We start from the raw sequence: 40,863 nt of genomic DNA on the forward strand, positions 1-40,863 counted from the left end.
TTGAGTTCTCAAGGAACGGACGCTTCCTTCGGACCGCCTTCCAGCGGGCCCTCCGGGCGCTTCGTTCTTTCGTGTTTCCAGCTTATCAGATCCGCTCCGGCCGTTTTAACCGGCTTTCGTTTCTCTGAATTCCCGCTGGAGGGATTTCCTTCACTTCGCGGAGAAGCTTATCAAAAGCTTTTCACTGCTCAGTTCAGGTGGTTTGGATCTACACCGGGCGCCTGCGTCCTGAAGGACGCGCAGCCTCGGCTCGACCGTGTCGTTGACACTACGCCAGGATCCAGCCTTTGTCCAGCTGCTCCCAACCGTTCAAACCTACTAGTGCGGGTGAATCACGTCAATGGTTCTCCCGCGCTGATCATCAGACTAGCAGGTCAGAGGGGGTACCTGTTCACGCGGCCGTCGGGCGGAGGTCCGCGCGGTCGGCGGCTTCGACGTCTCCGACCTCGCCGAGGGCGGCGGCGCGGCGGCCGAGGACGAGGGCGTAGAGGAGGAAGAGGACCTCGGCGACCACGCCGATGCCGATGCGTGCCCAGGTCGGCAGGGACGACGGGGTCACGAAGGCTTCGAGGACGCCGGTCACCAGGAGGACGGCGGCCAGGCCGATGGCCATGCCGATGACGGAGCGGCCCTCCTCGGCGAGGGCGGCGGCCCGGGTGCGCGGGCCGGGGTCGATGACGGTCCAGCCCAGGCGCAGGCCGAGGCCGGCGGCGACGAAGACGGCGGTGAGTTCGAGCAGGCCGTGCGGCAGGAGCAGGCCGAGGAAGAGGTCGAGTCGGCCGGCGGAGGCCATCAGGCCGATGCCGACGCCGAGGTTCAGCACGTTCTCCAGGAGGACGTACAGCACGGGCAGGCCGAGCAGGACGCCGAAGGCGAGGCACTGGGCGGCGATCCACGCGTTGTTGGTCCACACCCGGGCGGCGAACGCGGTCGCGGGGTGCTCGGAGTAGTAGGACTCGTAGGCGCCGCCGGGCTTGGTGAGCTCCTGGATGTAGTCGGGTGGGGCTATCGAGTCGCGGACCTCCGGGTGGCTGGAGATCCACCAGGCGATCAGCGCGCTCAGGAGCAGCGAGACCACGGCGATCGGCACCCACCAGCGGCGGGAGCGGTAGAGCGCGGCGGGGAAGCTGACGGCGAAGTAGCGGCCGGCGTCGCGCCAGGAGGCGGTGCGGGCCCCGGTGACGGCGCTGCGGCCGCCGGCGACCAGCGTGGTGAGGCGGCCTTCGAGCACCGGGTCCGGTGCGCTCGCCTGGACCTGGGCGAGGTGGCTGGTGGCCCGCTGGTAGAGGGCGATCAGTTCGTCCGCCTCCTCGCCGTCGAGGCTGCGCCGCTTGCTGAGAACCTCCAGACGGTGCCACTCCGCCTGGTGGGCGGCGACGAAGACGTCCAGGTCCATATGCGGCTCACTCCAGGGCTGTTGTGGTGCGGAGGCGAAGGACTGCGGCCCGGCCGGGGACGCGGGTGGGCGCGGGGTGGCCCTAGCTTGCCAGAGCGGGCCCGGGGTTCGGTGGGCGGTCCGGGCTTCCCGGGCCGGACGGGCCACCGTATGTTTGCGCCTGAGATCGCGGGGGTCGGACCGCGCGGTGGCCGTCCGACCAGGTGGGTCGGCGGGGCCGGGGGAACAAGGACGGGTGGGTGCGGTGAGCGACCTGGTGACGGGCGAGGCGGTCGTCCTCGGGCTTCGGGAGGCCAAGCTGCCGAGCCGGGCTCTGGCCCGGCTGCTGGACGGCGTGATCCAGGTGGTCGCCTGGTTCGTCCTGGCCGTGGTCTTCTCGATGCTGCTGGAGACCGTGGACGAGGCGGCGGTCGAGGCGATCGCGCTGTCCGTGTTCGTCCTCCTCGTGGTGGTGGTACCGGTCGTGGTGGAGACGCTGAGCAAGGGGCGGTCGCCGGGGAAGGCGGCGTTCGGCCTGCGGGTGGTGCGGGTGGACGGCGGGCCGATCCGCTTCCGGCACGCGCTGGTGCGCGGCCTGGTCGGGGTGGTCGACTTCGGGCTGATGGGGGTCCCGGCGGTGGTCAGCTCGCTGGTCTCGCCGCAGGGGCGTCGGCTGGGGGACGTGTTCGCCGGGACGCTGGTGGTCCGGGAGCGGCTGCCGCGGGTGGCGCGGGAGCAGGGTGTCCTGCCGCCGGTGCCGCCGCAGTTGCTGAACGCGCTGAGCGCCGACCTGCTCTCGCTGGAGGTCTCGGCGGTGCCGGACCGGCTGTGGCTGGCGGTCCGTCAGTACCTGGGCCGGATGCGGCAGCTCGATCCGGCGGTGGCGGCGGCGATGGCGCAGCAGCTGGCGACCGATCTGACGGCGCACACGGGGCGTCCGGTGCCGTACGGGGTGCCCCCGGCGGCGTACCTGGGTGCGGTGCTGGTGGAACGGCAGCGGCGCGAGTGGGTCCGGGCGACCGCGGCGGGCGAGATCCCGCAGATGTACGCGGCGCCGTTCGGGCAGCCGCCCGGGTACGGCGGGCAGCCGGCGTACGGGCAGGCGCCCGGGTACGGCGGGCAGCAGGGGTACGGACAGCCGGTGCCCCAGCCGCAGGTCCAGCAGCCGCAGGTCCAGCCGCAGCCGTCGCAGCCGGGCGGGCCTCCGGTCCGGGTGCTGGGGTATCCGGCGCCGCAGCCCGCGTCGACGCCGCCGGTGCAGGCGACTCCGGTGACGGCGCCGGTGGAGCAGTCCGCGCCGGAGCCGTCGGCCGGCGGGTTCGCACCGCCGGCGTGACGGGGGCGTGAGGGGGCGGGGTCAGCCGGCGAAGTCGGTGGGCCAGGGGTTGGGCGGGGACTCGAGTTCTTCGAGTTCGAGGCCGGCGGCGGCGAGGACCACGTCGCCGGCCAGGTGGACGATCTGCTGTTCGCCGGTCTCCAGGTCGGCGACCTGGTAGCGCTCGACGTGCAGCGGTCCGCTGTCGGTGTCGTGGGTGTCGACCGCTTCGAGCAGCCAGCCCTGGTCGAGGGTGCGCGGGGCGAGCGCGTCGCCGGTGAAGGAGACCAGGCGGACGCGGGAACTGGCGCCGACGTCGAGGCGGAGCAGCCGGGCGGTGGCGACCAGGAAGCCGGGTGAGGTGCCGGTGAAGCCGTGGGCGCGGTCGTGGCCCTCGGTGGCGTGCTCGGCGCGGGGGTCATCGGCGGCGGCGCGGACCCAGGCGACGCCGTCGACCGCGCCGCCGCGCACCTGCCAGCCCCCGGAGCGCAGTTCGAGCCGGAGCGGTCGGCTGCGGGAGTCCAGGGTGAGGTCGGTGGTGGCGAGGACGGTGCCGTCCGGGGCGTAGGTCTTGGAGACGTAGCGCCAGCCGGCGGCGCCGGGGGCGCAGCTGAAGCGCTCCTCGCCGAGCGGGGTGTGGTCGTGGGTGTCGTGGAGTGCGTAGCGGCCGTTCGGCATGGTCGAAGCCTACGGGGGCGACGGGGGCGGGGGCCGCCGCGGATTCGCATGCAACCTTCCGGCGGTCCCGCCGCATCAGTGGGGCAGCGGTGGCAGTGGGCGCCGCCGGACGAGGGAGGGAGGGGCCCCGGGGATGGCGAAGCAGTCGCGCGACGCCGAGTTCACCGCGTACGTGGCCTCCCGGGCGGGGTGGCTGCGCAAGGTGGCGTATCTGCTCAGTTCGGACTGGCACCGGGCGGACGATCTGGTCCAGGAGAGCATCACCAAGCTGTACACCAACTGGGCCCGGGCGGCCCGGGCGGAGAACCTGGACGGCTATGCCCGGACGGTGTTGGTGAACACCTTCCTGGCGGAGCAGCGCTCGTCGTGGCGCAGGCGGACCCGGACCTCGGCGCAGACCCCGGACGGGGTGACGGCGGGGACGGATCTGGATGTGTCGATGGATCTGCGGCAGGCGCTGGCGGCGCTGCCGCCCAAGCAGCGGGCCACGGTGGTGCTCCGGTACTACTGCGACCTGTCGGTGGAGCAGACCGCCGAGGCGATGGGCTGTTCCAGCGGCAACGTGAAGAGCCAGAGCTCGCGGGCGCTGGGTGCGCTGCGGCTGTCGGCCGCGCTGCGTGTGGCAGGGGGGTTCGAGGGATGAGCGAGGTGAGTGGTCTTGGCGAGCTCATGGCAGGGCTGACGGAGGCTCCGTCCCCCGAGAGCACGGTGGACGTGGCACTGGCGGTGCGGACCGGGCAGGTCCGGCTGCGTCGGCGGCGGTTGGCCGCGGTGGGCGCGGCGATGGCCGTGGTCCTGACCGGGAGCGCGGTGCTGTCGCTGCGGCCGTCCGGTGCTCCGGCACCGGCGGCGCCGACGGTCAGCGCGTCGCCGTCGGCGCTGCCCTCGACGGCTCCGCAGCCGTCGGGGGGTGCGGCGGCGGGCGCCGCACCGGTGACCGCGGCGCCGGTCAACGGGAAGGACCCGCTGACGGTGGACGCGGACTTCGGCTGGCTGCCCGCGGAGGCCAACGCCGTGCACTACCAGTTGTCCCCGTACGAGACGACGGTCCGCGGCGAATCGGCCGACAGCATCGGTCCGCGGCTCACGCTGAAGGTCTTCGCGGCCGGGGTGGTGCCCGATGCCGGGAAGTCACCGCTCGGCGCGATGGGCGTGCGGCAGGACGTGGCGCCGGTGAACGGCCGGACGGCCTTCCTGGTGACGGCGGCGGGCGACCACCGGAACGGCGCCCTGTACTGGCAGGGCCCGGAGGGTCGCTGGCTGGAGCTTTACTTCCTGTACCTGAGCGGGGCGGACTCGGACCAGGTGGTGCACAAGGTCGCCGAGAAGGCCGTGGTCGGCCGGCACTCGGTTCCGCTGCCGGCCACCTTCACCCAGGCGCCGAAGAGCTTCACCCTGAGCAGCGGGTCGTTCGAGCGGGAGAACATCCGCGGTCAGCAGTGGTGGACCATGCAGCTCAACTACGCGGCCGGTCCCGGCCAGTACTTCTCCACCACGATCACGCCGGACGGCGAGCGCCCGGACCCGCACCCGGAGATCACCGACCGGCCGCCGGCGCCGCTCGGGGACAGCGACCCGGGGACCTGCCGGTCCGAGAACGGGCTCAAGGTCTGCGTGCGCGTCGCGCAGGAGAAGTCGATGCTCGACCCGGTGGGCGGTCCGGCGGGATGGCTGAGCAAGGTGGGTCTGCTCGGCATGGACGAGACCCGGTGGACGACCGACGTGCTGCCCTAGGGCCACGGTGCTGCCTCAGGGCGGCGGACGCCGGACGGCCGGTGCACCCACGGGGGTGTGCACCGGCCGTCCGTCACATCGGGGGTCAGTAGCGGTACTGGTCCGCCTTGTACGGGCCCTCGACCTGGACGCCGATGTAGTCGGCCTGGTCCTGGGTGAGGGTGGTGAGCTTGACGCCGAGGGCGTCGAGGTGGAGGCGGGCGACCTTCTCGTCCAGGTGCTTCGGGAGGACGTAGACGCCGATCGGGTACTGCTCGGTCTTGGTGAACAGCTCGATCTGCGCGATGGTCTGGTTCGCGAAGGAGTTGGACATCACGAAGGACGGGTGGCCGGTCGCGTTGCCGAGGTTCAGCAGGCGGCCCTCGGAGAGCACGATGATGGTGCGGCCGTCGGCCTTGCGCCACTCGTGGACCTGCGGCTTGACCTCGGTCTTCACCACGCCGGGGAGCTGGGCGAGGCCGGCCATGTCGATCTCGTTGTCGAAGTGGCCGATGTTGCCGACGATGGCCTGGTGCTTCATCCGCGCCATGTGGGAGGCGAGGATGATGTCCTTGTTGCCGGTGGTGGTGATGAAGATGTCGGCGGTCTCGACGACCTCGTCCAGGGTGGTGACCTGGTAGCCGTCCATCGCGGCCTGGAGGGCGCAGATCGGGTCGATCTCGGTGACGATGACCCGGGCGCCCTGGCCGCGGAGCGACTCGGCGCAGCCCTTGCCGACGTCGCCGTAGCCGCAGACGACCGCGACCTTGCCGCCGATCAGGACGTCGGTGGCGCGGTTGATGCCGTCGATCAGGGAGTGGCGGCAGCCGTACTTGTTGTCGAACTTCGACTTGGTGACCGAGTCGTTGACGTTGATGGCCGGGAACAGCAGCTTGCCGTCGCGGTGCATCTCGTACAGGCGGTGGACGCCGGTGGTGGTCTCCTCGGTGACGCCCTTGATGGTGGAGGCGACCTCGGTCCACTTGGCCGGGGACTCGGTGAGCGTGCGGTTGAGCAGCTCCAGGATGATCCGGTACTCGTCGTTGTCGGCGGTGGACGGGTCCGGGGCCTCGCCGGCCTTCTCGAACTCGACGCCCTTGTGGATCAGGAGGGTGGCGTCACCGCCGTCGTCCAGGATCATGTTGGGGGTCTCGCCGTTCGGCCAGGTGAGCGCCTGCTCGGTGCACCACCAGTACTCCTCCAGGGTCTCGCCCTTCCAGGCGAAGACCGGGACGCCCTGCGGGTCGTCCGGGGTGCCGTTCGGGCCGACCGCGATGGCGGCGGCGGCGTGGTCCTGGGTGGAGAAGATGTTGCAGGAGCACCAGCGGACCTGCGCGCCGAGCGCGGTCAGGGTCTCGATCAGCACGGCGGTCTGCACGGTCATGTGCAGCGAGCCGGTGATGCGGGCGCCGGCCAGCGGCTGGGAGGCGGCGTACTCGGCGCGGATCGACATCAGGCCGGGCATCTCGTGCTCGGCGAGCTGGATCTCCTTGCGGCCGAACGGGGCCTGGGAGAGGTCGGCGACCTTGAAGTCACCGGTGGTGTTCGACATGCGGGGAACTCCTCGCTGCATGGGCCTTGGTTAACGGGTGTGCTGGGCGGCAGAGGGGCACGTGGGCGGCCCTCTGCTGCGGCACAATCCGTCGGAGGACCTCTCTCCCTCGGCCGGCGCGGGCTGCGCGCCGATCGACCGCCATCAGCAGCGACGTTTTGCTCTGATAGACGAATCTACACCGAGGGGCCCGGGGTCAGTGCGCGTTCCTGGCCGGACCGCCCGGGGTGGCGTCCGCGTCGGGGCCGGCCGCGGCCTTCTCCTCGCTGTAGATGTCCGGCTCCAGGTAGATCACCCGGGCGATCGGCACGGCCCGGCGGACCCGGGCCTCGGCGAGGTCGATCGCCTCGGCGATCTGGGCGGCGCTGTCCTCCGCGTTGACGCCGATCTTCGCGGCGACCAGCAGCTCCTCGGGGCCGAGGTGCAGGGTGCGCATGTGGATCACGTCGGTGACCGAGTCGTGGTCGACCAGCGCGTCGCGGATCTCGGTGACCACCTCGTGGTGGGCGGACTCGCCGATCAGCAGCGACTTGGTCTCCAGCGCGAGCACGATCGCGATCAGGATCAGCAGCAGGCCGATGCAGAGGGTGCCGATGCCGTCCCAGACGGCGTCCCCGGTGATCACGGTCAGGCCGACGCCGAGCAGTGCCAGCACCAGGCCGATCAGTGCGCCGGTGTCCTCCAGCAGCACCACGGGCAGCTCGGGGGCCTTGGCCCGGCGGATGTACGAGGACCAGTTGTGGCCGCCCTTGTCCTTGCTCGCCTCGCGGTAGGCGGTCAGGAACGACCACCCCTCCAGCGCGATGGCGAAGACCAGCACGCCGACCGGCCAGTACCAGTTGTCCAGCTCGTGCGGGTGGGCGATCTTCTCGTAGCCCTCGTACACGGCGAACATGCCACCGACGCTGAACAGCACGATGGAGACCAGGAAGGCGTAGACGTACCGCTCGCGGCCGTAGCCGAAGGGGTGCTCGGGGGTGGCCTCGCGCTGGGCGCGCTTGCCGCCGACCAGCAGCAGCACCTGGTTGCCGGAGTCGGCGATCGAGTGCACGCCCTCGGCGAGCATCGAGGACGAACCGGAGAACGCGAACGCCACGAACTTGCCGAGCGCGATGCCCAGGTTCGCGGACAGTGCCGCGACCAGTGCCTTGGTGCCGCCTTCGGTACTCACGCTAAAGGTCCCTCCGCCTGCGAATGCTGCGACGCTGTGACGAGGGGACCTTACCGTGACCCCGGATCAGCCCTTCGTGGCGAGGCCGAGGTAGACGGCGGCGAAGTCGGTCAGGCCGATCAGTTCGGCCAGCGCCTGCAGCGGGTCCTCCACGCTGGAGGTGTAGTCGGTGAACCGGACCTCGTGGGCGTCGGCGAGGCGGCGGGCCCGGGCGACCGCGTAGCCCGGCTCGGACAGTTCGTCCACGCCCGGGGTGTGGCGCAGCAGCACGACCTGGAGCTGGAGCGGCCCGGGCTCGTCCACCCGGTCGCGGAAGAAGTCGTCCAGGTCGCCGCCGACGGCGCCGAGCCGGCCGGTGAACATGCCGCGGTGCGCGGTGAGCGCCTGCGGGAGCCGGCCGGTGGGGGCGGGCAGGCCGGCCTGGTCGGCGAGCATCGCGGCGAAGCGCTCGGCCGCCGCGGCGGTGGTCGGGCCGTCCGCCCAGAGCAGCGGGACGGTCTCGGCGAGCTGGCCGGCCAGGCCCTTCGCCGGGTTGCCGTACGCCTCGGCGTCGGGCCGGCAGCGGACCGCGACCTCGTCCAGCCGGTCGGCCGCCGCCTCCAGCGCGCCGGGGGCCAGCTGGGCCGCGCCGACCCGGTCAGCGAGGGCGAGCAGCGGGGTGAGGTAGGCCCAGAGCGCGGCCGGGTCCTCGACCGGCAGGTCGGGTTCGGGGCTGTCCTCGCCCTCCTCGACCTGACTGGTCGCGAACGGCAGCGGGAGTCCGCGGACCTGCTGGGCGGCTTCGAGGAGGTCGCTGCGCTCGGGGGCGATCACGGCGATCGCGCAGCCCCGGGCGTAGGCCTGCTCGGCGAGGTTGATCAGGCCGCCCTCGCGGCCGGCGGAGCTGGCCAGCACGATCAGGTCGAGCGGGCCGGCCCAGCCCGGCAGCACCCAGGACTGGCCGTCGGTGAAGTACGGCGCGGACGGCCGGGTGCCGGCCGGAGGCAGCGGGAGGACCAGGCTGCTGGGCGCCGCCAGGGCGGCGAGCACGGCGGCGGCGGTCAGCGCGCTGCCGTGGCCGGCCACCAGGACGGCGCGCGGGCGGCCGTCGGGGCGCAGCGAGCTCAGCCCGGCGGCCTCGGCCAGCCGCAGGGCGATCCGGACCCGCGCGCCCGCCCCGGCCAGGGCGAGCAGCGCGTGCTGGCGGTCGGCGCGCTGTAGGGCGGCCGGGTCGTCGAGCAGTGAGTCGTCGAGCATGCGGCTTCGCCTCCAGCGGCTGCGTGACGGTCAGGAGGGGCGGCGGGCCTCGTCCACCAGGAGGACCGGGATGCCGTCGCGCACCGGGTAGACCAGGCCGCAGCTCTCGCCGGTGCAGCGCAGCTCGCCGGCCTCGTCCGAACCGCTCTCGGCGAGCGGGGCGTGGCACTGCGGGCAGACCAGGATCTCCAGCAGGAAGGGCGGCAGGCTCATGGTGGTCGGGCTCCAAGTGGTCGTGCGGGGCGGGGCTCGGGACTTCGGGCCCGGGACATAGACGTACCCCGGCCGGTGGCAACCCTACCGGCCGGGGTGCGCGCGCCGGGGTCAGGCTCGGACGATCGCCAGCACGCCGTCGCGCAGTTCGGCCATCCGGGCCTCGTCCTTGGCCTCGACGTTGAGGCGCAGCAGCGGCTCGGTGTTGGAGGCGCGGAGGTTGAACCACCAGTCGGGGCCGGCCACGGTCAGGCCGTCGAGCTCGTCGACGGTGACGTCCTCGCCGGTCGCGTAGGCCGCGCGGACGGCCTCGGTGCGCTCGGCCTGGTCGGCGACGGTGGAGTTGATCTCGCCGGAGGCCGCGTAGCGGTTGTACCGGGCGGTCAGCGCGGACAGCGCCTGCGGCTGGCCGCCGAGCGCGGCGAGCACGTGCAGCGCGGCGAGCATGCCGGTGTCGGCGCGCCAGAAGTCGCGGAAGTAGTAGTGCGCGGAGTGCTCGCCGCCGAAGACGGCGTCGCTCTCCGCCATCTCCTGCTTGATGAAGGAGTGGCCGACCCGGGTGCGGACCGGGTTCGCGCCGAGCTCGCGGACCACCTCGGGGACGGTCCAGGAGGTGATCAGGTTGTGGATGATCGTCGGCTGCTCCTCGCCGGCCTCGCGGGCGCGGGCGATCTCGCGCTCGGCGACCAGGGCGGTGATCGCGGACGGGGAGACCGGGTCGCCGTTCTCGTCCACCACGAAGCAGCGGTCGGCGTCGCCGTCGAAGGCGAGGCCGAGGTCGGCGCCGACCTCGCGGACCTTGGCCTGCAGGTCGACCAGGTTCTTCGGGTCGAGCGGGTTGGCCTCGTGGTTGGGGAAGGTGCCGTCCAGCTCGAAGTACATCGGGACCAGGTCGAGCGGCAGGCCCTCGAAGACGGTCGGCACGGTGTGGCCGCCCATGCCGTTGCCGGCGTCGACCGCGACCTTGAGCGGGCGGATCGCGGTCAGGTCGACCAGCGAGCGCAGGTGGTCGGCGTAGCCGGTCAGGGTCTCGCGGGAGGAGAGCGAGCCGGTGGCGGCGTCGACGACCGGGACGGTCACCTTGCCGTCCTCGTCCAGCCAGGACTCGACCAGCTCGCGGATCTCGGCCAGGCCGGTGTCCTGGCCGACCGGGGCGGCGCCGGCCTTGCACAGCTTGATGCCGTTGTACTGGGCCGGGTTGTGGCTCGCGGTGAACATCGCGCCGGGCAGGTCCAGGCTGCCGGAGGCGTAGTACAGCTGGTCGGTGGAGCACAGGCCGATCTCGACCACGTCCGCGCCGTACGCGGCGGCACCCTCGGCGAACGCCCGGGAGAGGGACGGCGAGGACGGCCGCATGTCGTGGCCGACGACCACCGCGGAGGCGCCCAGCACCTGGACGAACGCGGCACCGAAGGCGCGGGCCAACGACTCGTCCCACTGGTCCGGCACCACGCCCCGGACGTCGTAGGCCTTCACAAGCTGCTTGAGGTCCCGCACCTGAATGCTCCCGGATGTACGTCGTGCTCGGTCGAGGGCACTGTACCCGGCGGACGGGAACGGTTCGTTCAGGAGTCGGGCGAGCGGAGCACCCGGAGGTGGCCGCGGCGGCCCGCCTCGGTCTCCTGGGGGCCCGGCTGGCGCGGGGTGCGCTCCTGCGGGCGGGCCGCCTCGCGGACGGCGTTGGCCAGCGCCTCCAGGTCGTCGCTGGTGCGACGCAGCGGGCCGGCGTCGGCGGCGAGCCGGACCACGTCCCAGCCGCGCGGGGCGGTGAGGCGCTCGGCGTGCTCGGCGCACAGGTCGTAGCAGTGCGGTTCGGCGTAGGTGGCGAGCGGGCCGAGCACGGCGGTGGAGTCGGCGTAGACGTACGTCAGCGTCGCCACGGCCGGACGGCCGCACGCGGTCCGCGAACAACGACGTACAGAGCTCACGAGGGTGGACGGTACCGCACTCCTGACCGGGCCGCGAAGACCTCCCCCGTCCCCGCGTGTCTCACCGGCCCCCGGCGCACCGCTACGCGCTGTGCCGGGGTGGTCCACTTTGGGGCACACAAGGACTACTCTCGACACTGATATGGACAGTTCGACACCCTCGACACCCCAGTCACCCGGCGGGCCGGTGCGTCGGCCGCGGCACCGCGACCGGCACGGGCGGGGCCTGCGCGGCCCGTTGGCGCCGCCGCAGGTACCGATCTCGCTGACCCGGTCCGAGCTCTTCGACGACTACGTGCGCGAGTCGGTGGAGCGGCTGGAGCGGCGCTGGCCGCAGCTGGCGGACGTGGAGTTCGCGGTGGAGGAGGTCCCGCTGCCCGGCAAGGGCGAGCCGGACCCGGACGGGGTGCCGCTCGGGCGGGTGATTCCGGCGCACCAGGGGCGGCCCAGCCTGATCCTGGTCTACCGCCGGCCGGTGGAGATCCGCGCGAAGTCGCGGGAGGACCGGGCGGCGCTGGTGCACGAGATCCTGATCGAGCAGGTCGCCGAGCTGCTGGGGCTGTCCCCCGACGCGATCGACCCGCGGTACGGCGAGGAGTGAGGCCTGCGGGGGTGTGCGCACCGGGACGGTGCGCACACCCCCGCCGACTACTGGACGACCCCGGGGTCGTCCACCGTGGTGGGGATGCGGACCGTGGAACGGTCGTCGCGCAGCGGCTGGATGGTGAAGGCCGGGGTGTCCTTGACCGGGACGGTGAGGATCCGGGCGGCGACCACCGGCCCGCCGGAGAGGGTCTCCAGGGTGATGCCGTACGTGCCGTTCAGCCCGGCCGGGTCGATGCCCTCGACCGCGACGGTGGCGCCCGCCGGGATCTGGACCTCCTTGGTGGCGGGGGTGCCGCCGCCGGTGCCGGCCGAGGAGGAGACCCGGACCTTGGCCTCGCCCTCGACCGCGGTGAGCAGCAGCTGGGACTGCCCGGCCCGGTTGTCGGCGATCGAGGCGCGCGGGCCGATCGGGGCGGCGCCGGAGATCCAGGCGGCCTCGAACTTGCCCTTGTTGGTGCGGTCGACGCGCAGGCCGGCGACGACCGGGGTCGGGTGCGCCGGGTCGCTGGGGCTGAGGCGGATCGCGCTGGCCTCGCCGCCGCGGGTGATCTGGCCGAGGTCGACCGCGGTGGTCATGCCGGCCTTGACGTGCAGGGTCTCGTGGCCGGCCGGGGTGAACCAGCCGTTCTTGCCGGAGACCTGGACCTTGAGGTCGGCGTCGTCCTCCGCCGGGGCGGCGACCACCAGGCGGGCGGTGGCGGTGTCGCCAGGCAGGCCGGGGATGGTGACGGCGGCCGCGGGGTCGGCCGAGGGCTGCAGCCAGTCGGCGCCGCGCGGGCCGTCGAGGGCGCGGATGCCCGCGCCGATCCGGCCGCTGCGGGCCACCACGTTGACCGCGAGGTCGTTGACCTGGCCCTTGGTCAGACCGGGCAGCCGGATGGACTGCCAGCTGCCGGGGGCGACGGCGATGCCGGAGGCGAGCTCGTTGTCGATCAGGCCCTTGTCGCCGTACATCCGGACGTCCACCACGGCGGGGACGGTCTCGGCGTTGACGATGGTGACGTAGTCGACCCGCTCGCCCGCGGTGGAGGCGCCGGCGAACCAGAAGCTGGTGCCGGAGGGCAGGCAGCCGACCCCGGAGAGGGCCGGTCCGGCCTGCTCGGAGGCGGTGGTCTGACCGACCGTGAAGCCCGGGGCGTACGCGCCGGTGGCGACCGCGAAGGCACCGGGGGCGCTCTCGCCGTTGGTCGCGTTGCCGGTGGCGGGGACGCCGGGCTTGGCCGCGGCCACCAGGGCGCCCGCGGCCTGCGGCGCGGCCGGTGAACCGGCCGGCTGCGGCGAGCCGGACGCCTGCGGGGAGCCCGCGGGCTGCGGCGAGGCGGCGGCCGGCGGGGCCATGGCGGCCGCGACCGCCTGCGGGGACACGTCGTTCAGCTGGGCGGTGCCGCCGGAGGCGGTGGCCCCGACCGGGGTGTACAGGGAGTACGTGGTGGAGCCGATCAGGCCCTGGGTGGGCGGCGGGCAGACCACCGCGGTGCGCTCGACCTGGGTGGTGGTCGCGCCGCCGCCCCGGCCGGCCGCCGCGGGGGCGACCGGGGAGCGCAGCTCGGCGACGCCGAACACCAGCGCCAGCACGGCGGCGCCGGCCAGCAGCGACTGCCCCGTGCGGCTGCCCCCGGCGATCGAACCGAGGTCGGGCGCCTTGAGCTTGGGGGCCTTCAGGTTCGGGGCCTTCAGGTTGGGCTTCTTCATCGCGGGTCAGTTCCCCGTTCCGTGCGGGCCGGGGTGGCCGGGCCGGCCGCCGTAGGGGTCGTTGGGGTCGTAGTACTGCTCGGGCTGCTGCTGGTCGGGCAGCCAGGCCTGCTGTTGCTGCTGCCCGTACGGGTCCTCCCAGCCGGGCTGGGCGGCCTGCTGCTGGTAGCCGTACTGCGCGTACTGGTCGGCGTAGCCGTCGTCCTGACCGGGCTGCTGGTAGGGCGCGCCGACCGGCTGCTGCTGGGCGTACGGGTCGTAGCCGTACCCGTCGCCCTGGGCGTACGGGTCGCCCTGCGCGTAGTCGCCCTGGGCGTAGTCGGCCTGGCTGTAGGGGTCGGCCTGGTACGGGTCGGCGTAGCCGGTCTCGGCGGCCTGGTAGCCGGGCTCGGCCTCGGGCTCGGCGGTGGCCTGGGCGGGGATGCCGGCGTACACGCCGGTCTCTGCGTCGCCGCCCTCCTCCCCCTCGCCGCGCTCGGCCATCCGGCGGGCCCGGCGGCTGCCGGGGGCGGGCGCCTGGGCCTGCGCGGCGGCGGCCAGCGCCTGGGCGGCGACCACCTCCTCGGGGAGGTCGTCGTCGTTGTGGTTGCGCCGGCCGGGCAGGGCGAGCACCAGGACGGTCAGGCCGATCAGCAGCTGGCCCCAGGCCCAGCCGGTGTGCGGCAGGCTGCCGGAGCGGGTGACGTCGAGCTGGCCGCCCTCGGCGGGCAGTTCGAAGCCCTGGGCCCAGCCGTCGACGGTGACCCGGTTGAGCGGGGTGCCGTCGAGGGTGGCCTGCCACTTCGGGTCGGCCTGCTCGGCGAGGCGCAGCACGCGGCCGGCCGGGCCGGCCGGGAGCTCGGTCCAGATGTCGTGGACGCCGGCCGCGACCGGGACGGGCGCGGCGTTCGGCGCGGTGATCACGGCACGGGTGCCGGGGGCGCCGGTGACCTTCCAGAGCGCGACGCCGTTGTCCTTGGACTGCCGGGTCAGGCCGGGGGTGGTGTCCAGCACGTCGTCGACCCGGTCGATCATCGGGTCCTTCACCTCGACGTAGCCGATGCCGTAGCCGGCCAGCGCGCGGGCCTGGTCGCCGCCGGAGCCGGCCAGCAGCTTGCCGGTGAGCTCGCCGAGGCCGTGGTCGGCGTGGGCGTCGACGGTGGCCTCGGCCTGGCCGAGGGCCAGCCCGGCGCCGCGAACCAGGGCGTAGCGGACGGCGGCGGCGTCCGCGTCGCCGGTCAGCACCAGGGTGCGGGCCCGGTCGACGGTGGAGGCCTCCTCGGCGATGAACGCCGGGAGCTGGGCGGCGGGGGCGCGGTGCAGCGGGCCGTCCGCGCCGGCGATCGCCCACCAGGCGGCGGTGCCCAGCGGGGCGAGCACCGCGGAGGCGACGACCAGGGCGGCGACCGGCTGGCGCCAGCCGAAGGCGATGCCGGAGACGCGGGCGTTGGCGCCGTCGGCGCCGATCGCGGCGGCGGCGAGCAGGGCGACACCGGCGAGCAGGGTGGCCGGGCCGGCCCAGGCGCCGTAGCCGGGGCCGCCGGAGGCGGCGGAGACCGTGGTGCCGGCCACCGCGACGGCGAAGACCAGGCCGGCGGCGGCGGCGCCCCAGGCGGCCAGCACCGCGCGGCGGCGGTCGGCGCGCAGCAGGGCGGCGAGCGCGGCCAGCACCACGCCGACGGACAGCCAGACCGGCGGGGTGCCGGCGCCGCCCGGGTTGACCAGGACCAGGCCGAGCGGGCTGGCGGCCGGGCCGTTGAAGCCGGCCACGCCGGCCTCCAGCAGCAGCCGCGAGGGGTGCCGCAGGACGTGCAGCGACCAGGGGGCGAGCGCCAGCACGGGCACGCCGAGGATCACCGCGATGCGCAGGCCGAGCAGGCGCAGCGCCTGCCCGCCGGAGCCGAAGGCGCCGCCGCGCAGCACCGCGTGGACCAGGGCGGCCAGGCAGAGCGGGACGGCGATGGCCCAGGTGAGCGGGACGAACGCGGTGCAGACGGTGAGCATCAGCACGGTCATCCAGGCGGACCGCCAGCCGGGGCGGGCGCCCTTGGCGGCGGTCTCGGCGCGGATGCCGAGGCCGGCGGTGATCGCCGCGGCGCGGGCCAGCGGCGGCAGCAGCACGGCGAGCACCGCGGTGCCGATCCGGCCCTGGGCCAGTGCGCCGGTCGCGGCGGGCAGCAGCGCGTACGTGGCGCTGGCCCAGGAGCGGACCAGCTTGGACTCGATCAGCGGGCGGGAGACCAGGTAGGCGCTGACCGCGGCGAGCGGCACCGAGAGCAGCACGATCAGGGTGATCGCGAGGTCGGCGTTGCCGAACAGCGCCCAGGAGAGCACCGAGAGCACCGCGAGGTAGGGCGGTGCGGTGGCGGTGGAGCCGGTGCCGACCGGGTGCCAGGCGTCGGCGTACATCGACCACAGGCCGGAGGCGCCGTCGGCGGCCGGCAGCAGGGCGCCGCCCTGCAGGTAGCCGGAGCCGATCAGGTTGCGGCCGGCGGCCAGCGCGAAGACCAGCAGCAGGGTGAAGAGGACCGGGGCGGGGCGCCGGGCCAGCTTCTTGATCAGCGCGAACTGCTCGACCACCAGGTCGTCGGCGTCGTCGTCGCCGGGCCCGGACTCGACCGAGCCGTGCCGGCCGGCGCCGGGGTCCTCGCCGCCGCCGATGCCGAGCGAGGAGATGGCGTTCTCGACCGCCAGGCGGGCGGTGGCGCCGGGAGCCGGGAAGAGCGTGCGGTCGTCCAGCGAGTCGACCGCGCGGGTCCGCTTGCGGCGCTTGCGCGCCAGCATCAGCCGGGGCAGCCGGATCAACTCGTGGCCGAGGCCCGCGATCTCGTCGTACGCCTGCCGCGGGTCCTTGCCGATCAGGTTGGCGACCACCCGCAGCAGGGTGCCGAGGATCAGCCGGAGCAGGATGTAGGGGAAGAGCTTGCCCTTGGAGTTGGCGAGCAGCGTGTAGACGGCGCCGGCCTTGTCCACCCGGTGCGGGTGGGCGGCGGCGCAGTCGATCGCGCGGCGCTCGCGGCTGGCGGCCTCGGCGTGCCGGAGCACCGCGTCCGGGGCGACCACCACGCGGTGGCCGGCGGCGTTGACGCGCCAGCAGAAGTCGGTGTCGTCCCGCATCAGCGGGAGCGCCTTGTCGAAGCCGCCGAGCTCCTCGAACACGTCGCGGCGGACCAGCATGCCAGCGGTGGACACGGCCAGCACCGGGCGGACCTGGTCGTGCTGGCCCTGGTCCTGCTCGCGGCGGTCGAGCCCGGTCCAGCGGCGGCCGGAGCGGGCGATGGTCACGCCGACCTCGAGCAGCTGCCGGCGGTCGTACCAGCTGCGCAGCTTGGGGCCGACCACGGCGGCGCTCGGGGTGGAGTCGGCGACCTGGAGCAGCCGGCGCAGCGCGTCGGTCTGCGGCTCGCAGTCGTCGTGCAGCAGCCACAGCCACTCGATCGGCTCGCTCTGCCGCGGGCCACCGCGGCCCAGCTCGTCCTCGGCGCCGAGCGGGTCGCCGAAGTCGTCCCAACCGCCGGTCACCGGGTCGTAGCCGGACGGGTCGAGGCTGTACGGGAGGTCCTCGGGGCGCAGCGGGGCGCTGTTGAACACCGCCTCGCCGACCGCCCGGCCGAAGCCGGACCGGCGGCCGAGGACGATCGGGCCGCTCTCCGGCAGCCAGTCGCCGAGGTGCTCCTGCAGCAGCTGCGGGGAGTTGTCGGTGGAGCCGGTGTCGACGGCGAGGATGCGCTGCACCTGCCGGTCCTGGCCGAGCAGGCCGGACAGCGCCTGCGGGAGCCAGCGGGCGCCGTCGTGCGACACGATCACCGCGGTGACCAGATGGCGCGGGTACGCGGGCGGCCTGGCAGCGGAGAAGCCGCTCTGGTGGCTGTAGACAGTCATCGGGTGCGCGGACCACCGGTTCGGGTTTGACGGCAGATGACGCACCACACTAACGGCTCCGGCCGAGCGGGTTGCCCCCGGTGTGGGTGAAGAGCGGGGAGAAAGGGCGCGGACACGCGAAAGCGCCCCACCGAATGGTGAGGCGCCCGGCGGGAGGGGTCAGACCGCGCTCTTCTTGAGGCGACGGCGCTCGCGCTCGGAGAGACCGCCCCAGATGCCGAAGCGCTCGTCGTTGGCGAGGGCGTACTCCAGGCACTCGGCCCGGACCTCACACGCCAGGCAGACCTTCTTGGCCTCCCGGGTGGACCCGCCCTTCTCGGGGAAGAAGGACTCGGGGTCGGTCTGGGCGCACAGCGCGCGCTCCTGCCAGCCGAGCTCCTCTTCCTCCTCCTCGATGCCCTCACCGATCAACAGCTCAAAGAGCTCGCTCATCTGGCGCGCCTCCTCTGCCCCTCTTGGCGTCCCCGTCGATTGCCGTTGGCCGGAGCGGCGGAACGACACGAGTGAAATTACAGTTGCGTCACTCTGGCCCAGTCAAGCCGAGCTCTGGTATTGGGCCAAGGATTCACTCCCCGGAACCAAGCCGTCACCATTAGTGTACATATCCGGACATCCCGGACATTCGACCTGGTCGCTGACCCGTCGTCAACCCGGGTCCACCCGACTCCCCCTCCGCTCGGGAGGGACGCCCGGAACGACTGATCCGGTTGCCCGACGCCCCGGAACCGACGGGGTCACCGCCTCCCTTCCCGGCGATCTTCGCATCGAAACATCAAGGGTGATTTATCACTCCATCCGGTGGTTCAGGCGTTCTGTGACCTGAATGTCCGTCGGATCGCCTTGACACCCGCAGCCCTGTTGCGGTCTGCTTGCACGCATGTCAGAGTTCCCCGCCCACCAGAGCCGCCGCCAGGCGCTGCTCGGTGCTGCCGTGAACTCGTCCTCCCGCTGTTGTCGCCTCTGTTCCTGTATCTAGGCGCACGCGTCCCACCGCGCGCCGCCCCGGATCAGAGGCCGCCCGCGCGACAGTCCCCCTGAACGCTCCTGCGGAGTCGGCTGAGCCCGCCAGTCATCAGCCGAACCCGAGGACGTCACGCCATGCGAATGCCCCGCCCCCGCAAGCGGAACCGAGACCGCAAGAAGCACGCCGCCGCCGTCACGGCCGGCCCGGCCGTGAAGTGGATCGACGGGCTGAGCGACGTCTCCATCGCCGGAGACCCGCTCGCCTTCCCGCACCTCGCCCGCACCGACCTGCCCGCGCACCCGACCACCATCGGCGGGTACGCGCAGCTCGTCCGGGAGATCGCCGCCGACCGCGCCCGCTGGGAGCCGCTGGTCCGGTACGACGCGCTGACCCGCTGGTACGCGCGGCTGGAGACCGGCCCCGGGTACGAGGTCTGGCTGCTCAGCTGGTTGCCCGGGCAGAGCAGCGGCTTCCACGACCACGGCCGCTCGGCCGGCGTGATGACCGTCGTCCAGGGCGAGCTGACCGAGCGCTCGCTGACCGGCGAGGGCGAGGCCACCCGCACGCTGGCGCCCGGCGGGCAGCGGGTCTACTCGGCCGGCTACCTGCACGAGGTGGTCAACGCCGCGCTGGAGCCGGCGGTCAGCATCCACCTCTACACCCCGGGCCTGGTCGAGATGAACCACTACACGCAGGACCGGGAGCGGAGCGTCACGGCGGACCGTTGAGGCAGGATGATCCCCATGCGGATCGTTGCGTTGGCAGGTGGGATCGGTGGGGCGCGCTTCCTGCGCGGGCTGAAGGAGGCGGTGGCGCCCGGGGACGAGATCACCGTCGTCGGGAACACCGGGGACGACATCCACCTCTACGGGTTGAAGGTCTGCCCCGACCTGGACACCCTGATGTACACCCTCGGCGGCGGGATCCACGAGGAGCAGGGCTGGGGCCGGGCCGACGAGACCTGGTCCATCAAGGCGGAGATGAAGGAGTACGGCGTCGGCCCCGAGTGGTTCGGGCTCGGCGACCGGGACTTCGCCACCCACCTGGTGCGCAGTCAGATGCTGACCGCCGGGTACTCGCTCTCCCAGGTCACCGAGGCGCTGTGCGTGCGCTGGCAGCCGGGCGTGCGCCTGCTGCCGATGAGCGACGACCGGGTCGAGACCCACGTCCGGATCACCGAGGACGGCACCCCGAAGGTGGTCCACTTCCAGGAGTACTGGGTGCGGTTGCACGCGGCGGTCGACGCCGAGGCGATCGTCCCGGTCGGCGCGGACACCGCGAAGCCCGCGCCCGGGGTGCTGGAGGCGATCGCCGCGGCGGACGTGATCCTGCTCCCGCCGTCCAACCCGGTGGTGTCGATCGGCACGATCCTCGCCGTGCCGGGCATCCGGGAGGCACTGGTAGCGGCGTCCGCGCCGGTGGTGGGGCTCTCCCCGATCGTCGGCGGCGCACCCGTGCGCGGGATGGCGGACAAGGTGCTGGCCGCCGTCGGGGTGGAGAGCAGCGCGGCGGCGGTCGCCGCGCACTACGGCTCCGAGCTGCTGGACGGCTGGCTGGTGGACGCCGCCGACGCCGGGTCGGTGGCGGCGGTCGAGGAGGCGGGGATCCGCTGCCGCGCGGTGCCGCTGCTGATGACGGACGTGGCGGCGACCGCGGAGATGGCGCGGGCCGCGCTCGCGCTCGCCGAGGAGGTCCGGGCGTGACGGCCGCGGCACCGGACGGGGCCGCGGCGGACGCGGCCGTGCCGGACGGGGTCGCGGTGCTGCCGGTCACCGGGCTGCCGGAGGTCGAGCCCGGCGCCGACCTGGCGGAACTGATCGCCAAGGCGGGCGACTTCCAGGACGGCGACGTCCTGCTGGTCACCTCGAAGATCGTCAGCAAGGCCGAGGGCCGGATCCTGCGGGCCACCGACCGGGAGGCGGCGATCGACGCCGAGACCGTCCGGGTGGTGGCCCGCCGGGGCAAGGCCCGGATCGTCGAGAACCGCAACGGGATGGTGATGGCGGCCGCCGGCGTCGACGCGTCCAACACCGCGCCCGGCACCGTGCTGCTGCTGCCCGAGGACCCGGACGCCTCGGCCCGCGCCCTGCGGGCCGCGCTGCAGCGGCTGACCGGCCGTCGGCTCGGCGTGCTGATCACCGACACCTTCGGCCGCCCGTGGCGCAACGGGCTCACCGACGTCGCGATCGGCGCCGCCGGCCTGCCCGTGCTGGCCGACCACCGGGGCCGTACCGACAGCCACGGCAACGAGCTCACCCTGACCGTGACCGCCACCGCCGACGAACTGGCCGCCGCCGGCGACCTGGTGAAGGGCAAGGCCACCGGCACCCCGGTCGCGGTGGTCCGGGGCCTCGGCGCGCTGGTCACCGAGGAGGACGGCGAGGGCGTCCGGCCGCTGATCCGGCCGGCCGCCGACGACATGTTCCGGCTCGGCACCTCCGAGGCGCTGCGCGAGGCCGTGACCCTGCGGCGGACGGTCCGCTCCTTCACCGCCGAACCGGTCGACCCGGACGCCGTCCGCCGTGCGGTCGCCGCGGCCGTCACCGCGCCCGCCCCGCACCACACCACGCCGTGGCGCTTCGTGCTGCTGGAGTCGGCCGGCGTCCGCGAGCGCCTGCTGGACGCGATGCTCGCCGCCTGGCAGCGCGACCTGCGCGAGCTCGACGGCTGGGACACGGAGAAGATCGCGCGCCGGACCGCCCGGGGCAACGTGCTGCGCGCCGCGCCGTACCTGGTGGTGCCGTGCCTGGTGATGGACGGCTCGCACGCCTACCCCGACGCCCGCCGGGCGGGGGCCGAGCGGGAGATGTTCACCGTGGCGATCGGCGCCGCGGTGCAGAACCTGCTGGTCGCGCTCACCGGCGAGGGCTACGGCTCGGCCTGGGTCTCCTCCACCATGTTCTGCCGCGACACCGTCCGCGAGGTGCTCGACCTGCCCGACGGCTGGGACCCGATGGGCGCCGTCGCCGTCGGCCGCCCCGCCGAGGCCCCGCGGCACCGCCCGGCCCGCGACGCGGAGGCCTTCGTCGCGGTCCGCTGACCCGCGGTCAGCCGACCGCGGTCGGCCGAGCTGCGGTCGGCGGTTGCGGTGGTCAGCGGTTGCGGTGGTCGTTGGGGGTCAGCCGCGGCCCGTAGCGCGGGGCGTGCCAGGCGGTCAGGCGCAGCAGCCGGCAGACCCGGTAGCGGTGCGGCCGGAAGGGCTCCAGGAGTTCGAGCATCTGGGCGTCGTCGCTGCGCGGGCGGCCGGCCAGCGCCCAACCGACCAGGTTGGGCAGGTGGTAGTCGCCGACCGAGACGGCGTCGGCGTCGCCGTTGGAGCGCTGGAGGGTCTCGGCGGCCGTCCAGATCCCGATGCCCGGGACGGCGGTGAGCCGGGCGAAGGCGTCGGCGTGGTCGAAGCCGGAGGCCTCCTCCAGGCGGGCGGCGAGCCGGGCGGCGCGCAGCACGGTGGCCGACCGCTTGGGGTCCACCCCGGCCCGGTGCCACTCCCAACTGGGGATCAGCGTCCACTCCCGGGCCGAGGGCGCGACCCGCATCCCCTCGGCGCCGGCCGGGCCGGGCGCCGGGGTGCCGAAGTCGCGCAGCAGGGTGCGCCAGGCGCGGTACGCCTCGTCGGTGGTGACCTTCTGCTCCAGGATCGAGGGGACCAGCGACTCCAGCACCAGGCCGGTCCGGGTCAGCCGCAGCCCGGCGAAGGTGCGCTGGGCCTCGCGCAGCGGGCCGGGCGGCAGGGTGAGGGCCGACGGGTCGTCGGCCGCGCCGAGCAGCTCCGGCAGCCGGTCGAGCAGCCACTCGGCGCCCGGCCCCCAGGCCCGGCCCTCGACCGCCCCGGCCGCCGGGGCGACGCGCAGGGTGCCCGGCCCGGCCGGGGTCCGGGAGGCCCGCCAGACCGCGCCGTCCGGCGTGGTCCGGTACGCCGGGTCGGCGGGGCCGTGGCGCAGCGGGAAGAGCGTCCGCCCGAGGTCGAGGGGGTACGGGGGGTGCCACTGCCGCACCGTGCCGGGCATGATCCACCGCCTTCCGCCGATATCGGGATGAACGATACGCACGGGGGCGGACAACCGTGGTGGTCTGCACCGATGACGGTCTCCCGGGGGCGGGGTCGCAGGGATTAGGGTGGACTGCACCATGACTGCGCCTTTCGCTGCCGATGCCCGCACGCCCGCCGAGCTGCTGCACGCCTATCTGCGCGCCGGGGCCCCCGATGCCGATCCGTCCCGTCCCCTGATCACCTTCTACGACGACTCGACCGGTGAACGGGTCGAGTTGTCGGCGAAGACCTTCGACAACTGGGTGGCGAAGACCGCCAACCTTCTCCAGGACGAGCTGAACGCCGGCCCGGACGACCGGGCGGCGCTGCTGCTGCCCGCGCACTGGCAGACCGCGGTCTGGCTGCTGGCATGCTGGTCGGTGGGCGTCACGGCGGTGCCGGGCGGCGAACCTGCCGACGCGGACCTGGTGGTGAGCGGCCCGGAGGGGCTGGCGGCGGCGCAGGAGTGCTCCGGCGAGCGGGTGGCGCTGGCGCTGCGTCCGCTGGGCGGCCGGTTCCCGCAGCGGCCGGACGGGTTCCTGGACTACGCGGCCGAGGTGCCGGGCCAGGGCGACCGCTTCGCGCCGTACTCGCCGGTCGACCCCAACTCCCCCGCGCTGGAGACGCTGATCGACGGGCTGCCGCTGAAGCTGTCCGGCGAGCAGTCGGTGGCGCTGGCCCGGGAGGGCGCGGCCCGGCTCGGGCTGGGCACGCAGAGCCGGGTGCTCTCCACGCTGTCCTTCGACGACTGGTCTGGCCTGGAGGCCGGGCTGCTGGCACCGCTGGCGGCCGGCGCCTCGGTGGTGCTCTGCCGGAACTCCGACGGTCTGACGGACGAACAGTGGGAGAAGCGGATCGACGCCGAACGGGTGACTCTTCGGCTGAGCTGATCTCCGGCCCGGTACCCGCGGGGTAGGGATCCCCGCGATGGAAGAGGAGCAGGACACCGGCGAGCGCCCCCCGACCGACCAGGGCGGGGGGCGCCGCTCTTTCGTGCGCCGGCACTGGATCGCGCTGACCGGCGGGACGCTGGCGCTGGTGATGGCGGCGACCGGGACACTGGCCTGGCTCGCGTACCGGAAGCTGAACGGCAACATCGAGGCCGACCGGATGACCGGCACGCTGCTCGGCCGGGCCTCGGACCGGCCGGACCGCGGCGACGGGCAGGCCGAGAACATCCTGCTGATCGGCAGCGACGACCGCACGGGGGCGAACGGCGCTTACGGCGAGGCCGGCGGGCAGCGGTCGGACACCACGATCCTGCTCCACCTGGCGGCGGACCGGCGGCACGCGACGGCGGTGTCGATCCCGCGCGACGTGATGGTGACCGTGCCGGCCTGCGACCTGCCGAACGGCACCCGGACCCGGCAGCAGGTCACCCAGTTCAACGCCGCGTTCGAACTGGGCGGCCCGGCCTGCACCATCCGCACGGTGGAGCGGCTGAGCGGGATCCGGGTCGACCACCACCTGATCCTGGACTTCACCGGCTTCAAGAGGATGGTGGACGCGGTCGGCGGCGTGGAGGTGTGCGTGCCGCGGGCGATCCACGACCGGAACGCCAAGCTGGACCTCGCCGCCGGACGGCAGACGCTCACCGGCGAGCAGGCGCTCGGGTACGTCCGGGTGCGGGAGACGATCGGGGACGGCAGCGACACCCAGCGGATGGGACGTCAGCAGCAGTTCCTGGCGTCGCTGCTGCGCAAGGTGCAGTCGCAGGGGGTGCTGTTCAACCCGGCCAGGCTGTGGCCGCTGCTGGACGCGGCGACCTCGGCGGTGAAGGCGGACCCGGAGCTCTCCTCGCTGGGCTCGCTGTACGACCTGGCGCAGGAGCTGCGCGGGATGGCGCCGTCGAACGTGGCGCTGCTGACCGCGCCGCGCCGGGCGTACCAGCTGAACGCCAACCGGGACGAGTTCGTGCAGCCGCAGACCGCCCAACTGTTCGCGGCGCTGCGGGCGGACCAGCAGGTGGCGGTCAAGCCGTACGCGGCGAGCCCGAGCGCCGGTCCGAGCGCGAGTGCGAGTGCTCGGCCGGGTGCGAGTGCGAGCGCTCGGCCGAGTGCCGGGGCGAGCGGGTACGCGGCTCCCGGCGCGGACGGGAGCGCGAGCGCGGCGCCCGGCGCGGGTGATGCGGCGCCCGCCTCGGAGGAGGGCGAGGTGCTGGAGGACCCGACCGCGCTGCCGTCACCGTCGGCCTCCGGATTCGCCGGATCGAGTCCGGTGCTGGAGGGGCGGACCGCCGACCAGGACACCTGCGGCATGCACTGACGTCGGGGCGCGGCTTCTGCCCGTCCTTGCCGGACTCGTCCGGATCACGAAGATGAGCATGCGATGTGAAGATCGGTCAACGGTTATGTCCGGTTTGCCCTCAGTCGGGGCGGTGACGGCCGTCACAAGCCGGCGGAGTTCGACCGATGCTCGTCTAGGGTGTCCGAGGTGAACAGCGGACACCGGAACACGAACAGCCTGGCGGACCCGTACCCGCACGGCGTCGACCCGGCCGATCAGTGGGTGCTCGACCCCGAGACCGGCGAGTTCCGCCTGGACCTGAACGCCGCCACCGTTCCGACCCCGCGCACCCCCCGCACCGAGCGCGTCCGCGAACCCGCTCCGCGGCGCGCGCCCGAGCCCGCGGCCGGCGGCGGCCGGGCCGCCCGGCGCCGCGGCGCGAGGACCGGACGGGCCGGACGGCAGCGCGGCCGCCGACGCGCCCTCAAGTGGACCGCCGGGGTGGCCGCCCTGGTGCTGGTGGCCGGCTGCGGCGGCGCGTACTACGCGTACCAGCACTTCAACCAGAACATCTCCTCGGTCGACGTCCAGGTCGGCAGCGACGCGGAACGCCCGCAGGGCGTCACCGACGCGATGAACATCCTGGTGATCGGTACCGACAGCCGGGTCGGCCTCGGCCGCGAGTACGGCGACGAGGGCAGCACCGGACACGCCGACACCACGCTGCTGATGCACGTCTCCAAGGACCGCTCCAACGCCACGGTGATGTCCATCCCGCGCGACCTGATGGTGACCGTCCCGGAGTGCCAGACCGGCAGCAAGAAGATCGCCGGCAGCGCCCGGGCGATGTTCAACGAGAGCCTCGGCCAGGAGGGCCGCGACCCCGGCTGCACCTGGAAGACGGTCGAGAAGATGACCGGCGTCCGGATCGACCACTTCATGATGGTCAACTTCGAGGCCGTGAAGACCCTCTCCACCGCCGTCGGCGGCGTCGAGGTGTGCGCCGCCAAGGACATCAACGACCCCGGCTCGCACCTGAAGATGTCCAAGGGGAAGCACGTGGTGCAGGGCGACGAGGCGCTCGCCTTCGTCCGGACCCGCCACGCGGTCGGCTACGGCGGCGACCTGACCCGCATTCCGCTGCAGCAGCAGTTCATCAGCTCGATGATCCGCAAGATGAAGAGCAGCGACACCCTGACCAGCCCGACCAAGCTGTGGAACCTCGCCGACGCCGCCACCAAGGCGCTGACCGTCGACTCGAAGATCAACGACGTCAACAAGCTGAAGGACCTGGCGCTCGACCTGGCCAAGGTGAACACCAAGAACATCACCTTCACCACCGTGCCGGTGCTGGACTCCACCGAGAAGGGCGAGAGCGGCCGGCTCGTCCTCAAGGACCCGGACGCCAAGCAGCTGTTCGCGATGATCGCCGGGGACAAGTCGCTCACCGACGTCCCGCAGCCGGCCGCGAGCGCGCCCGCCGCCGCACCGACCACCGAGGCACCCGCCGTGCCGCAGGTCGACGCCAAGACCGTCAAGGTCACCGTGCGCAACGGCAGCGGCGTCACCCAGCAGGCCACCAAGGGCGCGACCGCGCTCCAGGGCAAGGGCTTCACCCTCGCCGCCCCCGGCAGCAACGCCGACCCGACGGCCACCAGCATCGTCCAGTACCCGGCCGGCAAGGCGGACCAGGCCGCGGCGGTGGCCGCCGCGCTCGGCCTGCCCGCGAGCGCCGCGCAGCAGAGCTCCAAGCTCGGCGCGAAGGACGGCCTGGTCGTGGTGGTCGGCAAGGACTACGCCACCGGCACCACCAGCGCGGTCGCCGCGGCGGCACCCACCGAGGCGCCGAAGGACCTCCAGCGGGTCCAGGCCGACGACGAGAACGTCTGCGCCAAGTAGCGTCGGCCAGCGGTCACTTCCGTGCGGGGTCGATCGGTTTCGTAACCTGCCCGTCCGCCGGAGCGTGGACACCGGTATGACGAGCGACCAACCGACGGGCGCGACGCACGCGATACCGGTCGACGGCGGGCGGGCGGCCACGAGGCGGCGCGCCGGACAGGAACCCGGCCGGGCCGCCGGGCGGGCCCCCGAGCAGACCTCCGGACGAGCCGCCGGACGTGGCGGGCGACGGCGGCGGCGCGCCACCGGCGTGCGGCGGTGGCTCAAGCCGGTCGCGCTGACCACCGGGCTGCTGCTGGTGGCCGGCTGCGGCGGCGCGTACCTGTACATCCGGCACCTGGACTCCAACATCCAGCACGCCCCGCTCGGCGCCGGCAACGAACCGCCGCCCGCCGGGGCCGCCGACGCCCAGGGCCGGGTCGCGATGAACATCCTGGTCATCGGCACCGACAGCCGGAAGGGCCTGAACGGCGCCTACGGCGACCGGGACAACGTCGGCCTCGGCAACAACGACGTCAACATCGTCCTGCACGTCTACCCCGACCGGCGGGCCGCCGTCGCCATCGACCTGCCGCGCGACTCCCTGATCGACCACCCCAAGTGCGTCGCGCCCGACGGCACGGTCCACCCCGCGCGCAAGCACCGGCCGCTGAACGAGGCGATGTCCCACGGCGGCCCCGGCTGCGTCCAGGACACCGTGCAGGCCATCACCAAACTGAAGATCGACCACTGGATGGTGGTCAACTTCGAGGGCGTCAAGCAGCTCACCGACGCCGTCGGCGGCGTGGACGTCGACCTGTGCACCCCGGTCAAGGACCGGGAGTCGCAGCTCGACCTGCCGGCCGGGCGCAGCCACCTCAGCGGCGAGCAGGGCCTGCAGTTCGTCCGCACCCGGCACGCCGTCCAGGACGGCAGCTCGGTCGGCCGTTTCTCGATGCAGCGTGCCTTCCTCGCCTCACTGCTGCGCAAGGTCACCGCGCAGGGGACGCTGCTCGACCCGACCAAGGCGTTCCCGGTCGTCGAGGCCGCCACCAAGTCGATCACCGTGGACGACGCGCTCGCCGGCACCACCAAGCTGGTCGGGCTCGCCACCGACCTGCGGAACGTGAAGCCCTCGGACGTCACCTTCGTGCAGCCCGTGGTGGAGTACACCAAGGACGATCCCGATCCGGCGCTGCAGGAGAAGGCCCGGATGGTGCAGCCGCAGGCGGACCAGCTGTTCGCGCTGGTCCTCGCGGACCGCACGCTCGGCGGCGGCGAGGACCACACCGGCGGCTCGGCCGCGCCCTCGTCCCCGGCGGCGGCGCCCGCACCCGCGTCCTCGGCGCCGGCCGCTCCGGCGGTGGACCCGCGCGGGGTGACCGTGACCGTGCTGAACGGCACCACCCGCCCGCAGTTGGCCACCACGGCCGCGAAGACCCTGACCGGGCTCGGCTACCAGGCGAAGCCGGGCAGCGGGGCACCGACCGGACTGGCGGCCAGCACCGTCCGGTACGCGCAGGCCGACCAGAAGGCGGCCGCGCAGGCGGTGGCCGCGGCCCTCGGACTGCCCGCCGGCTCGGTGGCGGTCGGCGGCGGCGGACGCGGCGTCACCGTCACCCTCGGCGCGGACTTCGGCTCTACCGCGGCCGCCGCCCCGGCGCCGGTGCCCAGCGCACTGCCGACGGACGTGAAGACCCATCAGGGCGACGACGAGAGCTGCACCCAGGCGAAGACCGGCGGAGCGCTCAAGCAGTAGGCGCCGGGTCGGCCTCGGTCAGCGTGCCCTCGTGCTCGCGGTACTCCTCGCCGGTGCGGGGGCAGCGCCAGGTGCCGGGGTCGTCGGTGGGCAGGAGCGGCTCGCCGGCCCGGCCGACCCACTTGATCCGGCGGGCCGGGACGCCGGCGACGAGCGCGAAGTCGGGGACGTCGCGGTGGACGACGGCCCCGGCGGCGACCAGCGCCCAGCGGCCCACCGTCACGCCGGCGACCAGGACGGCGCGGCCGCCGATCGAGCAGCCCTCGCGCAGGGTGACCCCTTGGGCGTGCCAGTCGTCGGTGCGCTTGAGCTTGCCGTCGACGTCCACCGAGCGCGGGTAGAGGTCGTTGGTGAGGACCGCCGCGGGGCCGACGAAGACGCCGTCCTCGACCACGGCGGGCTCGTACACCAGGGCGTGGTTCTGGAGCTTGACGCGGTCTCCGAGCCTCACCCCCGGACCGACGTACGCGCCGCGCCCGATGATGCAGTCGGCGCCGATCTCGGCGTCCTCGCGGACCTGGGCGAGGTGCCAGACGGTGGTGCCGGGACCGATCACCGCCCGGTCGTCGACGTCCGCGCTCGGCTGGATGCGGGCGGCGGCCGCCCCCTCAGTGCTCCCCATGCCGCGAAGATAGCGGCTGCGGGGCGGCGCCGAGGGGGAAACGGCGGCAGCTACGTCGTCAGGACGAGACCGGGCTCATCGGGGCCGGGGCCTTGCTGGCGATCACCTTGCGGGCGAGCGAGCGCGGCGAGGTGAGGAAGCCGAAGCCCCAGCTGAGGTGCATGGTCGCGAGGGCGACCGGCAGTCGGACCCGGGCCCGGGCGGACAGGCCCCGGCCGGCGACCGCGCCGCCGCCGAGCAGCCCGCACAGGTAGAGCAGCGGGACGGCGAGGAACGCCGGGTGGAGAGCGGCACCGAGCACCAGGCCGCCGAGCACGCCGAGCAGGGCGGCCGGCGGGGCGAGGTAGCGCAGGTTGACGGAGCCGCGGTGGTAGCGGGTCACCACCCGGCGCCAACGGCCGTAGTCCTTGTACTGCTTGGCGAGCGCGCGGACGCTGGGACGCGGCCGGTAGGTCACCCTGAGCTGCGGGGTGAACCAGATCAGCCCGCCGTCCTGGCGGATCCGGTAGTTCAGCTCCCAGTCCTGGGCGCGGACGAACTCCTCGTTGTAGCCGCCCTGCGCGGCGAGCACCTCGCGGCGGAAGACGCCGAGGTACACCGTGTCGGCGGGGCCGGCCAGACCGCCGGTGTGGAAGGAGGCGTTGCCGACGCCGATCCTGGAGGTCATGGCGGCGGCGACCGCCTTCTCCCACTCGGTCTCGCCCTCGGCGTGCATGATGCCGCCGACGTTGGCGGCGTCCATCTCGTCGAGCAGGCGGACGGCAGTGGAGATGTAGCCCGGGGTGAGCAGGCCGTGGCCGTCCACCCGGACCACGACGGGGTGGCTGGAGGCGCGGACGGCCGCGTTCAGCCCGGCCGGGGTGCGGCCGGTGGGGTTCGGCACGGTCCGGACCCGGGGGTCCTCGGCCACCAGTTCGGCGGCGATCTCGTCGGTCCGGTCGCCGGACGGGCCGAGCGCGATCACCACCTCCAACTCGCCCGGGTAGTCCTGTTCGAGGATCCGGCGGACGGCGGTACGGAGGTGACGTTCCTCGTTCAGCACCGGCATGATCACGGAGACCGCCGGCAGCTCCTCAGCAGCCTTGGTGTTCATCGCGCCCGAGCGTACCGGCGGCGCCCCGGCCTTGTCAGATGCGAGGTGCGTCGACCCGGTGACCATCGCGGCGGAACGTTTCACCGCCCTCGTCCGACTGCGGCGCGCCGTCCGGGAAACGGGCGGGACGCACGCCTACGATCCGGAGAATGCCCCGTACTGCGCCGTCCGACCGTCACGCCCCGCCGTCCTCCCGGCGCCGTTGGGGACGCTGGGCGGCCGGCACCGTGTCACTGGCGATCCTGGCCACCTCGTGCGGCGGCTGGGTGGTGCTGAACGGGGTCGGCGACGCGATCGACCGGGTGGACGCCTTCGGCGGCGACCGGGACCGTCCGGCGGACGACGGGGTGACCACCTTCCTGGTGGTCGGCACCGACGACCGCGAGGGCATTCCCGAGGCCACCCTGAAGAACGTGCTGCACGCGGGCGGCGAATCCTGCCACTGCACCGACACCATGATGATCATTCAGCTCGCCGACGACGGCGGCCGGGCCAACGTGGTCTCCCTCCCCCGCGACTCGTACGTGGACATCCCCGCACACAAGGACCGGGTGAGCGGCCGTCAGGTCGCGGCGGGCAAGGGGAAGATCAACGCCGCGTACGGCATGGGCGGCGCCCCGCTCACCGTCCGGACCGTCGAGCAGAACACCGGGCTGCGGATCGACCACTACCTCCAGGTCAACTTCCTCAGCTTCGTCGCCACGGTGGACGCGGTCGGCGGGGTGGAGGTGTGCACCGCCAAGCCGCTGAAGGACGAGTACTCCGGGCTGGACCTGCCGGCCGGCACCACCCGGCTGGACGGCGCGGGCGCGCTCAAGTACGTCCGGGCCCGGCACGTGGACGGCAGCTCGGACCTCGGCCGGATGCACCGCCAGCAGCGCTTCCTGGCCCAGCTGCTGCACCGGGCTACCTCCGGCGGCACGCTGCTCGACCCGGCGAGGCTGACCGGCCTGGTGGACACCGTGCTGAGGTCGGTCAAGGCCGACAAGGACCTCTCCACCGAGGACCTGCTGCAGCTGGCGGGCCGGCTCAAGGACCTCTCCGCGGCCAACGCGGACTTCACCACCGTGCCGATCGCGGACGTGGACTACCAGGTGCCGGGCTGGGGCTCCGCGGTGCGCTGGGAGGAGAAGGGCGCCAAGGCACTGTTCGACGCGATGCGCACCGGGAAGTCGCTGACCGGGCGGGCGGTCACCCCGGCGGGCGGGCCCTCCACGACCGCCACCCCGGTCGCGGCGGGGACGGTGCCGCCCGCCCAGATCCGGGTGCAGGTGCTCAACGGCGCGGGGGTGTCCGGGCTCGGCTCGCGGGTGGACGGCGACCTGCGGAAGGCCGGCTTCGCGACCACCGGGACGCCGTCCAACGCCGGCCCGGAGGCGGGGCCGACACCGGTCGGGCGGACGGTGGTGCGGTACGACCCGCGGTGGGACGAGTCCTCGAAGACGCTGCTGGCCGCCCTGCCGGGCGCGGAGGCGGTGGCCGTCCCGGGGCTGGGGGCGACCCTCCAGGTGGTGGTCGGCGCCGACTACCGGGGGGTGGCCGGGGCGGCACCCGCTGCGGCGGACCCGTCGACGGGCGGGGCGACGGCGGGGACGGGTGCGGGAACGGGTGCGGCAGCGGCAGCAGCGGGCTCGGCGGGGGCGGGCGCCTCGGCGGGGGCGGGCGCCTCGGCGGCGGGGGCGACGGCGGGAACGGGCGGGGTGAGCGCGGAGACCGGGACGGCGATCAGCTGCCCGTGAACGCGCCCGAGGGGCGCGGAGCTCTGCGGGTGGGCAGAGCCTCGCGCCCCTCGGGGCGGCCGGTGAGGCGGCGTCAGTCCGTGGCGATGGCGGCCAGGATGTTCATCCGGGCGGCCCGGAAGGCCGGGACCAGGGCGGCGAACAGGCCGACCACCGCGGAGCCGATCAGGATGCTGACGATGGTGCCGGTCGGGATGGTCAGGATGTCCAGGCCCTGGTCGGCGAGCACCTGGCGGGCGGTGATGCCCCAGCCGAGGCCGAGGCCCGTGCCGAGGACCGCGCCGAAGAGGGCGATGACCACCGACTCCAGACGGACCATCCGGCGCAGCTGGCGGCGGGAGAGGCCGATGGCCCGCAGCAGGCCGATCTCCCGCGTCCGCTCGACCACCGACAGCGCCAGGGTGTTGACCACGCCGAGCACCGCGACCACGATCGCCAGGCCGAGCAGGCCGTAGATCATGTAGAGCAGCTGGTTGACCTGCGACTGGACGAGGTCCTTGTAGCCCGCCTGGTCGAACACGGCGACCTGCGGGTAGCTCTCCAGCGACTTCTTCAGGTCGTTGTAGACGGCGGTCTTGTCGGCGCCGGCGGCCGCGCGGCCGTAGAGGGCCTGGTCGAGCGGCAGCTCGGTGGCCGGGACGGCCTTGGTGACGGCGTCGATCGAGGCCAGCGGGCTGTCGCCGAAGAGGTTGCCGCGCTGGGGGACGGCGCCGAGCGGGAGGGTCTGGGTGTGTCCGTTGCCGTAGTCGACGGTGATCTTGTCGCCGATCTTGAGGTTGTGCTCGGTGACCACCTTCTCCGGCATCAGCAGCCCGCCGTCCTTGATGGCGCTGTCGATCGAGCCGGCGGTGACGGGGATGGCGAAGTTCTCGGCGAAGTTGCCGGAGACGGCGGTGACGCCGTCCTCCAGCTGCTTGCCGTCGGGCAGGGTGAACCGCGCCGGGAGCTGCTTCGCCTCGGTGACGGTGGCCAGGCCCTTGGTGGCCTTGACCGCCTCGACCATGGCCGGGGTGAAGGCGCCGCCCGGGCCCTGGACCTGGCTGTTGATGCCGTAGTCCGCGCCGACCGTGCTGTCGACCTTGGCGTTGGCGGAGCTGACCATCGAGGCGGTGACCACCGAGGCGCCGGTGACCAGGGCCAGGCCGATCATCAGGGCGGCGGCGGTGGCGCCGGTGCGGCGCGGGTTGCGCAGCGCGTTGCGCTGGGCGAGCTTGCCGGCCGGGCCGAACAGGGCGGGCAGCGCCGCGCCGAGGACCCGGACGATGCCGCCGGCCAGCAGCGGGCCGAGGACCACGAAGCCGACCAGGGAGAGCAGCACGCCCAGACCGAGCAGCAGGCCGGCGGTGCCGCCCTCGCTGCTGGCGGCGGCCCCGGCCATGGCGGCGGCGCCGAGGGCGGTGACCAGGGTACCGATGACGACCCGGCGGCGGTTGGCGGCGCCCTCGACCGGGGTGCCGTGGTCGCGCAGGGCGGCCATCGGGGAGATCCGCGAGGCCCGGCGGGCCGGGATCCAGGCGGCGATCACGGTGATCAGGATGCCGACCCCGTACGAGGCGACCGGGACCGTCCAGTCGATCGCCAGCGAGGTGGCGTCGAGGTTCATCCCGACGGCCTTCATCAGCTGGATGAGCAGGACGGCGAGGCCGAGGCCGCCGGCCAGGCCGAGGGTGGAGCCGAGCACGCCGAGCAGCAGCGCCTCGATCAGCACCGAGCGGTTGACCTGCTCGCGGCTGCCGCCGACGGCGCGCAGCAGACCGATCTCCCGGGTGCGCTGGGCGACCAGCATGGAGAAGGTGTTGATGATCAGGAAGCCGCCGACCAGCAGCGAGATGCCGGCGAAGCCGAGCATGGCGTACTTCATGAAGCCGAGGAAGGAACCGACGCCCTTGGCGCTCTCCTCCTGCTGCTCCTTGGCGGTCTGGGCCTGGTAGCCGCTGCCGAGGTCGGCCAGGGCGGCCGTCTTCAGCTGGTCGTTGGTCCGGCTGCCGTCGCCGAACACCTCGACGGAGGTGTAGGCGGTCTCGCCGAGCAGGTCCTGCTGGGCGGTCGGGGTGTCCAGGAAGGCCAGGGCCGCGCCGGGGTTGGTGGTCCGGAAGGTGGCGATGCCGGCGATGGTGTAGTCGTGGTTGCCGGTCTGGGCGATGACCCGGAGCTTGCCGCCGAGGCCGAGGCCGGCCTTCTTGGCGGTGTCGGCGTCCAGCACGATCTCGCCGGCGCCCTGCGGGGCGTGGCCGGAGGTGATGTCGACCGTCTTGCGCGGGCTGTCGGTCCAGTTGCCGACGAAGGTCGGGGCGCCGCCGGTGGGGCTGACCGACTTGTTGGTGGCGGGGTCGACCAGCACGTTGGACTCGCTGAAGACGCTGCCGACGGCGCTCTTCACGCCGGGCTCGGCGGCCAGCTTGGCCTGGGTGGCGATCGGGACGGTGCGCGGCTTGCCGCCGTTGCCGCCGTCGGACAGCTCGCCCTTGGCCTGCTGGACCTTCAGGTCGGAGGCGGTGGAGGCGAACAGCCGGTCGAAGGTGGCGGTGGCGGTGTTGGAGAACACCAGCGTGCCGGAGACGAAGGCCACCGAGAGGACGACGGCCAGCAGGGAGAGCACCATCCGCCCCTTGTGGGCGAGGAAGCTCCGCAGTGAGGTCTTGAGCAGCATGATTTCCCGGCCCCGGCTCAGCTGGTGCGCTTGCCGTCGAAACGGCGCATGCGTTCGAGGACGGAGTCGGCGGTCGGGGCGTGCATCTCGTCGACGATCCGGCCGTCGGCGAGGAAGAGCACGCGGTCCGCGTACCCGGCGGCGACCGGGTCGTGGGTGACCATCACGATGGTCTGGCCCAGCTCGTCGACCGAGCGGCGCAGGAAGGTCAGCACCTCGGCGCCGGAGCGGGAGTCGAGGTTGCCGGTCGGCTCGTCACCGAAGATGATCTCGGGCCGGGCGGCCAGCGCCCGGGCCACCGCGACGCGCTGCTGCTGGCCGCCGGAGAGCTGGGTCGGCCGGTGCTTCAGCCGGTCGGCCAGGCCGACGGTGGAGACCACCTGGTCGAGCCAGGCGGCATCGGGCTTGCGGCCGGCGATGTCCATCGGCAGCGTGATGTTCTCCAGGGCGTTGAGCGTGGGCAGCAGGTTGAACGCCTGGAAGATGAACCCGATCTTGTCCCGCCGGAGCCTGGTGAGCTGCTTGTCGCGCAGGCCGGTGATCTCGGTGTCACCGATCCAGATCCGCCCCTCGGTCACGGTGTCGAGGCCGGCCAGGCAGTGCATCAGGGTCGACTTGCCGGAGCCGGACGGGCCCATGATCGCGGTGAAGCGACCGCGGTGGATGTCCACGTCGACCGCGTCCAGCGCCGTGACCCGAGTCTCCCCGGCGCCGTACGCCTTGGTCACCTGCCGGGCCGAGGCCGCGATGGTCGCGGTCGTCTGCACGGCGTTCGCTGCCGTCGTCACTGGAATCTCCCTCTGTGGTGTCCACCCGTCGCCCCAAGCCTGCCGGTCGCGACCCGGGCCGCGGAATGGTGTGGGCATCCGTCTTGATGGTGGTGCCAGCACCACCCTCCGGCGGGGGTCCTTGGGGATGACACCAACCGTAGGAGCAGCCCCGGGCGGGGTCATCCACCCCCGGGAGGAACACCGGTGGCAGGGAGATGTACGGGCTGGGCGCGGGCTCCCCCTAGGGGACGAGGGCCCGGGCCTGAGGGTCGCCGGCCCTCCGGAGGGCGTTGCGGCAGGTCAGCCCGCGACCAGTGGCGCGGTGTGCCGGTCGAGCGCGGCCGCGAACGCGTCCACCACCGGGTGGAGGAGGACGTCCGTCTCCCGCTCGACCGCGGTCGAGCCGTCGTCCCGCACCGCGATGTCCCGGTCCAGGACGAACCAGCCCCGGCTGATGTGCTCGGCCCCCATCGAGCTGAGCACCGGGCGCAGCGCGTAGTCGACCGCCAGCACGTGCGCGGTGGAGCCGCCGGTGGCCAGCGGCAGCACGGACTTGCCGCGCAGCGCGTGCTGCGGCAGCACGTCCAGCAGGGTCTTCAGCAGGCCGGAGTAGGCGGCCTTGTAGACCGGGGTGCCGATCACCACGCCGTCGGCGTGCTCGAAGAGCTCGGCGAGGCGGACGATCGCCGGGTGCGCGAAGTCGGCGTGCAGCAGGGCCTCGGCGGGCAGTTCACGGGCCTCCAGCGGGACCACGTCGTGCCCGTGGGCGATCAGCCGGGCGTCGACGTGGCGCAGCAGCCGGCTGGTGCGGGAGGTCCGGGACGGGGAGCCGGAGACGGAGAGGATCGTGGCCATGGGGGTACACCTCGTGGGGCGGGGTGGGTGGGGGGACGGCGGGAGCGGTCAGCCACGACACAGCGAACGGGACACGCGACCCAGGTCGACGTGGCGCCGACGGGTGAGAATCCTTCGCTGCTCCATACGGGTCATGCAAACACGGGCCGTTTCGGAGGGTCAAGGCCGCATCCAGCAGGTGAACATGGCCCGGAACGGTCCGGCCCCTGCATCAAAACGGATACAAGAGGCCCGGTCAGCGACCCGGAAGCACTGCGGGGCCCGGGTTTCGGGCATCCTCTCCCCCATGAACACGTGGCAGGAGGACCGCCCGGGCGGCGGTGGCTCGTACGGTCGGAGTGACGCGGCGCACGGCCACGGCGGTGCCCCCGCCGAGCCGCCGCTGCCGCCGGAGCTGAACCCGCGCGGTGCGAGCGCCCCGCTCGCCCAGCAGCCCCCGCAGCCGCCGCGGCAGCGCCGGGGCAGCGGCGAGGACCGCACCCTGGTCGACCCGCTCGGCCCGGACGGCCGGCCGGCCGGGCAGGCGCAGCCGCAGCCCGGCCACGGGCAGCCCCCGTACGGGCAGCCGCAGCAGTACGGGCAGCCCGCCGCGCAGCCCGGCCGGCCGCAGCCCGCGGGCCCCGGCGGGCAGCCGCCGTACGGCCCGGCGACCCCGGGCGGCCCGGGTGCGCCCGGCGCCCCCGCCGGCGCGGCGCGCTCGCGCTGGCCGCGCCGCCGGAAGATCAAGGTGGCCGCGCTGGCCGTGGTCGGCGCGCTGCTGGTGACCGGCGTCTCCACCTACTTCTGGGCGGACTCCAAGCTCAACCACGAGAACGTGCTGGCCGACTACCCGAACCGGCCGGCCGAGGGCAAGGGCACCAACTGGCTGATCGTCGGCTCCGACAGCCGGCAGGGCCTCACGGACGCCCAGGAGGACTCGCTCCACACCGGCTCCGCGCAGGGCAAGCGCAGCGACTCGATGATGATCCTGCACATCGGCGACAACGGGAACACGCTGATGTCGATCCCGCGCGACTCCTGGGTCACCATCCCGGCGCACCCCGACACCAGCGGCAGCGGCAAGACGATCCCGGCCGCCACCCGCAAGATCAACGCCGCCTTCAACACCGGCGGCGGGAAGCTGCTGGTGCAGACCGTGGAGGCCAACACCGGCCTGCACATCGACCACTACGCGGAGATCGGCTTCGCCGGGTTCGTCGGCATCGTCGACTCGGCCGGCGGCGTGGACATGTGCATCGACAAGGCCGTCTCCGACAAGGACTCCGGCCTGAACCTGAAGGCCGGCTGCCAGACCCTGACCGGCGCCCAGTCGCTCGCCTTCGTCCGGCAGCGGCACCAGGAGGCGGACCAGGACCTCGGCCGGATGCGCAACCAGCAGAAGTTCCTCTCCGCCCTGGCCAAGCAGGCCGCCTCCCCGGCCACCCTGCTCAACCCGTTCGTCTTCTACCCGATGGTCTCCTCCGGCCTCGGCACCCTGATCGTGGACGACGACGCCGGCCTGACCGACCTGGGCTCGCTGTTCCTCGCCATGAAGGAGGTCTCCGGCGGCCAGGGCAAGTCCATCACCGTGCCGATCGGCAACCCGGACTTCCGCACCCCGACCGGCGAGTCCGCGGTGAAGTGGGACCCGACCAAGTCCAAGGCCGTGTTCGACGCGCTGAAGAACGACGCCCCGGTGCCCGACACCAAGTGACGCCCTTCCAGGTGGGCACTCGGGGGGCCGGTATGAAAGTCCGTCCACTCCGCGTGCCCCGCCCGGGCTGACCGGCGGAGGTCGGTTACGTTGCTCCTGGAAAGGGGCGACGGCCATGGCGAAGTCAGACCCCGAGGCGGCAGCCACCCCGGACGCGGTCGCGGACGCGGACGGATCCGCCGGCGCGTCGGACTCCGCGCTGCTCCCCGTCACGGGCTGCGTCTGGTGGCTGTTCCTCGCGGGCGCGCTGGAGATCCTGCTGGGACGGGCCGACCTCGCGCACGTCGGCCTCGGGACGTCCATGGTGGTGGCCGGCTTCGGGCTCCTGCGGCTCGAACGGTGGGCGTACTGGGCAGGGTGGGCGGCCGTCCTCGGCCTGGCCGCCGTCGCGTTCCGGACCTGGCCGAACGCGGTGCTCGCGGCCCTCGGCCTCTGCTTCCTGCTGCACCCGGGCACCCGCCGGGCGGCGCACTTCCCCCCGTTCGCGGGCAGCCCGTTCTCCCCCGGGATCGCGCTCTGCGCGCTCGCCCTCGGCACGCCGTCCCTCGCCCTCGCCTTCGTCGTCGAGCACTACGGGCGGAACCCGCGCGACCCCGCGTTCCTGCTCGGCGGCCTGCTCTGCGGCGCGCTGGTGACGGTGACGGCGTTCGCCGGCCTCGGGGTGCGCCGCTGGGTCTGGGCCGGCGACCTGCTGTGGATCGCCGGCCTGCTGGGGCTGTCGGCGTTCTGGTTCACCCTCGCCCGCTACGACGACCTCCAGGGCCTGGCCTTCTGCGGCATCAACCTGCTCTTCGCGGCGGCGGCCTGCGCCGCCCTGTTCCAGCGCGGCGTTCGCAAGCCGGTCTTCGGGGCCCGGACGAAGCGGGGGGTGTTCGCCCCGCCGGTCCTGGTCGGGGGGTCGGTGCTCGCCGCGGCCGCCGCGGCGACCTACCTGCTGCCCGGCCGGCTGGGCGCGCCGGTGCTCGCGTACACGGTGTTCGGCCTGGTGACGGGCACCGTGGTCGGGCTGGTGCCGGGCGCGAACCCGGCCGAGCGGATCGCGGCCTTCTCGGTCGGGCTGCTGCTGGCCGCCGCCTCGTACGTGGCGCGGGGCGGGCTGCTGCCGTATACCGGGCAGTGGTCGGCGGTGGTGGTCGGCGTGCTGTTCGTCCTGGTCACCGCCGTCGCGGCGGCGGTCCGCAGCCGGGCGTGGTTCGTCCTGTTGCTGCTGGGTGTCGGTACGGTCTACGGCGTCACCGAGCCGCTGTTCCAGGCGGCGCCGAGCACCTACCTGGCGACGCTGCGCGCCGGGGCGACCGGGATCTTCCTGGGCTTCTCGCTCGGCTTCACGGCCTCCGGCCTGCTGGGGCTGGAGCTGGTCGAGCGATGACGGCGGCCCGGGTCCGGCGCGGCGCCGCGGCGCTCGCCCTGGCCGTGCTGCCGTCCGCCGCCCCCGCGTGGGCGAGCGAGCCCCCCGGCCCCGAGGACGGGACCTGGGTCGGCGTCTCCCAGACGGTGGTGGCGTCGGCCGCCGCCACCGGGGAGGTCACCGGGACGCCGAAGGTGTTCACCGAGGTCACCGCGGTCGGCCACGGTCCGGCCGACCTGAGGGTGCCGATGGCCACGTCCGGCCTGCGGGACCTGGCCGGCTCCGGCCGGCCCCCGGTGGTCGACGGCGAGGCGGTGTGGCACCTCGACCTGAACGGCACCGCCACCCGGCGGACCGTCTCCGACTTCGACCGCGCGCAGCTGCCGGTGAAGGTCTCGGCGACCTACCGGCTGGACGGCGAGGAGCTGCCCGCCCGGGACGTCGTCGGCAGGTCCGGGCGGCTCACCGTCACCTACCGGATCGAGAACACCACCACGGCGCCCACCCGGGTCACGTTCACCACCGTGCAGGGCGCGGCGGACAGCCGCTCGGTCGCGGCGCCCGTCCCGCTCGCCGCGACGGTCACCGTCGCCCTGCCCGCCGGGTTCGCCGCGGTCCGGGCGCCCGGGGCGACCGTCGCTCCGGACGCCACCGGCCGGGGCACCAGCACCGCCGCGTGGTCGCTGTTCCTCTTCGACCCGCTCGGCGGGGTCGACCAGTCGGTGAGCTACCAGGCGGACGTCACCGACGCGGTGGTCCCGTCGGCCACGGTCGGGGTCGCCCCGCTGGCGCCGACCGCGCCCGGGAGCCCCGCCGCGGCCACCGGACCCGCGGCGGCCGGACTCGCCCCGCCCGGGCCCGAGCTGCCCCGGCCCGAGCTGCCGGGGACGTCCGCCGACACCGTCGGGAGCCGGGTGGCCGCCCTGCAGAACGAGGCGCGCGCCTCCGTGCAGGACCTCGCGGCCAAGGCCTCGGCGGTCCTGACCGACCTCCAGCAGACCGCGCTGCCGGCCGCCCAGCAGGTGGCGGCGGGAGCAGCCGAGGGCGCGGCCGCCCTCAAGGACCTGCCGTCCGACGCCCAGGCCCTGTCCACGGCGGCGGCCGGCGCGGCCGCCGACTCCGCCGGGGCGGCGGAGCGGGCCTCCGAACTCGCCCGCCGCGAGCGGGCCGCGCGCGAGCGGCTGGAGCAGCTGCCCGGCACGGTCAAGGACACCCAGGCGTACCGGCTGCTGCACAGCGAGCTGCTGGTGCTGGAGGCCCGCGCGTCCGAGCAGGCGGCCGAGCTGGCGGCCCGGGCCGTCGAGGACCGGCTGGTGGAGGCCGGGGCGGAACGGCAGGCGGCCGGGCTGGAGGCGCGGGCCTCCGCCGCCGACGCGCTCGCCGCGCAGGCCGCGCAGGCGGCCGCCGCCCTGGCCGCCGCCGCGGTGCCGCGGTCCGGGCCGGGCGAGCCGGTCCGGCCGGAGGAGCCCGGCGACAGCGCCGGGCTCCGGTCGGCCGTCGACCGGCTCGACGCCGCCATCGCGCAGTCCGGCGACGAGGTGGACCGCAGCCACGCCGGCCTGCTCGCGCTCGACCGGCGCTCGGCCCAGTACCTGCTGCCGGCGGGCAACGCGACCGGCGCGAGCGCCCAGACCGGATCGTTCGTCCTCACGGTCCGGGGCGCCGACGCCGCCGGGCGGCAGACCGGGCTCGCCGCGCTGGTCGGCGGCTCGGCGCTGCTGCTCGCCCTCACCCTCGGCGTCGGGCTGCACCGCGTCCGGCACGGCCTGCCCAGCTCGCTGAGGCGTCGGGCGGGCCGCGCGGAGGGTGTTACGGGAGGTTGCGGGCCATGACGATGCGCTGGACCTGGTTGGTGCCCTCGTAGATCTGGGTGATCTTCGCGTCGCGCATCATCCG

33 protein-coding genes are annotated in these 40,863 nt (G+C 74.0%); 15 read left to right on the top strand and 18 right to left on the bottom strand.

What is annotated here, in order from left to right:
• Positions 1 to 391: 391 nt before the first annotated feature.
• Complete coding sequence (locus tag ACGFX4_RS38070) at positions 392 to 1,396, bottom strand: stage II sporulation protein M (protein WP_393085099.1); 1,005 nt, start codon at positions 1,394 to 1,396, stop codon at positions 392 to 394.
• Positions 1,397 to 1,640: 244 nt separating this feature from the next.
• Between ACGFX4_RS38070 and ACGFX4_RS38075 the strand changes: the two genes are divergently transcribed.
• Complete coding sequence (locus ACGFX4_RS38075; RefSeq protein ID WP_393085102.1) at positions 1,641 to 2,711, top strand: RDD family protein; 1,071 nt, start codon at positions 1,641 to 1,643, stop codon at positions 2,709 to 2,711.
• A gap of 21 nt (positions 2,712 to 2,732) precedes the next feature.
• Here the strand turns inward: ACGFX4_RS38075 and ACGFX4_RS38080 are convergent, their stop codons facing one another.
• The gene (locus ACGFX4_RS38080) at positions 2,733 to 3,368 is read right to left on the bottom strand and encodes a hypothetical protein (RefSeq protein ID WP_393085105.1); all 636 of its coding nucleotides are present in this window, start codon (positions 3,366 to 3,368) and stop codon (positions 2,733 to 2,735) included.
• Positions 3,369 to 3,501: 133 nt separating this feature from the next.
• Between ACGFX4_RS38080 and ACGFX4_RS38085 the strand changes: the two genes are divergently transcribed.
• Positions 3,502 to 4,011 carry a SigE family RNA polymerase sigma factor gene (locus ACGFX4_RS38085; protein ID WP_393085108.1) on the top strand — a complete coding sequence of 170 codons (510 nt, stop codon included), beginning with the start codon at positions 3,502 to 3,504 and terminating at the stop codon, positions 4,009 to 4,011.
• 26 nt (positions 4,012 to 4,037) lie between these two features.
• Positions 4,038 to 5,102 carry a hypothetical protein gene (locus ACGFX4_RS38090; RefSeq protein ID WP_393085111.1) on the top strand — a complete coding sequence of 355 codons (1,065 nt, stop codon included), beginning with the start codon at positions 4,038 to 4,040 and terminating at the stop codon, positions 5,100 to 5,102.
• 85 nt (positions 5,103 to 5,187) lie between these two features.
• On the opposite strand, the gene ahcY is transcribed toward ACGFX4_RS38090, so the two are convergent.
• The 6 genes from ahcY to ACGFX4_RS38120 all read right to left on the bottom strand — a co-directional run bounded on the left by ahcY (position 5,188) and on the right by ACGFX4_RS38120 (position 11,181).
• A complete protein-coding gene (gene ahcY / locus ACGFX4_RS38095) occupies positions 5,188 to 6,633 on the bottom strand; it encodes an adenosylhomocysteinase (RefSeq protein ID WP_393085114.1) in 1,446 nt (481 codons plus the stop codon).
• Between the two features lie 196 nt (positions 6,634 to 6,829).
• Positions 6,830 to 7,804, bottom strand: a complete 975-nt coding sequence (locus ACGFX4_RS38100; protein ID WP_345697388.1) for a cation diffusion facilitator family transporter — start codon at positions 7,802 to 7,804, stop codon at positions 6,830 to 6,832.
• Positions 7,805 to 7,870: 66 nt separating this feature from the next.
• A complete protein-coding gene (locus ACGFX4_RS38105; RefSeq protein ID WP_393085117.1) occupies positions 7,871 to 9,040 on the bottom strand; it encodes an SIS domain-containing protein in 1,170 nt (389 codons plus the stop codon).
• Positions 9,041 to 9,070: 30 nt separating this feature from the next.
• A complete protein-coding gene (locus ACGFX4_RS38110; RefSeq protein ID WP_345697390.1) occupies positions 9,071 to 9,253 on the bottom strand; it encodes a Trm112 family protein in 183 nt (60 codons plus the stop codon).
• A 111-nt stretch (positions 9,254 to 9,364) separates the two neighbouring features.
• Positions 9,365 to 10,756, bottom strand: coding sequence for a phosphomannomutase/phosphoglucomutase (locus tag ACGFX4_RS38115; RefSeq protein WP_393085176.1), 1,392 nt, complete (start codon positions 10,754 to 10,756; stop codon positions 9,365 to 9,367).
• Between the two features lie 62 nt (positions 10,757 to 10,818).
• Positions 10,819 to 11,181 carry a DUF3499 domain-containing protein gene (locus ACGFX4_RS38120; RefSeq protein ID WP_393085120.1) on the bottom strand — a complete coding sequence of 121 codons (363 nt, stop codon included), beginning with the start codon at positions 11,179 to 11,181 and terminating at the stop codon, positions 10,819 to 10,821.
• Between the two features lie 142 nt (positions 11,182 to 11,323).
• On the opposite strand from ACGFX4_RS38120, the gene ACGFX4_RS38125 reads away from it, so the two are divergent.
• Positions 11,324 to 11,782: a metallopeptidase family protein gene (locus ACGFX4_RS38125; protein WP_393085123.1), complete on the top strand. Its 459-nt coding sequence runs from the start codon at positions 11,324 to 11,326 to the stop codon at positions 11,780 to 11,782.
• Positions 11,783 to 11,829: 47 nt separating this feature from the next.
• Here ACGFX4_RS38125 and ACGFX4_RS38130 read toward each other — a convergent pair whose 3' ends face one another.
• The 3 genes from ACGFX4_RS38130 to ACGFX4_RS38140 all read right to left on the bottom strand — a co-directional run bounded on the left by ACGFX4_RS38130 (position 11,830) and on the right by ACGFX4_RS38140 (position 17,772).
• Positions 11,830 to 13,479, bottom strand: a complete 1,650-nt coding sequence (locus ACGFX4_RS38130) for a DUF5719 family protein (RefSeq protein WP_393085126.1) — start codon at positions 13,477 to 13,479, stop codon at positions 11,830 to 11,832.
• Positions 13,480 to 13,485: 6 nt separating this feature from the next.
• Positions 13,486 to 17,340, bottom strand: a complete 3,855-nt coding sequence (locus tag ACGFX4_RS38135) for a glycosyltransferase (RefSeq protein ID WP_393085129.1) — start codon at positions 17,338 to 17,340, stop codon at positions 13,486 to 13,488.
• Positions 17,341 to 17,499: 159 nt separating this feature from the next.
• Positions 17,500 to 17,772, bottom strand: coding sequence for a WhiB family transcriptional regulator (locus tag ACGFX4_RS38140; RefSeq protein WP_033255587.1), 273 nt, complete (start codon positions 17,770 to 17,772; stop codon positions 17,500 to 17,502).
• Between the two features lie 666 nt (positions 17,773 to 18,438).
• Here ACGFX4_RS38140 and ACGFX4_RS38145 point away from each other — a divergent pair.
• Genes ACGFX4_RS38145 through ACGFX4_RS38155 form a run of 3 tightly spaced genes read left to right on the top strand, consistent with a single transcriptional unit; the run spans position 18,439 to position 21,344 of the window.
• Complete coding sequence (locus ACGFX4_RS38145) at positions 18,439 to 19,032, top strand: cysteine dioxygenase (protein ID WP_393085133.1); 594 nt, start codon at positions 18,439 to 18,441, stop codon at positions 19,030 to 19,032.
• Positions 19,033 to 19,047: 15 nt separating this feature from the next.
• The gene (cofD, locus tag ACGFX4_RS38150; protein ID WP_393085136.1) at positions 19,048 to 20,007 is read left to right on the top strand and encodes a 2-phospho-L-lactate transferase; all 960 of its coding nucleotides are present in this window, start codon (positions 19,048 to 19,050) and stop codon (positions 20,005 to 20,007) included.
• Complete coding sequence (locus ACGFX4_RS38155; RefSeq protein ID WP_393085139.1) at positions 20,004 to 21,344, top strand: coenzyme F420-0:L-glutamate ligase; 1,341 nt, start codon at positions 20,004 to 20,006, stop codon at positions 21,342 to 21,344. Before cofD ends, ACGFX4_RS38155 begins: the two co-directional genes overlap by 4 nt.
• A gap of 52 nt (positions 21,345 to 21,396) precedes the next feature.
• Here the strand turns inward: ACGFX4_RS38155 and ACGFX4_RS38160 are convergent, their stop codons facing one another.
• A complete protein-coding gene (locus ACGFX4_RS38160; protein ID WP_393085142.1) occupies positions 21,397 to 22,311 on the bottom strand; it encodes a DNA-3-methyladenine glycosylase family protein in 915 nt (304 codons plus the stop codon).
• Between the two features lie 121 nt (positions 22,312 to 22,432).
• Here ACGFX4_RS38160 and ACGFX4_RS38165 point away from each other — a divergent pair, with 121 nt between their 5' ends.
• The 4 genes from ACGFX4_RS38165 to ACGFX4_RS38180 all read left to right on the top strand — a co-directional run bounded on the left by ACGFX4_RS38165 (position 22,433) and on the right by ACGFX4_RS38180 (position 28,197).
• A complete protein-coding gene (locus ACGFX4_RS38165) occupies positions 22,433 to 23,224 on the top strand; it encodes a TIGR03089 family protein (protein ID WP_393085144.1) in 792 nt (263 codons plus the stop codon).
• A gap of 37 nt (positions 23,225 to 23,261) precedes the next feature.
• On the top strand, positions 23,262 to 24,599 hold the full coding sequence (locus ACGFX4_RS38170) for an LCP family protein (RefSeq protein WP_393085147.1): 1,338 nt from the start codon (positions 23,262 to 23,264) through the stop codon (positions 24,597 to 24,599).
• 168 nt (positions 24,600 to 24,767) lie between these two features.
• Positions 24,768 to 26,459 carry an LCP family protein gene (locus tag ACGFX4_RS38175; protein ID WP_393085151.1) on the top strand — a complete coding sequence of 564 codons (1,692 nt, stop codon included), beginning with the start codon at positions 24,768 to 24,770 and terminating at the stop codon, positions 26,457 to 26,459.
• Positions 26,460 to 26,535: 76 nt separating this feature from the next.
• The gene (locus ACGFX4_RS38180; protein ID WP_393085154.1) at positions 26,536 to 28,197 is read left to right on the top strand and encodes an LCP family protein; all 1,662 of its coding nucleotides are present in this window, start codon (positions 26,536 to 26,538) and stop codon (positions 28,195 to 28,197) included.
• Here ACGFX4_RS38180 and ACGFX4_RS38185 read toward each other — a convergent pair.
• Both ACGFX4_RS38185 and ACGFX4_RS38190 read right to left on the bottom strand, forming a co-directional pair.
• Positions 28,187 to 28,819 carry an acyltransferase gene (locus ACGFX4_RS38185; protein WP_393085157.1) on the bottom strand — a complete coding sequence of 211 codons (633 nt, stop codon included), beginning with the start codon at positions 28,817 to 28,819 and terminating at the stop codon, positions 28,187 to 28,189. The two genes, ACGFX4_RS38180 and ACGFX4_RS38185, sit on opposite strands and share 11 nt — an antisense overlap.
• A gap of 58 nt (positions 28,820 to 28,877) precedes the next feature.
• A complete protein-coding gene (locus ACGFX4_RS38190; RefSeq protein ID WP_393085160.1) occupies positions 28,878 to 29,912 on the bottom strand; it encodes a glycosyltransferase family 2 protein in 1,035 nt (344 codons plus the stop codon).
• A gap of 149 nt (positions 29,913 to 30,061) precedes the next feature.
• On the opposite strand from ACGFX4_RS38190, the gene ACGFX4_RS38195 reads away from it, so the two are divergent.
• Positions 30,062 to 31,651 carry an LCP family protein gene (locus tag ACGFX4_RS38195; RefSeq protein WP_393085162.1) on the top strand — a complete coding sequence of 530 codons (1,590 nt, stop codon included), beginning with the start codon at positions 30,062 to 30,064 and terminating at the stop codon, positions 31,649 to 31,651.
• A 73-nt stretch (positions 31,652 to 31,724) separates the two neighbouring features.
• Here ACGFX4_RS38195 and ACGFX4_RS38200 read toward each other — a convergent pair whose 3' ends face one another.
• From ACGFX4_RS38200 to ssuE, 3 genes are all read right to left on the bottom strand, one after another.
• A complete protein-coding gene (locus ACGFX4_RS38200) occupies positions 31,725 to 34,304 on the bottom strand; it encodes an ABC transporter permease (RefSeq protein WP_393085180.1) in 2,580 nt (859 codons plus the stop codon).
• Positions 34,305 to 34,318: 14 nt separating this feature from the next.
• Positions 34,319 to 35,050, bottom strand: coding sequence for an ABC transporter ATP-binding protein (locus ACGFX4_RS38205; RefSeq protein WP_345701859.1), 732 nt, complete (start codon positions 35,048 to 35,050; stop codon positions 34,319 to 34,321).
• Positions 35,051 to 35,371: 321 nt separating this feature from the next.
• Positions 35,372 to 35,926, bottom strand: a complete 555-nt coding sequence (gene ssuE, locus ACGFX4_RS38210; RefSeq protein WP_393085165.1) for an NADPH-dependent FMN reductase — start codon at positions 35,924 to 35,926, stop codon at positions 35,372 to 35,374.
• A gap of 286 nt (positions 35,927 to 36,212) precedes the next feature.
• Between ssuE and ACGFX4_RS38215 the strand changes: the two genes are divergently transcribed.
• The 3 genes from ACGFX4_RS38215 to ACGFX4_RS38225 all read left to right on the top strand — a co-directional run bounded on the left by ACGFX4_RS38215 (position 36,213) and on the right by ACGFX4_RS38225 (position 40,799).
• Positions 36,213 to 37,619: an LCP family protein gene (locus ACGFX4_RS38215; RefSeq protein ID WP_393085168.1), complete on the top strand. Its 1,407-nt coding sequence runs from the start codon at positions 36,213 to 36,215 to the stop codon at positions 37,617 to 37,619.
• Between the two features lie 115 nt (positions 37,620 to 37,734).
• On the top strand, positions 37,735 to 38,988 hold the full coding sequence (locus ACGFX4_RS38220; protein ID WP_393085170.1) for a hypothetical protein: 1,254 nt from the start codon (positions 37,735 to 37,737) through the stop codon (positions 38,986 to 38,988).
• Positions 38,985 to 40,799 (top strand): hypothetical protein, encoded by a 1,815-nt coding sequence (locus ACGFX4_RS38225; RefSeq protein WP_393085173.1) that lies wholly within the window; start codon positions 38,985 to 38,987, stop codon positions 40,797 to 40,799. Before ACGFX4_RS38220 ends, ACGFX4_RS38225 begins: the two co-directional genes overlap by 4 nt.
• Here the strand turns inward: ACGFX4_RS38225 and ACGFX4_RS38230 are convergent.
• Positions 40,777 to 40,863, bottom strand: an 87-nt coding sequence (locus ACGFX4_RS38230; RefSeq protein WP_157846636.1) for an acyl-CoA dehydrogenase family protein, incomplete at its 5' end; no start/stop codon positions are given. The two genes, ACGFX4_RS38225 and ACGFX4_RS38230, sit on opposite strands and share 23 nt — an antisense overlap.

It is taken from the genome of Kitasatospora sp. NPDC048365 (assembly GCF_043200835.1).
Lineage (GTDB): Bacteria > Actinomycetota > Actinomycetes > Streptomycetales > Streptomycetaceae > Kitasatospora > Kitasatospora terrestris.

Excerpts from the sequence above, each read along its gene's own strand:
- ACGFX4_RS38070 (WP_393085099.1), bottom strand. The coding sequence starts at position 1,396 with ATGGACCTGGACGTCTTCGTCGCCGCCCACCAGGCGGAGTGGCACCGT.
- ACGFX4_RS38185 (WP_393085157.1), bottom strand. The coding sequence starts at position 28,819 with ATGGGGAGCACTGAGGGGGCGGCCGCCGCCCGCATCCAGCCGAGCGCG.
- ACGFX4_RS38105 (WP_393085117.1), bottom strand. The coding sequence starts at position 9,040 with ATGCTCGACGACTCACTGCTCGACGACCCGGCCGCCCTACAGCGCGCC.
- ACGFX4_RS38195 (WP_393085162.1), top strand. The coding sequence starts at position 30,062 with ATGCCCCGTACTGCGCCGTCCGACCGTCACGCCCCGCCGTCCTCCCGG.
- ACGFX4_RS38170 (WP_393085147.1), top strand. The coding sequence starts at position 23,262 with ATGGAAGAGGAGCAGGACACCGGCGAGCGCCCCCCGACCGACCAGGGC.
- ACGFX4_RS38165 (WP_393085144.1), top strand. The coding sequence starts at position 22,433 with ATGACTGCGCCTTTCGCTGCCGATGCCCGCACGCCCGCCGAGCTGCTG.
- ssuE (WP_393085165.1), bottom strand. The coding sequence starts at position 35,926 with ATGGCCACGATCCTCTCCGTCTCCGGCTCCCCGTCCCGGACCTCCCGC.
- ACGFX4_RS38190 (WP_393085160.1), bottom strand. The coding sequence starts at position 29,912 with ATGAACACCAAGGCTGCTGAGGAGCTGCCGGCGGTCTCCGTGATCATG.
- ACGFX4_RS38220 (WP_393085170.1), top strand. The coding sequence starts at position 37,735 with ATGGCGAAGTCAGACCCCGAGGCGGCAGCCACCCCGGACGCGGTCGCG.
- ACGFX4_RS38110 (WP_345697390.1), bottom strand. The coding sequence starts at position 9,253 with ATGAGCCTGCCGCCCTTCCTGCTGGAGATCCTGGTCTGCCCGCAGTGC.
- ACGFX4_RS38140 (WP_033255587.1), bottom strand. The coding sequence starts at position 17,772 with ATGAGCGAGCTCTTTGAGCTGTTGATCGGTGAGGGCATCGAGGAGGAG.
- ACGFX4_RS38080 (WP_393085105.1), bottom strand. The coding sequence starts at position 3,368 with ATGCCGAACGGCCGCTACGCACTCCACGACACCCACGACCACACCCCG.
- ACGFX4_RS38135 (WP_393085129.1), bottom strand. The coding sequence starts at position 17,340 with ATGACTGTCTACAGCCACCAGAGCGGCTTCTCCGCTGCCAGGCCGCCC.
- ACGFX4_RS38090 (WP_393085111.1), top strand. The coding sequence starts at position 4,038 with ATGGCAGGGCTGACGGAGGCTCCGTCCCCCGAGAGCACGGTGGACGTG.
- ACGFX4_RS38130 (WP_393085126.1), bottom strand. The coding sequence starts at position 13,479 with ATGAAGAAGCCCAACCTGAAGGCCCCGAACCTGAAGGCCCCCAAGCTC.
- ahcY (WP_393085114.1), bottom strand. The coding sequence starts at position 6,633 with ATGTCGAACACCACCGGTGACTTCAAGGTCGCCGACCTCTCCCAGGCC.
- ACGFX4_RS38160 (WP_393085142.1), bottom strand. The coding sequence starts at position 22,311 with ATGCCCGGCACGGTGCGGCAGTGGCACCCCCCGTACCCCCTCGACCTC.
- ACGFX4_RS38125 (WP_393085123.1), top strand. The coding sequence starts at position 11,324 with ATGGACAGTTCGACACCCTCGACACCCCAGTCACCCGGCGGGCCGGTG.
- ACGFX4_RS38145 (WP_393085133.1), top strand. The coding sequence starts at position 18,439 with ATGCGAATGCCCCGCCCCCGCAAGCGGAACCGAGACCGCAAGAAGCAC.
- ACGFX4_RS38225 (WP_393085173.1), top strand. The coding sequence starts at position 38,985 with ATGACGGCGGCCCGGGTCCGGCGCGGCGCCGCGGCGCTCGCCCTGGCC.
- ACGFX4_RS38180 (WP_393085154.1), top strand. The coding sequence starts at position 26,536 with ATGACGAGCGACCAACCGACGGGCGCGACGCACGCGATACCGGTCGAC.
- cofD (WP_393085136.1), top strand. The coding sequence starts at position 19,048 with ATGCGGATCGTTGCGTTGGCAGGTGGGATCGGTGGGGCGCGCTTCCTG.
- ACGFX4_RS38215 (WP_393085168.1), top strand. The coding sequence starts at position 36,213 with ATGAACACGTGGCAGGAGGACCGCCCGGGCGGCGGTGGCTCGTACGGT.
- ACGFX4_RS38085 (WP_393085108.1), top strand. The coding sequence starts at position 3,502 with ATGGCGAAGCAGTCGCGCGACGCCGAGTTCACCGCGTACGTGGCCTCC.